The organism is Wolbachia endosymbiont (group A) of Yponomeuta plumbellus, assembly GCF_947251575.1.
In the GTDB taxonomy this organism is placed as follows: Bacteria; Pseudomonadota; Alphaproteobacteria; order Rickettsiales; family Anaplasmataceae; genus Wolbachia; species Wolbachia pipientis.
The window spans coordinates 1,153,429-1,209,694 of sequence record NZ_OX366353.1; the positions used below are offsets into that span (position 1 = coordinate 1,153,429).

65 protein-coding genes, 3 tRNA genes and 1 pseudogene (1 of these 69 cut by a window edge) are annotated in these 56,266 nt (G+C 35.3%); 51 read left to right on the plus strand and 18 right to left on the minus strand.

Annotation, left to right across the window (positions count from 1 at the left end; genetic code table 11):
* Positions 1-488: 488 nt before the first annotated feature.
* From OPR39_RS05660 to OPR39_RS05670, 3 genes are all read right to left on the minus strand, one after another.
* Positions 489-1,325 (minus strand): hypothetical protein, encoded by an 837-nt coding sequence (locus OPR39_RS05660; RefSeq protein ID WP_265039334.1) that lies wholly within the window; start codon positions 1,323-1,325, stop codon positions 489-491.
* Positions 1,326-1,351: 26 nt separating this feature from the next.
* Entirely contained in the window at positions 1,352-2,071 is a 720-nt protein-coding gene (locus OPR39_RS05665; RefSeq protein WP_265039335.1) for a hypothetical protein, read from the minus strand.
* 344 nt (positions 2,072-2,415) lie between these two features.
* Entirely contained in the window at positions 2,416-2,559 is a 144-nt protein-coding gene (locus OPR39_RS05670) for a hypothetical protein (RefSeq protein WP_265039337.1), read from the minus strand.
* A gap of 127 nt (positions 2,560-2,686) precedes the next feature.
* Here OPR39_RS05670 and OPR39_RS05675 point away from each other — a divergent pair, with 127 nt between their 5' ends.
* Positions 2,687-4,042: a phosphomannomutase/phosphoglucomutase gene (locus tag OPR39_RS05675; protein WP_227738550.1), complete on the plus strand. Its 1,356-nt coding sequence runs from the start codon at positions 2,687-2,689 to the stop codon at positions 4,040-4,042.
* A gap of 106 nt (positions 4,043-4,148) precedes the next feature.
* Here OPR39_RS05675 and OPR39_RS05680 read toward each other — a convergent pair whose 3' ends face one another.
* Positions 4,149-5,000, minus strand: a complete 852-nt coding sequence (locus OPR39_RS05680) for an Rpn family recombination-promoting nuclease/putative transposase (RefSeq protein WP_015589151.1) — start codon at positions 4,998-5,000, stop codon at positions 4,149-4,151.
* A 210-nt stretch (positions 5,001-5,210) separates the two neighbouring features.
* Here OPR39_RS05680 and ppdK point away from each other — a divergent pair, with 210 nt between their 5' ends.
* Positions 5,211-7,946 (plus strand): pyruvate, phosphate dikinase, encoded by a 2,736-nt coding sequence (gene ppdK / locus OPR39_RS05685; protein WP_197907452.1) that lies wholly within the window; start codon positions 5,211-5,213, stop codon positions 7,944-7,946.
* 52 nt (positions 7,947-7,998) lie between these two features.
* Here the strand turns inward: ppdK and OPR39_RS05690 are convergent, their stop codons facing one another.
* Positions 7,999-9,336: a hypothetical protein gene (locus OPR39_RS05690; protein ID WP_015589149.1), complete on the minus strand. Its 1,338-nt coding sequence runs from the start codon at positions 9,334-9,336 to the stop codon at positions 7,999-8,001.
* 126 nt (positions 9,337-9,462) lie between these two features.
* Between OPR39_RS05690 and glpX the strand changes: the two genes are divergently transcribed.
* The 3 genes from glpX to OPR39_RS05705 all read left to right on the plus strand — a co-directional run bounded on the left by glpX (position 9,463) and on the right by OPR39_RS05705 (position 11,829).
* Positions 9,463-10,380: a class II fructose-bisphosphatase gene (gene glpX, locus OPR39_RS05695; RefSeq protein WP_041573528.1), complete on the plus strand. Its 918-nt coding sequence runs from the start codon at positions 9,463-9,465 to the stop codon at positions 10,378-10,380.
* A gap of 81 nt (positions 10,381-10,461) precedes the next feature.
* Complete coding sequence (locus OPR39_RS05700; protein WP_255498608.1) at positions 10,462-11,427, plus strand: hypothetical protein; 966 nt, start codon at positions 10,462-10,464, stop codon at positions 11,425-11,427.
* Between the two features lie 198 nt (positions 11,428-11,625).
* Entirely contained in the window at positions 11,626-11,829 is a 204-nt protein-coding gene (locus tag OPR39_RS05705) for a hypothetical protein (RefSeq protein WP_265039339.1), read from the plus strand.
* A gap of 420 nt (positions 11,830-12,249) precedes the next feature.
* Here the strand turns inward: OPR39_RS05705 and OPR39_RS05710 are convergent, their stop codons facing one another.
* Positions 12,250-12,744, minus strand: coding sequence for a hypothetical protein (locus tag OPR39_RS05710; protein ID WP_015589147.1), 495 nt, complete (start codon positions 12,742-12,744; stop codon positions 12,250-12,252).
* A gap of 205 nt (positions 12,745-12,949) precedes the next feature.
* Here OPR39_RS05710 and carA point away from each other — a divergent pair, with 205 nt between their 5' ends.
* The 36 genes from carA (at position 12,950) to OPR39_RS05890 (ending at position 33,790) form a co-directional block, all read left to right on the plus strand.
* Entirely contained in the window at positions 12,950-14,041 is a 1,092-nt protein-coding gene (carA, locus tag OPR39_RS05715; RefSeq protein ID WP_265039341.1) for a glutamine-hydrolyzing carbamoyl-phosphate synthase small subunit, read from the plus strand.
* Between the two features lie 114 nt (positions 14,042-14,155).
* Positions 14,156-14,238, plus strand: a tRNA-Tyr gene (locus tag OPR39_RS05720).
* A gap of 4 nt (positions 14,239-14,242) precedes the next feature.
* Positions 14,243-14,313 (plus strand) — tRNA-Gly (locus tag OPR39_RS05725).
* Between the two features lie 78 nt (positions 14,314-14,391).
* The gene (tuf, locus tag OPR39_RS05730) at positions 14,392-15,564 is read left to right on the plus strand and encodes an elongation factor Tu (protein WP_010962759.1); all 1,173 of its coding nucleotides are present in this window, start codon (positions 14,392-14,394) and stop codon (positions 15,562-15,564) included.
* A gap of 14 nt (positions 15,565-15,578) precedes the next feature.
* The gene (gene rpsJ / locus OPR39_RS05735) at positions 15,579-15,899 is read left to right on the plus strand and encodes a 30S ribosomal protein S10 (RefSeq protein WP_012673184.1); all 321 of its coding nucleotides are present in this window, start codon (positions 15,579-15,581) and stop codon (positions 15,897-15,899) included.
* Between the two features lie 9 nt (positions 15,900-15,908).
* Complete coding sequence (gene rplC, locus OPR39_RS05740; protein WP_006279218.1) at positions 15,909-16,631, plus strand: 50S ribosomal protein L3; 723 nt, start codon at positions 15,909-15,911, stop codon at positions 16,629-16,631.
* A gap of 2 nt (positions 16,632-16,633) precedes the next feature.
* Positions 16,634-17,248, plus strand: coding sequence for a 50S ribosomal protein L4 (gene rplD, locus OPR39_RS05745; RefSeq protein ID WP_015589145.1), 615 nt, complete (start codon positions 16,634-16,636; stop codon positions 17,246-17,248).
* Positions 17,245-17,532: a 50S ribosomal protein L23 gene (locus OPR39_RS05750; protein ID WP_015589144.1), complete on the plus strand. Its 288-nt coding sequence runs from the start codon at positions 17,245-17,247 to the stop codon at positions 17,530-17,532. The genes rplD and OPR39_RS05750 overlap by 4 nt, the downstream gene beginning before the upstream one ends.
* 1 nt (position 17,533) lies before the next feature.
* A complete protein-coding gene (gene rplB / locus OPR39_RS05755) occupies positions 17,534-18,358 on the plus strand; it encodes a 50S ribosomal protein L2 (RefSeq protein WP_015589143.1) in 825 nt (274 codons plus the stop codon).
* Positions 18,359-18,361: 3 nt separating this feature from the next.
* Positions 18,362-18,646, plus strand: a complete 285-nt coding sequence (gene rpsS / locus OPR39_RS05760; RefSeq protein ID WP_006279181.1) for a 30S ribosomal protein S19 — start codon at positions 18,362-18,364, stop codon at positions 18,644-18,646.
* 5 nt (positions 18,647-18,651) lie between these two features.
* Positions 18,652-18,999 carry a 50S ribosomal protein L22 gene (gene rplV, locus OPR39_RS05765; RefSeq protein WP_007549821.1) on the plus strand — a complete coding sequence of 116 codons (348 nt, stop codon included), beginning with the start codon at positions 18,652-18,654 and terminating at the stop codon, positions 18,997-18,999.
* A gap of 39 nt (positions 19,000-19,038) precedes the next feature.
* Positions 19,039-19,653, plus strand: coding sequence for a 30S ribosomal protein S3 (gene rpsC / locus OPR39_RS05770; RefSeq protein WP_010962753.1), 615 nt, complete (start codon positions 19,039-19,041; stop codon positions 19,651-19,653).
* 14 nt (positions 19,654-19,667) lie between these two features.
* Positions 19,668-20,081: a 50S ribosomal protein L16 gene (gene rplP / locus OPR39_RS05775; protein WP_010962752.1), complete on the plus strand. Its 414-nt coding sequence runs from the start codon at positions 19,668-19,670 to the stop codon at positions 20,079-20,081.
* Positions 20,082-20,092: 11 nt separating this feature from the next.
* The gene (gene rpmC, locus OPR39_RS05780; RefSeq protein ID WP_006279350.1) at positions 20,093-20,296 is read left to right on the plus strand and encodes a 50S ribosomal protein L29; all 204 of its coding nucleotides are present in this window, start codon (positions 20,093-20,095) and stop codon (positions 20,294-20,296) included.
* A complete protein-coding gene (gene rpsQ, locus OPR39_RS05785; protein WP_007549925.1) occupies positions 20,289-20,525 on the plus strand; it encodes a 30S ribosomal protein S17 in 237 nt (78 codons plus the stop codon). Before rpmC ends, rpsQ begins: the two co-directional genes overlap by 8 nt.
* Before the next feature lie 13 nt (positions 20,526-20,538).
* The gene (gene rplN / locus OPR39_RS05790; protein ID WP_006279348.1) at positions 20,539-20,898 is read left to right on the plus strand and encodes a 50S ribosomal protein L14; all 360 of its coding nucleotides are present in this window, start codon (positions 20,539-20,541) and stop codon (positions 20,896-20,898) included.
* A complete protein-coding gene (gene rplX, locus OPR39_RS05795) occupies positions 20,898-21,215 on the plus strand; it encodes a 50S ribosomal protein L24 (RefSeq protein WP_006279347.1) in 318 nt (105 codons plus the stop codon). Before rplN ends, rplX begins: the two co-directional genes overlap by 1 nt.
* A gap of 6 nt (positions 21,216-21,221) precedes the next feature.
* Complete coding sequence (gene rplE, locus OPR39_RS05800; RefSeq protein WP_010962750.1) at positions 21,222-21,755, plus strand: 50S ribosomal protein L5; 534 nt, start codon at positions 21,222-21,224, stop codon at positions 21,753-21,755.
* Positions 21,756-21,771: 16 nt separating this feature from the next.
* Positions 21,772-22,080 (plus strand): 30S ribosomal protein S14, encoded by a 309-nt coding sequence (rpsN, locus tag OPR39_RS05805; RefSeq protein WP_006279345.1) that lies wholly within the window; start codon positions 21,772-21,774, stop codon positions 22,078-22,080.
* A 21-nt stretch (positions 22,081-22,101) separates the two neighbouring features.
* Positions 22,102-22,497: a 30S ribosomal protein S8 gene (gene rpsH / locus OPR39_RS05810; protein WP_007551150.1), complete on the plus strand. Its 396-nt coding sequence runs from the start codon at positions 22,102-22,104 to the stop codon at positions 22,495-22,497.
* 16 nt (positions 22,498-22,513) lie between these two features.
* Positions 22,514-23,059 (plus strand): 50S ribosomal protein L6, encoded by a 546-nt coding sequence (rplF, locus tag OPR39_RS05815; protein WP_007551152.1) that lies wholly within the window; start codon positions 22,514-22,516, stop codon positions 23,057-23,059.
* A gap of 5 nt (positions 23,060-23,064) precedes the next feature.
* Entirely contained in the window at positions 23,065-23,436 is a 372-nt protein-coding gene (gene rplR / locus OPR39_RS05820) for a 50S ribosomal protein L18 (RefSeq protein WP_006279867.1), read from the plus strand.
* Positions 23,437-23,448: 12 nt separating this feature from the next.
* The gene (gene rpsE, locus OPR39_RS05825) at positions 23,449-23,961 is read left to right on the plus strand and encodes a 30S ribosomal protein S5 (protein ID WP_010962748.1); all 513 of its coding nucleotides are present in this window, start codon (positions 23,449-23,451) and stop codon (positions 23,959-23,961) included.
* Between the two features lie 3 nt (positions 23,962-23,964).
* Positions 23,965-24,435 carry a 50S ribosomal protein L15 gene (gene rplO / locus OPR39_RS05830; protein WP_141456930.1) on the plus strand — a complete coding sequence of 157 codons (471 nt, stop codon included), beginning with the start codon at positions 23,965-23,967 and terminating at the stop codon, positions 24,433-24,435.
* 3 nt (positions 24,436-24,438) lie between these two features.
* Positions 24,439-25,767 (plus strand): preprotein translocase subunit SecY, encoded by a 1,329-nt coding sequence (gene secY / locus OPR39_RS05835; RefSeq protein ID WP_010962747.1) that lies wholly within the window; start codon positions 24,439-24,441, stop codon positions 25,765-25,767.
* Positions 25,764-26,405: an adenylate kinase family protein gene (locus OPR39_RS05840; RefSeq protein ID WP_007550178.1), complete on the plus strand. Its 642-nt coding sequence runs from the start codon at positions 25,764-25,766 to the stop codon at positions 26,403-26,405. Before secY ends, OPR39_RS05840 begins: the two co-directional genes overlap by 4 nt.
* Before the next feature lie 59 nt (positions 26,406-26,464).
* Entirely contained in the window at positions 26,465-26,833 is a 369-nt protein-coding gene (gene rpsM, locus OPR39_RS05845) for a 30S ribosomal protein S13 (protein WP_010962745.1), read from the plus strand.
* 24 nt (positions 26,834-26,857) lie between these two features.
* A complete protein-coding gene (gene rpsK, locus OPR39_RS05850) occupies positions 26,858-27,244 on the plus strand; it encodes a 30S ribosomal protein S11 (protein ID WP_015589137.1) in 387 nt (128 codons plus the stop codon).
* 21 nt (positions 27,245-27,265) lie between these two features.
* Positions 27,266-28,333 carry a DNA-directed RNA polymerase subunit alpha gene (locus tag OPR39_RS05855; RefSeq protein WP_012673178.1) on the plus strand — a complete coding sequence of 356 codons (1,068 nt, stop codon included), beginning with the start codon at positions 27,266-27,268 and terminating at the stop codon, positions 28,331-28,333.
* A 7-nt stretch (positions 28,334-28,340) separates the two neighbouring features.
* Positions 28,341-28,769 carry a 50S ribosomal protein L17 gene (rplQ, locus tag OPR39_RS05860; RefSeq protein WP_007550873.1) on the plus strand — a complete coding sequence of 143 codons (429 nt, stop codon included), beginning with the start codon at positions 28,341-28,343 and terminating at the stop codon, positions 28,767-28,769.
* 23 nt (positions 28,770-28,792) lie between these two features.
* Positions 28,793-29,143, plus strand: coding sequence for a YraN family protein (locus OPR39_RS05865; protein WP_012673177.1), 351 nt, complete (start codon positions 28,793-28,795; stop codon positions 29,141-29,143).
* Positions 29,144-29,184: 41 nt separating this feature from the next.
* Positions 29,185-29,745, plus strand: a complete 561-nt coding sequence (atpH, locus tag OPR39_RS05870; RefSeq protein WP_010962742.1) for an ATP synthase F1 subunit delta — start codon at positions 29,185-29,187, stop codon at positions 29,743-29,745.
* Positions 29,742-31,283, plus strand: a complete 1,542-nt coding sequence (gene atpA / locus OPR39_RS05875) for a F0F1 ATP synthase subunit alpha (RefSeq protein ID WP_012673176.1) — start codon at positions 29,742-29,744, stop codon at positions 31,281-31,283. Before atpH ends, atpA begins: the two co-directional genes overlap by 4 nt.
* Positions 31,284-31,292: 9 nt before the next feature.
* Positions 31,293-31,787, plus strand: a complete 495-nt coding sequence (gene greA, locus OPR39_RS05880) for a transcription elongation factor GreA (protein WP_007549342.1) — start codon at positions 31,293-31,295, stop codon at positions 31,785-31,787.
* 6 nt (positions 31,788-31,793) lie between these two features.
* Positions 31,794-32,438: a 3,4-dihydroxy-2-butanone-4-phosphate synthase gene (ribB, locus tag OPR39_RS05885; protein WP_007549343.1), complete on the plus strand. Its 645-nt coding sequence runs from the start codon at positions 31,794-31,796 to the stop codon at positions 32,436-32,438.
* Positions 32,439-32,509: 71 nt separating this feature from the next.
* Positions 32,510-33,790: a M48 family metalloprotease gene (locus tag OPR39_RS05890; RefSeq protein WP_012673175.1), complete on the plus strand. Its 1,281-nt coding sequence runs from the start codon at positions 32,510-32,512 to the stop codon at positions 33,788-33,790.
* 27 nt (positions 33,791-33,817) lie between these two features.
* On the opposite strand, the gene OPR39_RS05895 is transcribed toward OPR39_RS05890, so the two are convergent.
* Together OPR39_RS05895 and fabG are read right to left on the minus strand one after the other, a co-directional pair.
* Positions 33,818-34,153: a TrbC/VirB2 family protein gene (locus OPR39_RS05895; RefSeq protein ID WP_007550269.1), complete on the minus strand. Its 336-nt coding sequence runs from the start codon at positions 34,151-34,153 to the stop codon at positions 33,818-33,820.
* A 95-nt stretch (positions 34,154-34,248) separates the two neighbouring features.
* Entirely contained in the window at positions 34,249-34,983 is a 735-nt protein-coding gene (gene fabG / locus OPR39_RS05900) for a 3-oxoacyl-[acyl-carrier-protein] reductase (RefSeq protein ID WP_015589136.1), read from the minus strand.
* Between the two features lie 266 nt (positions 34,984-35,249).
* Here fabG and OPR39_RS05905 point away from each other — a divergent pair, with 266 nt between their 5' ends.
* The 4 genes and pseudogenes from OPR39_RS05905 (at position 35,250) to OPR39_RS05930 (ending at position 41,821) form a co-directional block, all read left to right on the plus strand.
* Positions 35,250-36,770, plus strand: a complete 1,521-nt coding sequence (locus OPR39_RS05905) for an HlyD family type I secretion periplasmic adaptor subunit (RefSeq protein WP_265039344.1) — start codon at positions 35,250-35,252, stop codon at positions 36,768-36,770.
* A 140-nt stretch (positions 36,771-36,910) separates the two neighbouring features.
* Positions 36,911-38,003 (plus strand): annotated as a pseudogene (locus OPR39_RS07490) (IS3 family transposase).
* 171 nt (positions 38,004-38,174) lie between these two features.
* Complete coding sequence (gene polA / locus OPR39_RS05925; RefSeq protein WP_265039346.1) at positions 38,175-40,751, plus strand: DNA polymerase I; 2,577 nt, start codon at positions 38,175-38,177, stop codon at positions 40,749-40,751.
* 50 nt (positions 40,752-40,801) lie between these two features.
* A complete protein-coding gene (locus OPR39_RS05930; protein ID WP_141457300.1) occupies positions 40,802-41,821 on the plus strand; it encodes a hypothetical protein in 1,020 nt (339 codons plus the stop codon).
* A gap of 36 nt (positions 41,822-41,857) precedes the next feature.
* Here the strand turns inward: OPR39_RS05930 and OPR39_RS05935 are convergent, their stop codons facing one another.
* From OPR39_RS05935 to OPR39_RS05950, 4 genes are all read right to left on the minus strand, one after another.
* The gene (locus tag OPR39_RS05935) at positions 41,858-42,637 is read right to left on the minus strand and encodes an exodeoxyribonuclease III (protein ID WP_265039348.1); all 780 of its coding nucleotides are present in this window, start codon (positions 42,635-42,637) and stop codon (positions 41,858-41,860) included.
* Positions 42,637-43,344 carry a uroporphyrinogen-III synthase gene (locus tag OPR39_RS05940; RefSeq protein ID WP_141456650.1) on the minus strand — a complete coding sequence of 236 codons (708 nt, stop codon included), beginning with the start codon at positions 43,342-43,344 and terminating at the stop codon, positions 42,637-42,639. The genes OPR39_RS05935 and OPR39_RS05940 overlap by 1 nt, the downstream gene beginning before the upstream one ends.
* Before the next feature lie 244 nt (positions 43,345-43,588).
* Positions 43,589-44,080: a hypothetical protein gene (locus tag OPR39_RS05945; protein WP_015589319.1), complete on the minus strand. Its 492-nt coding sequence runs from the start codon at positions 44,078-44,080 to the stop codon at positions 43,589-43,591.
* A gap of 70 nt (positions 44,081-44,150) precedes the next feature.
* A tRNA-Leu gene (locus OPR39_RS05950) sits at positions 44,151-44,235 on the minus strand.
* 62 nt (positions 44,236-44,297) lie between these two features.
* Here OPR39_RS05950 and tldD point away from each other — a divergent pair.
* From tldD to OPR39_RS05965, 3 genes are all read left to right on the plus strand, one after another.
* Entirely contained in the window at positions 44,298-45,716 is a 1,419-nt protein-coding gene (gene tldD / locus OPR39_RS05955) for a metalloprotease TldD (RefSeq protein ID WP_265039350.1), read from the plus strand.
* A 55-nt stretch (positions 45,717-45,771) separates the two neighbouring features.
* Complete coding sequence (locus OPR39_RS05960) at positions 45,772-45,912, plus strand: hypothetical protein (RefSeq protein ID WP_153296798.1); 141 nt, start codon at positions 45,772-45,774, stop codon at positions 45,910-45,912.
* A 90-nt stretch (positions 45,913-46,002) separates the two neighbouring features.
* Positions 46,003-47,250 (plus strand): IscS subfamily cysteine desulfurase, encoded by a 1,248-nt coding sequence (locus OPR39_RS05965; protein WP_015589317.1) that lies wholly within the window; start codon positions 46,003-46,005, stop codon positions 47,248-47,250.
* Positions 47,251-47,284: 34 nt separating this feature from the next.
* Here OPR39_RS05965 and OPR39_RS05970 read toward each other — a convergent pair whose 3' ends face one another.
* The 5 genes from OPR39_RS05970 to OPR39_RS05990 all read right to left on the minus strand — a co-directional run bounded on the left by OPR39_RS05970 (position 47,285) and on the right by OPR39_RS05990 (position 52,028).
* Positions 47,285-48,220, minus strand: a complete 936-nt coding sequence (locus tag OPR39_RS05970; protein WP_265039352.1) for an Rpn family recombination-promoting nuclease/putative transposase — start codon at positions 48,218-48,220, stop codon at positions 47,285-47,287.
* A gap of 267 nt (positions 48,221-48,487) precedes the next feature.
* Positions 48,488-49,651, minus strand: coding sequence for a 1-deoxy-D-xylulose-5-phosphate reductoisomerase (gene dxr, locus OPR39_RS05975; RefSeq protein WP_015589315.1), 1,164 nt, complete (start codon positions 49,649-49,651; stop codon positions 48,488-48,490).
* Positions 49,652-49,733: 82 nt separating this feature from the next.
* Complete coding sequence (locus tag OPR39_RS05980; RefSeq protein WP_007548965.1) at positions 49,734-50,231, minus strand: hypothetical protein; 498 nt, start codon at positions 50,229-50,231, stop codon at positions 49,734-49,736.
* 320 nt (positions 50,232-50,551) lie between these two features.
* A complete protein-coding gene (locus tag OPR39_RS05985) occupies positions 50,552-51,253 on the minus strand; it encodes an ABC transporter ATP-binding protein (RefSeq protein ID WP_006279859.1) in 702 nt (233 codons plus the stop codon).
* Positions 51,246-52,028, minus strand: a complete 783-nt coding sequence (locus OPR39_RS05990) for an MlaE family ABC transporter permease (protein ID WP_265039354.1) — start codon at positions 52,026-52,028, stop codon at positions 51,246-51,248. The genes OPR39_RS05985 and OPR39_RS05990 overlap by 8 nt, the downstream gene beginning before the upstream one ends.
* 339 nt (positions 52,029-52,367) lie before the next feature.
* Between OPR39_RS05990 and rpmF the strand changes: the two genes are divergently transcribed.
* The 3 genes from rpmF to OPR39_RS06005 are packed head-to-tail and all read left to right on the plus strand — an operon-like array spanning position 52,368 to position 54,547.
* Positions 52,368-52,550, plus strand: a complete 183-nt coding sequence (rpmF, locus tag OPR39_RS05995; protein ID WP_041573607.1) for a 50S ribosomal protein L32 — start codon at positions 52,368-52,370, stop codon at positions 52,548-52,550.
* Positions 52,551-52,560: 10 nt separating this feature from the next.
* Positions 52,561-53,598: a phosphate acyltransferase PlsX gene (plsX, locus tag OPR39_RS06000; protein WP_265039446.1), complete on the plus strand. Its 1,038-nt coding sequence runs from the start codon at positions 52,561-52,563 to the stop codon at positions 53,596-53,598.
* Positions 53,591-54,547 (plus strand): beta-ketoacyl-ACP synthase III, encoded by a 957-nt coding sequence (locus OPR39_RS06005; RefSeq protein ID WP_265039356.1) that lies wholly within the window; start codon positions 53,591-53,593, stop codon positions 54,545-54,547. Before plsX ends, OPR39_RS06005 begins: the two co-directional genes overlap by 8 nt.
* A 739-nt stretch (positions 54,548-55,286) precedes the next feature.
* Here the strand turns inward: OPR39_RS06005 and OPR39_RS06010 are convergent.
* Positions 55,287-56,266: the 3' portion of an NAD(P)/FAD-dependent oxidoreductase gene (locus OPR39_RS06010; protein ID WP_174516794.1), read on the minus strand. Its footprint extends 37 nt past the window's final position; only the last 980 of its 1,017 coding nucleotides appear in the window; its start codon lies beyond the right edge, outside the window; it ends in the stop codon at positions 55,287-55,289.

Consider the following 56,266-nt stretch of genomic DNA (forward strand, 5'->3'; position numbering starts at 1 on the left):
GGGTTCGTATTTTTTGCCTTGGCTAATCTGCTATTGCCTTACTTTCGCTTGCAACAACTTCTTCCTTAACAACTTTTCCTTTCTCATCAACGATACTTATAAAAGTTTCTTTTAATGAGATCGCTATAATATTTCATGACCTACTGTAAAAGTTTAAATTATTTTTGAAGAACCAATTCATTGAATTTGTTACTTCGTGCTAAAATAATGGAGTATGTCTCTCCATCATTCAATAGCAATTACAGTATGTTTAGCTATAATTTGAAAAACAAAAATTCGTCATTCCGCTACTAGTTAGCGGGATCTAGAGGTACCGCGGCGGCATGACGTAGGATTGCTGTCATCCCGCTGCTTGTTAGTGGCTAAGAGATACTGTGAATAAATCACGGTATGACGGTTAAGTATCCCGCTACGTGTTAGCGGCTGAGATAACGCGAATAAATCGCGGGATGACGTGTTGCTTGGGTCAGCTATAGAAGCAAAACTCATCATTTTGAAAGAGGAGGAGATTTTTCCGGACCCTCAGCAGGGATTGATTTTGGATCTGATAATTCTGTATTTACCTTGATTGGCTCTAATGGAGTTTTCTGCTCTTCCGGTTTATCATCTGGAATTGGAACAGGCCAATCCATAATGTTTTGCGGTATAACTTCTGCTTCTTTAGCTTCTTTTTGACCTGTTGAAGATGATGCATCAACTCCTGCATTTTTAGTAACTTCTTGTTTGAGTTGTTTATTTTCTTCTTGCAGTTGCTTTAAATTTTTCTTTAACTCGTCAATCTCTCTTATTTTTTGTTTTAATTGTTCAGATATAGTTAGTTTGTCTCTAGTCAATTTTTTGTTTTCTTGTCTTAACCCACTAGCTGTTCTGCTTGAGTTGTTGTTTACAGCTTGTATACCTTGGTCTTGCTGCTGCATGCTTGTTCCTCTACTTTCATATTCAACTTCAGTTTGAGTTGCCTGACCTTTTTCCTGCTGTAATATGTTCTGCAGTTGCTCTAGACTCTCTTTGACAGATGCCAGCTCTTCCTGTGTACACGTTAACATCCCTTCCTTTTCCTTAAGTTGATATTGAAGCTTTTCTATTTCCCCCTTCGTATTTTCTTCGCTTAGCTCATCTGCAAGTGATCTTCCAGGTTCAAGTTGTCGAATTTCCCTCTCTAAGTCTTCCTTTTCTCTCTGTAATTCATTTAATTCTTCAGACAATTGGCTCGCCGTTTCAGCCAATGTATTGTTTTCCTTTTTTGTTTCCATTAACTGTTCTGCCAACTGCTTTTTATGATCATCCTTTAAACCTTCCACTATTTTCTTCAGGTCATTCTCCAAATTTGCATTCTTTTCCTTTAGTACAGTTAAATTAGCTTCACTTTTCTCTGTAATTCTTTATTTGCCTCATTTGTTTCACCTTCCTTATCTTTCAACTGATTATTTAAGTTCTTTATTACATCATTTTTATCCTGTAGTTCTTCCTCTTGTTCCTTTATTCTTTGACCTCTTTCAAATATCGCTCGCTGTTGTTCATTGACTTTATCTCTCAAGGAGTCACGTTCTAATCTTAGATCCTCAAGCTGCTTTGCCTGCGCTGCAAAATGTTGAGCAAATGTTTCTTTTCCTTCCTTTAATTCCTCAATTTCGTTTATAATTTCATCTACTTTATCTTTTAATCCTTCTTGCTCATACTCTTCTTCATCACCAGACATATCATCCTCAAATATTTCATCTTCATCACTAAATTCACTGCTGGTGGATATAGAACTTCTACGTGAAGAAGGTGTGCTAGGAGAGGAATACCCACTGCTGCTTGGTGTAGGCAATTGCGATGATAGATCTTGTGTGGGCTCGAGACTGTCCATATCTTGACCTATATCAGTAAAAGCTTGATACAGAGTTTTTCTGTTGATAAAAACTTCTTTATTTTGTCCAACTAACTTTAATACTTCTTCTGAACTCGTTATTCCTCCAAATTTTGGCTCACCAATAACACTCTGTATACCACCAGAATCCAATTTTACGGTCATGCTACAGTCTATGCTGTTACCTTCAGAATCCTTAGCCTGCCAATTAATGGTCATTTCACATGAGCTTGAACCAGTAAAATCATAGTGCCTTTCGCTGCCTTTTTTGGTTGCAGTTATTTGACTATCTTTCCCTAAAGATATGTTATAAACCTTACCTTCACTGCTAGCTCTTAAAATATTGCTAATTTCTATTGGTTTTTCTTCATTTTCAAATCTAATTTTGAAGTCATCATCTTTTGTTGAATACGCTAAGAAATTTTGATTTGGTAAAGATGCTTCAAATTCTCTATGTGTTTCATTTATTGATTGCTCAAATTTTTGGAACTCCTTTTCCCACTTTAAATTTATCTGTCCTGTAATGTCCTCATCTTTGCGTAAAGGGCCAATAAAATACCAGATTAATTTTTTTCCTCCAATTGTTTTATAGTCTCTTGAAAGCTGCTACAAGATTCAATCACATCTAAAATATCCTTTTTCTGCTGTTCATCTACATCTAAACTTTGACTTTCAGCTATAAATACATTTTCGTTTTCCTGTGGCATAATTTTACATTTTAAAAAATATACTATAATATTAACAGATTTCTTTAAAGAGTCAACTAATTGTTGGATAAATAAACTTGAGCATTTGGCCAAAATGTTATATAGTAGTCACTTCAAGAAGTACAGTATGGACAATACCATTATAAGAAAATACGATATTAGAGGTATAGTAGGCAAAGATTTGCAGATTAATGATGGGTACGAGATAGGTAGAAAGTTTGGCCAAACCGTAGCTAGTGTTTGTGTCGGCTACGACAGCAGAATAGATTCACCAGGTATAGAAAGAGAATTAATTAGGGGCTTAACTTTATCCGGTGCAAATGTTATACGCGTTGGACTATGCTCTTCACCTATGCTTTACGCTGCAACACAAATCACACAGGCGGATCTTGGTATCATAATAACTGCCTCTCATAACCCCAGCGAATATAATGGCTTTAAATTTTTTAGTAATAAAAAAGTCTTCTCAGATCAAGAAATGAAGGAAATTATAAGCAGTCCAATTAAAAACAGCACAAGAATTGGAAGCTTAATTAACATAAATATATATAGTGAGTACATTAGCATATTGAAAAGTGCAGTGAAGAATAATACTACACAGAAATTAAAAATAGCCTGGGATTGTGGAAATAGTCCAGCAAGTGGAATTATAAGGTATATTGAAAAGATCTTGCCTGGTCATACGCACATCGTAACCAATAACTCTATAGATGGGGCATTTCCACTGCATGATCCAGATCCCATAGAGGAAAAAAATCTTGCTCAATTAATTGACATTGTGAAGGAATATGGATGTGATCTTGGCATTGCGCTAGATGGCGATAGCGATAGGGTGCGCTTAATTGATAATAAAGGCAACGTTGTTTCCAATGACCATTTATTTATAATTTTTGCACGTGAAGTGTTGGAGGAATATCCAGAAAGCAAAGTTATTGCTAACGTAAAAATGAGTATGAAAGTGCATGATTTTGTTAGCAAGTTAGGAGGGCAAGTTATCACCTGTGCTACTGGACATTCACTAGTTAAGAAGAAGATGGTAGAGGAAGAGGCAAAGTTTGCTGGTGAATTAAGCGGGCACTTCTTCTTTTCTGAGCTAAGTTTTGATGATGGGCTATATTCTGCTGTTAAAGCAGTTGACATTTTGCTTAAGAAAAACCAAAGCCTATCTCAGGTGATTGAGGATTTACCGAAGTTATATATCACTCATGAAGTGAAGATTGTAGTGAAAGATGAGAAAAAGTTTCAAATAATTGAGTCAATAAAGAAAACACTGGAGCAGCAAAATATTGTATTTTCAGATCTTGATGGTGTTAAGGTAACCGATAATAAAGGTTGGTGGCTTCTTAGGGTATCAAATACGCAAAACTGCATTACAGCAAGATGCGAAGGAGAGACTTTAGAGGGTTTTGAACTTACTAAAAAGGTTTTGTTCCATTACATTGATGAAGCAAGGTCTTTAAATTGTAGCTACTCACAGAAATAAATTTGATTTATAAAATTGACATGAAAGTATAAAGATAAATAGGCTAAATGTACTTATCATCTGGTCAGGCTGCAGCATTATTTCGTGTAACCGTTTGCGGGTCCACTTAATTCTGCAATTCTTTGATCTCACTCATGGAGAGGCCAGTAAACTTAACAATAGTGGTGACATCAACATTATTAGCTAGCATTGTTTTTGCAACTTCAATTTTTCCTTCCTTTTTAGCATCATCAAGTTTTTGTTCAAGAACAGCCCGTTCATCACGAATACGTTTTATTTCCTGTTCGTAGGCAATAAATTCTTTCTCTGACCAGTTGAATCTATTTAGTTCTTCATATGCCTTTTTAATTATTACATCACTACCTATTATCTTTTCCAATTCTTCTTCGCTAGTTTCATCTGCATATTTAAAATAATAGATCCATTTTTCAACTATACTCTCCAATTGGTCTTCTTTAGTTTTAGGAAATTTTGGTAACTCAATAAATGTAAAATAAAAATCTTTTAAATCATGTTCATAGCTATCTTTGTCTAACATTACATGATCTGACTTATACTCAGATTTATTAGGAAAGAGAATACAATCAGCAATAGCTATAAAAATGATTTCTTTAAGACCCTGATATTGATCACCTTTATCAGCTTGCCTTGAATAAGCTTTAGCAGCGTAATATTGAGCGCGTTTTTCAAAGCCTTTAGTTTTGGCAACTTGCATTTCGACTATTACTTGCACCCCATTTTCATCCCTGCAAAGAACATCAACGATACTTTGTTTTTTAGAGGCAATTTCAGCATCTTGAATAGTGCTGAGGAATTCTATTTCTTTTATTTCATCTTTGCCAGTGAACCCCAAAATATCATTGAGAAAGTGAATGAGGATGTCTTTATTTTTTTCAGTACCAAAAATACGCCGAAACGCAACATCATTCTTGGGGTCGAGAAACTTAGAAAGAGCCATAAAAAAATTTTTAAATGTATCTTTATATTATATATTCTTATTGATAATAATTCAATAATTTGTCATCTTTTTTGTTAACTTTACTGATGTTGCCAGAGGGAACGTTGTTGCAAAATTTTGTAAAATTTATTATCCTAAGGTTTCAAGTTCTCACAGGTTTATTGGAACTATATGTACAATGTGTTTATCAGTGAAAATCCGGAGAAAATGATGGGGGAAAAGTTAATACATTACTTTAGCCAGGGTAAATGCGAAGGCAATGCAGAAATGAAAAATCTGCTGGGAGGAAAGGGGGCAAATTTAGCAGAAATGTGCAATGTTGGCATTCCTGTTCCACCTGGTTTCACAATTTCCACCTCTGCTTGCAAAGTCTATTATCAAGACAATAGATCTTCTGTCATCCAAGTATCTGATTACTCGGATCCAGAAAAAAATGTGGTCACGCACTGGAATGACATATGTAGTGGAATTAAAAACTACATGACGATGCTCGAAAATGACATCGGTTGTAAATTTGGGGATTTAAATAATCCCTTATTAATTTCCATACGCTCTGGTAGTGTTAGTTCAATGCCGGGCATGCTTGATACTATTTTAAATGTTGGTCTAAATGATGAAACCGTTGTTGGGCTTGCAAAAAAAAGTGGCGAACGTTTTGCTTACGATAGCTACTGCCGTTTCATCATGATGTACTCCAATGTTGTACTACAGCTTGATCATCACCTATTTCAAGATGTTATTGATAATGAGCAGCAAAAGAGTGGAGCAAAAAGCTTAGCTGATCTTGATGTTGATGTTTTAAAGAGAATTGTTAACGATTTTAAAAAGATAGTATATGAAAAAACTGAGAAACATTTCCCGCAGAACGTTGAAGAGCAATTGTTAAACTCAGTTAATGCAGTATTTGCTTCTTGGAAAAATGATAGGGCTGTTTCCTATAGAAAAATACATAATATTCCTGAAAACCTTGGAACAGCGGTCAACGTGCAAGCAATGGTTTTTGGTAATTTAAATGATAATTCTGCAACTGGTGTGATATTTACACGAAATCCTTCAACTGGGAAAAAAAAGCTTTTTGGTGAGTTTTTGGTTAATGCTCAGGGTGAGGATGTGGTTTCTGGTGTTTATACTCCTATGCCAATTGACGGAGAGCAAAAAAACACCATGGAGAAGTTGCTGCCAAGTGTCTACCTGGAATTATGCGCGGTATGTGAAAAACTTGAAAGGCATTATAAAGACATGCAGGATATCGAATTTACTGTACAGGACGGTAAATTATGGATTTTGCAGACTAGGTCTGGCAAGCGCACGGCTGAAGCTGCTATTCGCATAATAGTTGATATGGTAAACGAAGGAACGATTACAAAAGAAGAAGGAATATTGAGAATTGATCCAAAAACTTTTGACAATTTATTGCATCCAGTTCTTGACGTTAAGAGTGACCAAAAAGTAATAGGGAAGGGACTGCCGGCTTCTCCAGGGGTTGCTTCTGGATATGTAGTGTTTAGTGCAAGTGATGCTGAAAAAGCTGCAGAGCAGGGTAAAAAAGTGATTTTAGTAAGGTCAGAAACGAGTCCCGAAGATATTAATGGAATGAATGCTGCAAGTGGCATAGTAACAGCACGGGGAGGGATGACCTCGCACGCTGCTGTTGTAACCCGTGGAATGGGTAAGCCATGCATTTGCAGTGTAAGTGGACTTTATATCGATAAAGATGGAACTTTCTTTTCTGTGGGGGATACAAAAGTAAATAAAGGTGAACCAATTACCATCAACGGAGGAACAGGGGAGGTTATGCTTGGCATTCTTCCTACAATTTCACCTGAATTATCGCAAGAATTCAAAACGATAATCAACTGGATAGATGAAATCAAAACGGTCAAAGTGAGAGCGAACGCTGATACTCCAAAAGACGCAAAAATTGCAAAAGAATTCGGTGCAGAAGGTATAGGCTTATGTCGCACAGAACATATGTTTTTCGCTAGTGATAGAATCGAATTCATTCAAAAGTTGATAATGGCTGACGATGAAAATGAAAGGGCAAATGCGCTCATTAAACTGGAAGAAATGCAAAAGTCTGATTTCAAAGAAATATTTTCTATTATGGAGGGCAGGGAGGTCACTATACGGCTGCTTGATCCACCTTTGCATGAATTTTTACCCAATAATCAGTCTACTATAGAAAAAATCGCCAAATCACTTAGTAAGTCAGTTGAATCAGTAAAAAATAAAATAGCACAGTTATCAGAAAAGAACCCAATGCTTGGCCATCGAGGTTGTAGACTTGCCATTTCTCATCCTGAAATATATAGCATGCAGATTAGGGCAATACTTAGTGCTGCAAGTGAATTAAAGAAAGAAAAGAAGATAGAAGTGGAGCCTGAAATCATGGTCCCCTTTATCATGAATGAGAAAGAGTTTGTTTTGATATGCGAGTTAGTGAAGAAAGAATCCTCTGTCATCTCAGCTAGGATCAAGAAGCAGATTCCAGCGTCACGCGCTGGAATGACATCAGACAAGGCGTACTCAATTGGAACAATGATAGAGCTACCACGAGCAGCACTGATTGCTGATAAGTTAGCAAAACATGCAGAGTTCTTTAGTTTTGGCACTAATGATTTAACGCAAACAACCATGGGACTTTCAAGAGATGATTCAGTTAATTTCCTCGATTCTTATAAGGAAAGCAACATATTCGAAAACGACCCATTTGAAGTGCTGGACATCGAAGGGGTAGGGGAGTTAATCAAGATGGCCATTGAAAGAGGCAAAAAAACCCGAAAAGAAATAAAACTGGGTATATGTGGAGAGCATGGAGCAGATCCAAAATCTATAGAGTTTCTCATCGAATCAGGGGTGGATTATGTTTCATGCTCACCCTATAGAGTACCGGTTGCAAAGTTAGTGGCAGCACAGTTTAGCATAAAATCTAAGTGTGTTGGGTAAATTAGATGCCAGTGTCACGCACTGGCATAACATCCTCCCTAGCGAAATTGAATCACAACGTTTTTGCAGTTTTTTGGACGTGTTCAACTTTATTTTCTTCCATTTCTCTATAGCTTGGTAATGTAGAATTTTTTACATGCAACCCGGTAGCTATTGCAACCAAAGCAGCTATAACACCACAAATCACTGCACCAGTTACAAATGGAACCATCACAGCAGCAGTAATGAATAATCCTGTAATAACAACTCCAACAACATCTTTTGTTAATGAGGTGTAAAAATTTTCCTTGCTTTTTTTATATTTAGCTTCTTTTTCATTTGGCACAGAAAATTGAGCATCTACAAAGCCGTTAGCTTTATTATCATTATTTGGTGTGGCAGTTTGCTTAGCCTCTGGTATTACAGGCGTTTTATTTTTGTTATTATGATTTGATTGGCCATTAACATTATCACTATTTGGCGTGGTAGTTTGGTTAGTCTCTGTTACTACAGGTATTTCATTGTCGTGATTGCGATTATCACCATTAGTACTAACTGGAGGCACTGTTGCTACAGGTCTACTACCAATGTTTCCATTACTGCTGCTGGGTTCTGCTCTATTTTCTTCATTAAGCTTACCTCTATTCAAGAACGCATTAACAATTTCAGTTTTACCTACCTGTATGGCCACTTGTAAAGCCTCTTTCCTGTTTGCAGGACTCACGTAACCTAAAATTAGCTCAGCTTCTTGGGCATTATCCTGAGTAATAGCAAGACACAGAGCGTTAAATTTTTCTTCTTCATAAAATTTGCCACTATCCAAAAGTACCTTAACAACGTCAGCTTGTTTTGTTATTGTAGCTATGCCCAATATAGTTCTGGAAGCAGTATCTGTAAGATGGATTACAGCATCTAAATCTGTAAACAATTTTACAACATCTAGAAATATGCCACGATCGCCGGTAATATTGGACTCTCTTACAGCATTTGCAAACGAGTCAAAAATTGCCAGATTTGTTTCTTTCCCTTGTATTAGTTGCTCGTAAAGTACTTCAGCAGTCATACCAGGGTTTATGAAGTTACTAGAATCTACTTCATTACTGTCTGCTCTATTCTCTTCCACATTAGGTGCCTCTTCTTCCTTGTTTATTGCTGCGGTTATTTGCTCTTGTTGAAGGGGTTCACACCCATTTTGGAGGAGAAAATCCTTAACGCGTGGGTTGTTATTTTCGGTTGCATGTTTTAGAAGTAGGTTCCCTAATGAATTGCCTCCTTCACATTCATCTTGAAAATTAACTTCTTTCCTTAACCTCTTTTTTAGTTCTTCCAAACTAGTAACTGTGTTATCACGTCCTGTAATTCTATCTATATCTAGATAGAAATTTCTAACATCATCATCACTATATGCCATAACTATAATCCCACTACTATAATGCTTATATTATATCAACTCCCTAATAATCAGTCAAGACATATTGCAGTTTCAAGCAGCATGATATATCATGATACATATTGAATATAGTTCTTAAAGCAAATGATGGAAGATTTAGCCTATAAATTAGTTAAAGTGACCGAAGCTGCGGCGCTTGCTGCATATAAACTAGCAGGCTTCGGCGATGAAAAAAAGGCTGATCAGGTTGCAGTTGATGCAATGCGTACAGTATTAAATTCAATGGAAATAAATGGTACTATCGTAATTGGTGAAGGTGAGAGAGATGAAGCACCGATGCTATATATTGGCGAGAAGGTTGGCACTGGAAATGGTCCTGAAATCGACATTGCCGTTGACCCACTTGAGGGCACTACGATTTGTGCTCATTACAAACCAGGGGCAATGTCTGTTCTTGCTGCAACGAAAAAAGGTAATTTTTTACATGCACCTGATGTTTATATGGAAAAAATAGCGGTAGGAAAAAATCTTCCAGAGGGTGTAGTCTCACTAAAAAATAGCATTGAAAAGAATCTAGACAATTTAGCCAAGGCAAAAAAATGCAAAGTAAATGATCTCGTGGTAACTATACTTAATCGTGAAAGGCACAATGAATTAATAGTAAAAATCAGGAAGTTAGGAGCAAAAATTAAACTAATAGATGATGGTGATATTGTGGCCGTAGTTTCACTAGTAAATGGCAATCATGATATGTATATCGGAATAGGAGGGGCACCAGAAGGGGTGCTTGCGGCTGCAGCGCTGAGTTCAATCGGTGGGCAGATGGAGGGAAGATTGATATTTGACACAGATCAGTTAAAAGAAAGAGCAAAAAATTTAAATATTGATGACCCAGAAAAAGTCTACGCCGTAAAAGATATGGCAAGAGGTGAATCAGTGTTCATTGCAACTGGAGTAACAAGCGGAGAACTTGTGGATGGAGTTGATAACATATGTTCAACTAGTTCTTTAATAATTCTACCTAACAACCTGATAAAGCTGCAAACAATGCAGAACTTATGTTAGCTTTTTTAGTTTCTAATTTTAGCTTTACAACATTTAGCATTAAGATATAATTAAGTTTACTTATAACAATAGGGGTGTGAAATGTTTTCTAGTATTGTAAATCTATTGAATGGTTTTTTCAAAAATTCGAGTACCAAGGAAAGTGAAGAAAAGTTGACTCTTCTATCTCCTCAAGCAAATCTTCAATTCGATGAGACTCAGGTACAAAGTGTGCTCTCAGATTTTGAGGAATTGGAGTTTAAGGATAATAAGTGTTTTGACAAAATAGCAGACGATTATGAAAAGAAGGGGGAGAGTGCCCTTTTTAACTATGTAATATTGAATAAGCGGAAAGAAATAATCGATATATTAGATAGGAATCTTCCTCTCCTCGAAGAACAGGAGGAGTTTAGAAAGAAATATGGTCAATATGTTCTTCAAATTGACAAAGGAATGAGTTATGGAAAAGAACTTCAAGATGGACTTCGGTCTTTTGAAGATAGGGCAGAAAAAGTATTATCAGATTTTGAAAGATTGAATTTTGATTTTAAGGATAATAAGTGTGAAGATTCTTCTGATTCTGTAAATTATAATAACGGTTGGCCGGCAGATCCATTTGACAAGATAGCAAATTATTATCGAGAGGATGATATTTTCCTTTTCAATTATGTGGTATTGAGTAAGCGAAAAGAAATAATGGGTATATTGGATAAGAAGCTTACTTCTAAAGATCAGGAGGAGTTAAAAGAAAATTTTAAAAAGAGGTTGGGTAGATATCTTATTCGAATTGGTGAAGGAATGAGCGATGGACAAGAATTTCTAAAAACTGGTAGTGCAATTGCTTTCTTTGATGGGTGTTATGTGCCATGTCCATATGCAAACCGTCTTCTTAATCATTATGACCATCTTAATATCAACATTACTAAACCTGAACAAAGTTTAGAAACCAGTCGTCTTTTCACTGAAAAAACTAAAAGAATGGAAGAAGAGAAAAGCGAGGTAAAAAGAGCAAAAATATACAGCAATGGTGAAAGAATAGTAACAATTGAGAAGAATGAGAAACAATAGAGGAACTACTCCTTTACAAAATTTGCAATATGTGACATCGAAATTAGTTGGGGTGCAAAAGATGAATCTGGAAAAGACCTTAACTGTACTGTTGTTCTAAATATAAATTTAGGTCAAGTTAGTATTAAAAAATCAACTATTGACGGTAAAGATGTTGAACCAAAGAAAATTTTAGAGTTAGCTAAGCAAAACGAGGCTGTGCTTATAAAAGGTAAAGCTTTACATGAAGTTTTAGCAGCACGTTTCATTAAGCAAACACCATGTGAGGAAAAGAAGGATATGCAATCGCACGAGAATATCGTTGTACCTGATTCCGGTGCACCTCGCTCTATTAATGAGGAAATAACTGTAGAGCATCCGTTCGGGAAAGCGGCAAATAAAGATAATCATAGAGAAATGTGAGTTTACAACAAATGGTGCCATGAAAGTAGCTGATACATAACTGTACGAACGTTTGTTTGCGAAGAAATGTTATAGCAGGTTTTGCCTCAAACACAAAGGTGTCATCCCAGTGCTTGACACTGGGATCCAGCCCTTTTACGCAGTCCCATTAAAAACGTTGTATTTTAACGTAGGATTAGCTACTTTTATACTCACCAATTTAATCTCTAATCAAAATTCCTGGATCCCAGTGTCTGGGCACTGGGATGACATCCTCCCTAGTGGATTCAAATCACAATATTCGTATAGTAAGCACTGACCACTTTTGCTTCAATATTTGCGATGCCCCTGAACAGATACAATTATTCTATTATCAGGAGGATGCCATTAATCGCTTTATATAATGCTACTTGTAACACTTATGCCCTGAACGGAGACAGTTTAGGCTGTTATGCCTGGCGGCTTTGTTGGAATAAGTTTTTCAACACTGCTAACAATAAAATTGATTGTATCGTCAGCTACCTTATCGAATTTATCATTTATCTCTTTTCCTATTTCTTGATTTTTAACATATTCGTGTAGAGCTAAAGCAGTTATAGCTGCACATGCTGCAATTAAGCCAGTTTGTGCTATAATGAATAGTAATAATCCTCCTACGAATATAGATGTTAATCCAATAGCCAGGTTTATAATTTTACTTTGTGTTGTTTGTTGCGTCGCTTGGCTTTGATCTGCCTGTTTATCCTCTAAAGCATTCGATATTGTTTTTAAGGCAACTTTTATCGCTATTGCTGCAACTGAAACCATAATTAGCCCTATAGCTATTTTTGCTAAAAGAAGAATCGACGGTAGCATCATTACAAATAATAGCGCGCCAATTCCTCCAGCTAACCACTTCTCATTTATTTTTTTTGATTGATTTGTACCAGTGTTCATTATTACCCTCCACTTTACTTATGATTTACCTATATCTAATACGAAATATGAAGGTAGTCAACTATATATTTTATATGAAAGATTGTATTAAAAGTTTTTCATGTTATTTTTTGCTGCTTCGTGGTTAAATTTGGAATTTTAGAAAGAGTTACGTATTATTTGAAATTCTTGTATACTGTTTTGAATCAGTTAAATAGATAATGAAGTGCAGGACGCAGTTTTAATTTTACAAGATGGCAAGTGCTTTTGGGGAAAATCAGTAGGTAAAAAAGGCAAATGCATAGGTGAGGTCTGTTTTACCACTGGTATGACCGGTTATCAGCATACTATAACTGATCCTTCTTTTGCCGATCAAATTATAACGTTCACTTTTCCTCATATTGGTAACGTTGGAATAAACCATAAGGATAATGAAGGAAAGAAAATTTTTGCAAGTGGTGTGGTTATGCGTGAACTTTCTTCTATGTCCCACCCTTCTTCATATATCAGTTTAAATGATTGGTTAGAGAAAAATAACGTGATTGGGATATCAGGAGTTGATACTAGAGCTTTAACGAGACATTTGAGAGAACATGGATCTCAAAATGGAATGATATGCTCATCGAGTAAGGCGCATGCGTTGGACAAATTGAAGGAATACAAATCTGTAAATGGGATAGAAATAACCAATAAAGTCAGCTTGCATGGTAATTTTAAAAGTGACCTTAATGCAAAATATAGGGTTGTAATCGTTGATTTTGGCGTAAAAATCAGTATAGTTTCACGCTTAATAGAACTTGGTTGTACAGTTGAATTAATCAGACCAAGCACAGGTTTTGCTCAAAAAGTGTTGAGTATGAATCCAGATGGGATAGTGCTTTCAAATGGTCCTGGTGATCCGCAAGAAATAGGAGAAAGTGTAGTTTCAGAAATAGACATTATTATAAAATCTAAAATACCAATTTTTGGCATATGCATGGGCCATCAATTACTTGCGATTACTTTGGGGGCAAAGACCATCAAGATGGATATAGGTCACCGAGGGAGTAACCATCCAGTTTATGATGTAATTAGTGGAAAAGTTGAGATCACTAGCCAAAATCATGGTTTCGTTGTTGATTCAGCTTCTCTTCTAAGTAATGTTGAAATTACTCACATTTCTCTATTTGATAATAGTGTAGAGGGAATAATGATGAAGGATTACCCAGTCTTTTCTGTGCAATACCATCCAGAAGAAGCGCCAGGTACGCATGATTCGCATTATTTGTTTAAACGTTTTATTGACAATATTGTGTTGTATAAAATGAAATCTGCGTGATTTTAATCAGGGTAGGTTTTATTGCTTGATTTTTTAATTTTAGGCGTTTAGTATTAAATACAATAAGAGCTTAAGTTAAGATGCTAAAATAGTATTCTCTTAACAAATTTTTGCGGAGGAGTGACCGAGTGGTTAAAGGTAACAGACTGTAAATCTGTCCGCGTGAGCGTACGTAGGTTCGAATCCTACCTCCTCCATTGTGCGGGTATAGCTCAATGGTAGAGCTCTAGCCTTCCAAGCTAGTGACGTGGGTTCGATTCCCACTATCCGCTCTTTTTTTTGTTGTATTTTTATAAAATCAACATATTATTTATTGATGTATTTGTATTTTAGGTAGAAAAGTTTAAATTATGACAGCAATAGTGGAAGCATTTGGAAAGCCGCATGTAAATGTGGGAACAATAGGACATGTGGATCATGGGAAGACGACGTTAACAGCGGCGATAACGAAGCATTATGGAAATTTTGTAGCGTACGATCAGATAGATAAAGCGCCAGAAGAAAGGAAGAGGGGGATAACGATAGCAACAGCGCATGTTGAGTATCAGACGGAAAAAAGGCATTATGCACACGTTGATTGTCCTGGACACGCTGACTATGTAAAGAACATGATAGTAGGTGCAGCACAGATGGATGCGGCGATATTGGTAGTGTCGGGGGTTGATGGGCCAATGCCACAAACGAGAGAGCATATATTGCTGGCGAAGCAGGTAGGTGTTGGATATATCGTGGTGTATATAAATAAAGCTGATGTTGCTGATGCTGATATGATAGATTTAGTAGAAATGGAAGTGAGGGAATTACTGAGTAAATACGGATTTCCAGGGGATGAAGTGCCTGTGGTGGTTGGTTCAGCGCTCAAGGCGCTGGAGGATGACAGCAGCGAATATGGAAAGAAATCAATAGACAAATTGATGGAAAAGTTAGATGAATATGTAGCGGTTCCACCAAGGCCTGTGGATTTACCATTTTTATTGCCAATCGAAGATGTATTTTCGATATCGGGGCGAGGAACAGTGGTAACAGGAAGAATAGAGAAGGGAGAGATAAAGACGGGAGAAGAGATAGAGATAATAGGTCTGAAAGCGACGCAAAAGACGATATGCACAGGTGTTGAGATGTTTAAGAAGTTGCTGGATAAGGGAAGTGCAGGACTCAATGTAGGAATATTGTTAAGAGGAACAAAAAGAGAAGAGGTGGAGAGAGGGCAAGTATTAGCGAAACCGGGGACGATAACACCGCATAGAAAGTTTAAGGCGGAGGTTTATATATTAAAGAAAGAGGAAGGAGGAAGGCATACACCATTTTTTGCGAATTACCAGCCACAGTTTTATTTAAGGACAACGGATGTAACTGGGAGCATAAAATTGCTAGATGGGAAGGAGATGGTAATGCCAGGAGATAATGTGAGTGTAGAAGTAGAATTGCAAGTACCGATAGCAATGGATAAGGGATTGCGTTTTGCGATAAGAGAAGGCGGTAGAACTGTTGGTTCTGGTGTTGTTTCTGAAATTTTGGAGTGAGTGTAGTAACTAAGATGAAGCAAGATATATATATTAACATTAAGGCTTTCGATTGTTCTTTATTGGAGGAGTGTGTTCGAAAATTTGTTGATGAATTAAAGCGGTCCAGTGCAAAATTATCTGGTCCGATTGCGTTGCCAAGGAAAGATTCTAAATTTATTGTTAATAGATCTCCTCACGTTGATAAAAAATCTCGTGAACAGTTTGAAATGAGAACTTCTAGGCGTTTGATTGTTTTACATGATCTTACTCCTACTATGATGCAGATGCTTACAGGTTTATCTTTTTCTGCTGGCGTAGAAGTGGATTTAAAAGTCAAGGAAGTTAAGGTTTAGGAGAAGGAAATGAAGAGAATAAATTCGCTGAGGAGAATTGGTTTACTAATGATGAATATTGGTCATACTGCTATGTATTCTGACAATAGTCGCATGGCTGTAACTTTATTGCATCTCAGCGAAACTTATATTATTGATATAAAAGGACAAGATAAATGTGGCTATAATTCAGTCATTTTAGGCACAGGAGATTTTAAAAATATAGCAAAACCTCAGTTGGAATATTTAAAGAAAAAGGGTATAAATAATAAATGTAAGTTATACGAAAGTAGATTAAATGACCTGTCGGGAATAGAATGTGGTAAAAAAGTGGGAATCAATCATTTTGTGGTTGGTCAATATCTTGATATTACGGGTTATTCTATAGGTAAAGGATTTGCTGGTGTGATGAAGCGGCATAATTTCAGTGGGCTTAGGGCATCTCATGGTGTTTCTATTGCTCACAGATCACAAGGTTCCACTGGCCAATGTCAGGATCCTGGTAGAGTATTCAAAGGAAAGAAAATGGCTGGTCATTTAGGTAACAGCAGGATAACTGCACAAAATATGAAGATATTATCCATTGATCATGAAAATAGTATAATTGCTGTGAAGGGTAATAATGTTCCTGGGTTTAAAAATTCCTATGTTTTTGTAAGAGATGCAGTTAAAAAATCTTTACATAAAGATGTTCCTTTTCCGGTAGGTTTACTGTTAGATGTAAATGATGATGCTAGTAATTTGGTAAGTTAGTTATGGAATGTAATTTAGTTAATCTATCTAATGATAATGTAGGTACTGCTCAGCTCAATCCTTTGATATTTTCTGCTAAGCAAAAATTGAGTATTTTGCATGATATAGTGAGATGGCAATTAGCGAAGAGAAGAGCTGGTACTCATAAAACAAAAGGTATTAGTGATGTCTCTGGTACAACAGCTAAACCTTATGATCAAAAACGTACCGGTAGGGCAAGACAAGGGAGCTTGCGATCTCCTCAATTTAGAGGTGGTGGGATTATTTTCGGCCCTGTTGTGAGGAGTCATACTTATTCTCTTAATAAGAAGGTACGCAAATTTGGTTTAAAAATTGCTTTATCTCTAAAGTATTTAAATAATCAAGTAATTATTCTGGATAATTTAAATATTGATGTGAAGAAAACGTCTGAAATGTGTAAATGTATTAAAAATTTTAAATTTTCTTCCTTTTTGATAGTTGGTGATTATGGAGATGATTTGTTGCGTGCGGCTAAAAACTTGCACTATGTAGACTTAATCAAACCTATTGGGTTAAATGTTTTTGATATATTGAATCACGAATGCGTGATGTTGACAAAGGATACTTTAAAGCATCTTGAAGGTAGATTGTTATGATCAAATATAATAATATAATAAAATCTCCTATAATTACAGAAAAGGCCTCTTTTTTGAGGGAGAAGTTTAATAAATATTCTTTGTATGTTTTTGTAAATGTAAATAAGCGTCAAATAAAGTTGGCAATAGAGTCTCTATTTGATGTTAAAATTTCTTCTATAAATGTTGTTAGAATTAAGCCTAAATATAGGCGTTTTAGGGGTGTGATTGGTTGTGAAAAACAGAAAAAGAAAGTTTATTTTTCTTTGATGGATGGTCAAAAATTAGATATAATGAGCGTTTAGTATGGGTATGAAATTTTTTAATCCTGTTACTCCGTCTTCTCGTGGGACTGTGTTAGTAAGTAAAGTTGGTTTATCAAAAGATGAGCCAGAAAAGTCTCTTACATCCGGTAAAAAGTCCAGTGGTGGAAGAAATAATCATGGTAGAATTACAACTCGTCATAGGGGTGGTGGTCACAAAAAGAAGTATAGAGTGATAGATTTTAAGCGTAATAGAAGTGGTCAAGGTATAGTTGAAAAAATAGAGTATGACCCAAATAGAAGTGGGTTTTTGGCGTTAATATCATATAAGGAAGATGATATTAAGTCTTATATATTAGCTCCTCAAGGTATGAAGCCAGGTGATGTTGTTACAGCTGGGAATGATGCTGATATTTTGCCAGGGAATTGTTTACTACTCAAGCATATACCTGTTGGTTCTTTCGTTCATAATGTTGAGCTGAAGCCAGGTAATGGTGCTGCGATTGCTAGAGCTGCTGGTTGTTATGCACAAATCGTTGGTCGTGATGGCCAATATGTTTTATTACGACTCAGGTCTGGTCAAATTAGGTTGATTTTATCTTCTTGCAAGGCTACTATTGGTGTAGTATCTAACCCTGACCATAAGAATAGAAAGTTGGGTAAAGCTGGGAGAAGTAGGTGGCTTGGGATTAGACCTACTGTACGTGGAGTTGCAATGAATCCGGTTGACCATCCTCATGGAGGCGGGGAAGGAAAAACCTCTGGTGGTCGTCATCCTGTTACTCCTTGGGGTGTTGCAACAAAAGGAAAGAAAACTCGAAGGAGAAATAAATCTAGTGATAAGTATATAAAACAATTGAAAGGTTAGTTTATGAGTAGATCTGCATGGAAGCCTCCTTTTTGTCATCCTTCTATATTAAAGTCGGTGAATAATGCTTTAAACAAGGGGTTTGTTAACATGGCTATAAAAGTTCATTCCAGGGCTTCTGTAATTCTTCCTAATTGTTTAGGTTTAAAGTTTGCTGTTTATAATGGTAAGGATTACATTCCTGTGAATGTTAATGATCAGAATATGATAGGTCATAAGTTTGGTGAGTTTTCACCCACTCGTAAATTTACTGGGCATAGTGGTGATAAAAAGGCGACAAGAAGGTAATTGATATGAAAAACAGAGATGTAATAGTTAAAGCTGGTTCTAGGGTTTTAAAATCAACTCCTCGTAAATTGAATTTGGTTGCTGGTTTAGTACGTAATAAAAAAGTTTCTTTTGCCACTGTGCAATTAAGATTTTGTGAAAAGAAAGCTGCAGGTCTTATAAGGAAGGTATTAAATTCTGCGATTGCTAATGCTCAAAATTATGGATTGGATATCGATAATTTATATATAAAAGAAATTTTAATAGGTAAGTCTCTTACTTTGCGTAGGGTATGTCCAAAAGCTATGGGTAGAGCTAATAGAGTTAGTAAACGTTATAGTAATATAACTGTAAAATTGGGGGAAATTATATGATTCATAAAAATAGAAAATTAATAAGGAAAGTGCAAAAATATGGGAAACGTTAATCCTAAAGGATTTAGGTTAAAAATAATTAATACTTGGTCATCTATTTGGTATGCTGAGAAGGGTTATAAACAAGGGTTGCATCAAGATTTATCTATTCGCAGTTATATAAATGAATCTTTTAAGCATGCTGGTGTTTCTAAAGTAATTATAGAGCGTACGATCGATTTGGTATCTGTAATAATACATTCTTCTAGACCTGGAGTGATAATAGGTAAGAAAGGCTCGGATATTGAGAAGATAAAGCAAAAGATAGCTGAAAAAGTAAAAAATAATGTGGAAGTGAATGTAGTAGGGGTTAAAAGGTCTGAAATAGATGCAGTTTTAATATCAAACAGCATTGCACAGCAGTTAGAAAAAAGGGTTTCATTTAGAAGAGCGATGAAAAAAGCTATTCAAAGTTGTTTGAGGATGGGTGCTAGAGGTATTAAAGTAAGTTGTTCTGGGCGCCTTGGCGGAGCTGAGATAGCTCGTACTGAGTGGTATAAAGAAGGCCGTTTGCCTTTGCATACTTTACGTGCTAATATAGATTATGCTTTTGCTGAAGCAAAAACTATATATGGCATCATAGGAGTTAAGGTCTGGGTTTATATTGGTAACTAATTAGGTATATTGAAATGTTTATTCCTAAAAAAAGTAAATATAAAAAAGTATTTAAAGGACGAATTAAGGGTAACACGAAAGGTGGTAGCACATTATCTTTTGGAGATTATGGTCTAAAGGCTATGGAAGCAGGTAGGATTCAATCTAAGCATATTGAAACTGCAAGGCGTGTAATATCTAGAACATTAAAACGCTCTGGTAAAGTGTGGATAAGAATTTTTCCTGATACCCCTGTTAGTAAAAAGCCGGCGGATGTGCGTATGGGTAAAGGGAAAGGTAGTGTTGAGTTTTGGGTATTTAAAGCTAAGCCCGGTAGAATGTTGTTTGAAATTAGCAGTGATGTTCCCATGCATTTAGCAAGATTGGCGCTTGAAAAGGCAACTGCTAAGCTTCCTATGAAGTGTAAATTTGTATCTAATCATAATTAAATGGAGTTGCAATGGATATAGCTGACATTGAATCGAGGTCCTCGCAAGAATTGCATGAAATTCTTGTGAATTTGAGAAAAGAGTTTGTTAATTTGGTTTTTCAAAAGAAGCTGGGCCAGTGCAACAATATTTCGCGTTTTAGCTTAATAAGAAAGAGCATAGCTCGTATTTTAACTACATTAAATAAAAGAAGAAGAGAGGAAAAGAATGCCTAAAAAGGTTTTTTGTGGTACTGTAACTAAGGCTAAGTGTGATAAGACTGTAAAGGTTTCGGTATTACAAGTGTATAAGGATGAGCTGTATAAAAAGGTTATAAAAAAATACAAGAAGTATACAGCACATGATGAGAATAATAGTTGTAAAGAAGGGGACAAGGTTTTAATACAAGAACACAAGCCTATTTCTACTACTAAAAAATGGGTTATTGTTAATAGCTCACATTGAATAGGATATTTATATGATTCAAAAAAATACATTGTTGGAAGTAGCTGATAATTCTGGTGCGCGTGCAGTGCTTTGTATTGGTTTATTGGGTGGTAGAAAATCTGCATCTATAGGTGACACAGTTATTGTATCTACTAAATCTATTACTCCAAGAGGGAAAGTTGAGAAGGGAAAAGTATATAGAGCAGTTGTGGTGAGGGTGAAAAGCCCTATTAGAAAATCTGATGGTTCTGTAATTCGTTTTTCTAGCAATGCTGTAGTTTTGATTAATGATCAAGGTGAACCACTTGGCACTCGGGTGTTTGGTCCGGTAAAAAAGTTATCATCTGGTTCTTTTATGAAGATAATGTCATTAGCTGTTGAGGTTTTATAATGAGTGCTAAAATAAAAAGTGGTGACGACGTTATAGTTTTAACTGGTAAAGATAAGGGAAAAATTGGTAAGGTAATCAAAGTTATAGCACGTGATGCTAAAAAGAAAGTAATTGTTTCTGGAGTGAATGTGCATAAGAGACATACTAAACCAAAAGCTGGTAGTAGTGGTGGTATATTAAATAAAGAGTTAGCTATTGATATATCCAACGTTGCAACATTGGACCCTAAATATAAAACTCCAACTAGAGTGGGGTTTAAGGTTATAGACGGTAGAAAAGTGCGTTTTGCAAAAGTTTCTGGAGAAGTGATAGATTAGGTTGATATGTTTAAAGAATTGTATAAAGATAGCATAGTAAAGTCCTTGAAGGATAAGTTTAATTACGGCAATATAATGCAAGTGCCTAAACTTGTCAAGGTGTGTATCAATATGGGCGTTGGAGATGCTGCTACAGATAGTAAAGCAATAAATGAACCACTTGATAGCCTATATTTGATTGCTGGGCAGAAGCCTTTATCAACTTTTGCAAAAAAATCTATTTCTGGCTTCAAGATCAGAAAAGGTGCTACAGTAGGTTGCAAAGTAACTTTGCGTAGAGATAAAATGTATGAGTTTTTAGAAAGATTGATATATATTGCTTTGCCAAGGGAAAAAGATTTTAGAGGATTTAGTGTGAAGCAATTTGACGGTAATGGTAATTTTTCCTTTGGTATAAAGGAACATATCTCGTTTTTAGAAATAGACTATGATAAAATAAGTAAAATTAGAGGTATGGATATTAATATTATAACAAGTGCAGTTAGTGATAAGGAAGCAAAGGAATTATTACTGGCTCTTAAATTTCCTTTTTTTGATTAATTGAGAGGAGAAATATATGGCAAAAAAATCTATGATAGAAAGAAATCTTCGCAGAATAAAGTTGTGCGATCAATATAAAGAAAAAAGAGAAAAATTGAAATCTATAATAAATAATAAGAATTTGTCTATTGTAGAAAGGTTTACAGCTCAAAATAAATTAATTAAAAAATTGCCTAGAAATTCTTCTAAAACCAAAATTAGAAATAGGTGTGCTTTAACTGGGAGACCAAGAGGAGTATATAGAAAATTTGGTTTATGTAGAATTGTTTTGCGTGATTTATGTTCTTTTGGGCAAATTCCAGGAGTTACAAAGTCTAGTTGGTAAATATAATATAAGGAGTATATTGTGGCGTTATCTGATAGTATTGGTGATTTTTTAACAAGGATACGTAATGCTCAATTGGCAATGCATAGGGCAACAAGGGTACTATTTTCTAAGATGAATTCTTCTATATTGGAGATTTTAAAAGAGGAAGGGTATATCCTTGATTATGAAAAGCAAGTTGTAGATAATTTACCTTCTTTCATTGTAAAATTGAAGTATTATGAGAAGTCACCTGTAATTAGTGACATAGTTAGGGTGTCAAAGCCTGGTTGTCGTCGTTATTCTAAGTATAAGGACATTTCTAAAGCATATAATGGTCTTGGTATTTTTATTATATCGACACCCAAAGGAGTGATGACTGATTATAATGCACATAAGTTAAAGGTTGGTGGAGAAGTTTTGTGTCGTGTGTTTTAAATAATAGGAGAAATTCATGTCTCGTATAGGTGCTGCTCCTATCAATATTCCTGCTGGTGTTTCAGTTGAATATAATAATGGTAGTATGTTAATAAAGAGCGCTAAGGCTGAAAAGGAAGTTAGCTTGATCAGGGATGTTGTGTGTCAGATTATTGATAATCAGCTATTGCTTTCTGTTGATCAAGATAAAGATAATTATGATAAAATAAAGCCTATGTGGGGCACTTATAGGAGTAATATTAATAATATCATTAACGGCATGGTTGATGGTTTTTCTGTTAATCTTGAGATTAACGGTGTGGGATATAAGGCAGAGTGTGATGGTAAGTATTTGACTTTATATCTTGGTTATAGCCATAATGTTAAATATAAAGTGCCTAAAGATGTTGAGATTAAGTGCATAAAGCCAACTCACTTAGTAGTTAGTGGTATGGATAAGCAGAAGGTCTATATGGTGGCGTCTGATATATGCAAAATTAGAAAATATGATCCTTATAAAGGTAAGGGTGTTGTAATAAAAGGCAAATTTATGCTGCGTAAGGTTGTAAGTAAAAAGAAGTAATAAAAATGAAAAGATCGTATAATTTTTTAAGTAATTCTGAAAAAAGGAAGTTACGTAATAGAGCGAAGCTTGACAAGAGCGCTGAACGTTTACGTATATCCATATTTAAATCTAATAGGCATTTTTATGTCCAGTTAATTAATGATGTAAAAGGAATAACTCTCACTTCAGCTTCTACTTTGGATGCTAAAATTAAGGATGTATGTAAAGGGAAAGTCAACGCTGAAACTATAAAACAGGTTTCTTCTTTAATGGTTGAGCGTCTGTCTGGCATGAAATTAGAGCAGCAGCTTACGTTTGATCGTGGAGCGTATAAATACACAGGATTAGTTTCTCAATTTGCTGAGGCTTTAAGAAGTTCTGGATTTGAATTTTAGAAGGTTTTGAATATGGCTATAAAGAATTTACAAAATAATAATGATTTATCAGAGCTTTTAGTTTCGGTACGAAGAGTGACAACGGTTACCAAAGGTGGTAGAAGATTTTCATTTTCAATTTTGGTTGTTGTTGGCGATGAGAAGGGTAGGGTAGGGTGTGGAATAGGTAAGCACGCAGAAGTTGCTGAAGCAAGAGTCAAAGCTGTAAATGCTGCAAAGAAATCAATGATTAGAGTGTACTTGCGTGAAGGTAGAACTTTGCATCATGATATTAAAGCTAAATTTTGTTCTGGTGAGATAGTTTTAAGAACCGCAAGAGCCGGAACAGGTATTATTGCTGGTGGAGCGATTAGATCAGTTTTTGAGGTGTTAGGTATAAAGGATGTGGTAGCTAAATCCACTAGATCAAATAATCCTCATAACGTTATATGTGCGGTGTTTAAGGCTTTTGATAGTATGTTATCTCCTCGTCAGGTAGCAAGCAAAAGAGGCAAAAAGATTAGCGAGATAGTTGGAAACAGGTAAAGTATGAATAATGCTGTAAAATTAAACTCTATATTTACTAAATTATCTAAGAAAAAGAAGCCTAAGTTGCTGGGTAGAGGTATCGGTTGTGGTAAAGGTAAAACATCCGGTAGAGGGCATAAAGGGCAGAAGGCTAGAAGTGGAGTTTCTATAAATGGTTTTGAGGGTGGACAACAGTCTATATATACTCGTTTGCCTAAAAGAGGTTTTAAGCCTATACGTAGGAGCATATACTCTATAATTAATGTTGGCGATATACAGCGCTTAATGGAAGCTAAAAAAATAGTGAAAGACTCTGTTATAGATAAGGAGAGGCTGTATAAATTAGGTTTTATAAAGTCTATTAAGGATAAAATTAAACTTCTTAATAAAGGTAAGTTGAGCGAAAAATTTGTGTTTCATGTTGATTTTGCGTCAGAAGCTGCAAAAAAATCTGTAGCTTCAGTTTGTGGTAGTGTGGAAATACTATCGTAAGTCATGGGCAATAAATCAGCATTTAATAGCTTGGATCCTACGTTGTTATATAAAGGCGATTTATTAAAGCGTATATTTTTTACGCTAATAGCTTTAATTTGCTATCGCTTGGGTACTTATGTGCCTATTCCTGGAATTAATCTTGATGTAATTAATGATATATTTCCCAAAGATGGCTCAGGCGTTTTTGGAGTATTTAATTTATTTTCTGGTGGTGCATTGGCTAGAATGACAATTCTAGCATTGAACGTTATGCCATATATAATGGCTTCTATCATTATTCAGTTACTTTCTTCTGCGATTAAAGGAATGAAGGAAGTTAAGAATGATGGAGAGTCAGGCCGTAGAAAGATGAATTCTTATATACGCTATCTGACCATAGTAATTTGTGTATTTCAATCAATTCCAATTTTGGTTGGATTGGAAGGGATGAATAGGGAAGGGGTATTGGTTGTAATCGAACCTGGTGTTATGTTTCGTACAATAGGTGTTTTCAGCCTTTTAGGTGGAACTATGCTTTTAATATGGCTTGGTGAACGAATCAGCGCTAGCGGTATAGGCAATGGTATCTCATTAATCATTTTCACGGGTATAATATCAGAGTTACACAGCGCTTTGTCATCTTTGTTAACGTTAAATAAAAACGGTAGCGTATCGTTATTTATTATCCTTTTTGTTTTGGTATTGTTTTTTTTGCTGCTACTCTTAGTCATTTTTGTAGAGTCTTCTTATAGAAAGGTTATTGTTCAACATCCTAAAAAGCAATTTAAAAGATTACATAATGACGATTTTACTTATATTCCATTGAAGATTAATTTATCTGGTGTAGTACCAACCATTTTTGCTAATGCAATTTTATTGACACCTATTTCAATTGCAAATTTCTATAAGGGGCACGCTTTTTCTGATTTTATTTTGAATTACTTTATGGCAAATAAAGTAGTATATATTGTAGCCTATTTGGTGCTGATAGTATTTTTTAATTTTTTCTATACCAATTTTATATTTAATCCAGAGGAAAACGCAGATTTTCTTAAAAAAAATGGTGGTTTTATACCTGGTAGAAGGCCTGGGAAACATACTTCTGATTACCTTCAAGATATAGTTTTTAAGTTGACATTCATTGGCTCTGCGTATTTGGTAGTCATATGTACTGTACCTGAAGTTATGAGATATTATTATGATATACCATTTATTTTTGGTGGGACGAGCTTACTGATTATAGTGAACGTTATTACTGATACTATTATGCAAATACAATCTTATATTTTTTCAAATAGGTACGACAACTGGATAAAGAAATATGAGTCTAAAACGAGGAAAGTAAGATGATCATTACGATTTTTGGTCCTCCAGGTTCTGGTAAAGGTACTCAGTCAAGCTTGTTAATAGCAAAATATAATTTAAAATTAATTTCAGTAGGGGATTTATTAAGGAATATTATATCTAGCAGTAGTGAGTTAGGTAAAAAAATAAAGGGTACCGTGGAATCTGGTAATTTAATTCAAGATGAAATTATATGTGGATTATTACGTGACCAGCTTGCATTAGTGGATGATAATTGCTTATTAGATGGTTTTCCGAGAAATTTAAACCAGGCTCATTTTTTGACTCAAGTTTTGCAAGAAAAATATAATAGGGATGTTGACATTGTAGTTGAGCTGCAGCTTGACGATAATATTGCAATCGATAGGTTAAAAAATCGTCTCGCGTGTTTGGACTGTAAAAGCATATATAGTGTATCTTCTTTTAAGAGTACTACTTGTGCTAAATGTAAAAGTACGAGGTTAGAGAAAAGAATTGATGATGCTGATATGTCTGCAATTAATAAGAGAATAAGTGAATATCACCTTCAAATGAAAGGTTTACGCGAGTATTATAAAGGCAAATTATTAACAATTGACGCTAATTTGAGTGTTGATGAGGTAACGCAAGAGATTGAAAGTAAAATTTCTTGTAATTTGGTTTGACTCTGAGTTGTTTTATGGTATAAATTAAGAGTTGTTATTAATAAAGTATCGAGGTACCAGTGGCACGTATTGCAGGCATAAATATTCCAGTGAGGAAATGTGTTCCTTTTGCATTAACTTATATATATGGTATAGGTATTGCTACTGCGAATGTAATTTGTCACGCTTGCGAAGTTGATAAGCGCAAACGTGTTTCAGAATTACGAGATGAAGATATAGAAAAGATCAGCGGTTTCATTAGACAAAATTATGTTATAGAAGGTGAGCTCAGAAAAGAAGTGGCTATGAACATAAAATCTTTAGTGGAAATGGGATGCTATAGAGGGGTGAGACATAGAAAAGGTTTACCTGTGAGAGGGCAAAGGACTCATACTAATGCTAAGACTCGTAAAGGTAGATCTCGGTTGCCTATTGCTGGGAAAAAATAAAATTTATTATTATTGTGAGTTTTAATGAAAAAAGTCAAAACGGTTAGTAAGAGTAAGAAGGAGTTTATTACTGGTGTTGTCCATATTCGTGCAACTTTTAATAATACTTTTGTAAATGTAACTGATGTTCATGGTAATACGCTATGTCAAACTTCTGTGGGTGCATGTGGTTTTTCAGGTTCGAGAAAATCCACACCTTATGCTGCAGGTAAGGCTGCGGAGTCTGCTGCGAAGAACGCAATGGAGAGATTTGGTATGAAGGTTGTCTCTGTAATAATTCGCGGTCCTGGCTTTGGTACCGAAGCTGCGGTTAAAGCACTTCAGAGCTGTGGGTTGACTGTGACTTCAATTGCAGATAAAACCGCAATTCCTCATAATGGGTGCAGGTTAAGAAAAAAAAGAAGAGTATAGGATATTTGAAAAGGTTGTTTTATGTATTATAATAATGATGTTTCTCTCTGTAGCAATTTAGATAAATTGATTAAACCTAGTTCAGTTAAGGTAATATCAGATGATTCAAGTGAAAAAAGTGATATAGTGCTAGAACCGTTGGAAAGTGGTTTTGCTTTAACATTAGGTAATGCATTAAGACGTGTAATGTTATCTTCTCTTAAAGGTAGTGCTGTTTATGGAATAAAAATTGAAGGTGTAACTCATGAGTTCACTTCAATTCAAGGGGTGAGAGAAGACGTAACTGATATAGTATTAAATATGGGTATGTTGAGGTGTAAATTAAATGGTGCTTCTAATAAATGCTTAAATTTAAACGCTAAAGGGCCTTGCCAGGTATTAGCTGGGATGATAGAAACTGATGATCAATGCTCTATTGTTAATAAAGATTTGTTAATATGTACGCTGGGGCAAAATGTGGAGCTTAACATGACCATATATGTGGCTAGCGGAAAAGGTTATCTTCCTGTAACTAAATATAAAGAAAATGAACTTTTGAAGCTTATGAGTGAACAGGATTTAATTGGTTTTATTCCAGTTAATGCTTTGTATAGCCCTGTCAACAGGGTTTCGTACAGGGTAGAGAACAGTCGTGTTGGCCAAGTGACTGATAAGGATAAGCTGATATTGTCAATTGAAACTGATGGTACAATTTCTCCGAGTCAAGCTGTTGACTCTGCTGCAAGAATATTACAGGAGCAACTTCAGCCCTTTATTAGTTCTGATGTAAGTTATAAAAAATCGCAGGTTTCTTCGTCTAGTGGTGCTAAAGATTTGGGTTATGACCCTGTCTTATTGCGTAAGGTAGATGAAATGGAATTATCTGTCAGGTCTCATAACTGTCTGAAAAACGAAAACATCACTTATATAGGTGATCTTGTGCAAAAGACAGAAGGTGAAATGTTAAGAACTGCTAATTTTGGCAGAAAGTCTTTGAATGAGATTAAGGCAGTTTTGACTAATTTTGGCTTGTCTTTGGGTATGAATGTGCTAAACTGGCCACCTAAGGATATAGATGAGTTGGCTAAACAACATACTGATGAAGATTAGGTGATATATGAAACATGGAATAAAAAAACGTAAACTATCTCGTTGTACTGAACATAGATTATCGACGTTAAAGAATCTATCTATCTCATTAATTAACCATGAGCAGATTGTAACTACTTTACCAAAAGCTAAGGAACTTCGTCCATATGTCGAAAAGTTTATTACAATTGCTAAGAATAAGAATACTTTACATGGTAGAAGACTTTTGCTTTCACGCCTTCATAATAGTAAGTTAGCAGTTGATAAGTTATTAAACGTCTTAGCCAGCCGTTATCAAGATCGTAAAGGTGGGTATTCTAGAATAATAAAATTTAGCACTCGAAAGGGTGATTGCGCTTCAATGGCAGTGATAGAACTGGTTGATAGGGATATTGCAGCAAGAGGTAAGGTTTATAGTAAAAATAAAGAAGGAGGCAAAGTAGTTACACAAAGTTAATTGTTATCATAATTGTTCTTCTTGTGGTAAGTAGGTTACGCTACTTTGTAGGTTACTTTGGCGAGTTATTAGTTTTAGTATATTTAAAACTGAAATGGTATAATGTTATAAAACGCCGTTACCGTTGTAAGTTCGGTGAAATTGACTTAATTGTATCTAAAAAAAAGGAGCTGATTTTTATAGAAGTTAAAACAAGTTTACTTGGAAAAGAAATACCGATATCTCATCTTCAATGTCAGTCTATTATAAATTCTTCTAAGTATTTCTTAAGTAAAAACCTTAGTTTTTTAGATTATTCAGTCAGATATGATTTATATTTTCTTTCCTTAAAGAGAAGACCTGTTTATATAAAAAATGCTTGGATTGAAGAATGAAAGATTTGTAGCTGAATTAATTTAGATTTACTGGATTTAATATGAAAAAGACCCAATACAATAATTTAGTTTCATCTTACGCTAGAGTGCTATTTCATGTCTCAGGAAGCAGGTTAGGTATTATAAGGAAAGAAGTAGAATTTTTGTTGGCTTTTTTTAAGGATCAACGTGATGTTTTTGTGTACCTATCTCATCCTATGATTTCTTTTGCACACAAAAAAGAAGTGATGCTTTCTATAAATGAGCACTTGAGTGAGAATTTAGTAAAATTTATTATGGTTATATTTGCAAATAAACGCTCTAGTTTATTGATCCTTATATTAGAAAAATTCTTAAGTCTTGCAAGAGAAAATGAAAATGAATTCGAAATTACTATAAAGTCAGCAGAAACTTTAAAGGAATCTGATATAAAAATAATTACTGAATCTTTGAGCTTTCTTGGTAAAATAATAAAAGTAAGCAATGTGGTTGACCCTTCTATACTAGGTGGCTTCGTAGTTAGGTATGGTTTTAATTTGATCGATGCTTCGCTAAAAAGTTACTTGGATAGGTTAGTTGACTTAAGTAAAATGGAAATATTAAAAGTAAGGAATTTTGTATGAAGAACAGTATGAATGTTTCTGAGATAGCAAGTATAATAAGAGAAAAGGTTGAGACGTTTGATAATCCTATAAAGCGGGAAAATATAGGTGAAGTAATTTCAGTAACAGATGGTATCGCATTGGTTTATGGGCTGGAAAAAGCAAAATTCGGTGAAAAGGTATTTTTTGCAAGTGGTGTAGAAGGAATAGTTCTCGATTTAGATCATGATACGGCTGGAATAGTTGTGCTTGGTAATGACCGTGATGTGAAAGAAGGGGACGTTGTAAAATGTAGTGGTGATGTTGTGCAGGTGCCTGTAGGGCATGAATTGTTAGGGAGAGTTGTAAATGCGTTGGGCCATCCTATGGACGACGGTGGGGAAATTAGAGCCAAAAACAGAATGGATATAGAATCTAAAGCGCCAGGCATTATTGATCGTAAGTCTGTGCATGAGCCACTGCAAACAGGAATTAAAATTATAGATTTGCTAATTCCAATAGGTAGAGGGCAGCGTGAATTAATTATTGGTGATAGACAAATTGGTAAAACTACTATTGCGCTTGATACTATTATCAATCAGAAGAAGATTAACGATGAGGTAAACGAAAATCAAAAAGTTTACTGTGTTTATGTTGCTATTGGGCAAAAAATTTCAACAGTAGCAAAAGTGGTAAATAAGCTGAAAGAAAGCGGAGCATTAGAGTATACAACTGTAGTTGTGGCTAGTGCATCTGACTGCGCGCCTATGCAATTTTTAGCACCTTATGCTGGTTGCACTATTGGGGAATTTTTCCGTGACAATGGAATGCATTGTTTGATTATATATGATGATTTATCTAAGCATGCTGTGGCATATAGGCAGATGTCTTTATTGCTCAGACGTCCTCCTGGTCGTGAAGCTTACCCTGGAGATATATTCTATGTACATTCTCGCTTGCTTGAAAGAGCTGCTAAAATGTCTGATAAAAAAGGGCAGGGTTCTTTAACTGCTTTGCCAATTGTCGAAACTCAAGCTGGTGATGTATCTGCATATGTGCCAACAAATGTTATTTCAATTACCGATGGGCAGATCTTTCTTGAGTCTGAATTATTTTATAAAGGATTTCGACCTGCAGTAAATATAGGTTTGTCAGTTTCACGGGTTGGTTCTGCTGCACAACTAAAGTCTGTGAAGAAAGTTGCTGGTTCTATAAAGCTAAGCTTAGCTCAGTATAGAGAATTAGAAGATTTTGCAAAATTTGGTTCTGATCTTGATGCTAGTGTTCAATTATCCTTGAATAAGGGTAAATATCTTGTCGAGTTATTAAAGCAAAAACAACATTTACCTATGTCAATAGAAGAGCAAGTAGTGCTGATGTATATTTTTTCTAACCTATATAATCAGTTAAGTAAAATACAAATAAGTTACATTAATAAATTTGAACATGATCTTATTAATTATTTTCATACTGTACACCCTGGGGTTTTAAAAAAGTTGTCAAATGACATGAGTGATGATATAAAAGGTGATATTTTTAACATTGTGAGTAATTTCGTTACTCAATTTAATTGCGTTTAGGTGGTGATTATGGCTTCATCCATTATTAATAAATTTCCTATGACGAGGGAAGGTTTTGAGAATATGCAAGCCGAACTTGAAAAATTAAAGGAAGAAAAACCTTCTGTGATACAGGCTATTTCTGATGCTCGTGATCAAGGTGATTTGTCTGAAAACGCAGAGTATCATGCAGCACGGGAAAGGTTAGGTTTTATTGAAGGCCGTATAATGGAGATAGAAAGTAAGCTCTCACATGCGGAAGTAATAGAAGTAAAAAATTTGTCTGGTGATTCAGTAATGTTTGGTGCAACTGTGACATTAAGCATGTTAAGTGATAATAACGGTGAAGTGGAATATGTTTATAAGGTTGTAGGCGAATATGAAGCTGATGTTTCAAAGCAGTTAATATCTACTAGTTCACCACTTGGGAGTGCCTTAATCGGCAAAAAAGTCGGTGAATATGTGGAAGTGACAGTGCCAAATGGAGAGAAATTGTATAAAATAGTTAAGATTGAATTTAAGTAAATTATTATGGTACAGGCCACTTATGCTTCAATGAGTCTACCAGGTATTTCTTCTGTGGAAGATGTATTAGAGGATGCTCGTTCCGGTAAATTATTCATTTTAGTTGATGATGAAAATAGAGAAAATGAAGGCGATTTGATTGTCTTAGCTGAGAAAATAAAGCCGGAACATATGGCTTTTATGGTTAGGTACGGTACAGGGGTTGTTTGCTTAGCAATGACTAAATTTCACATGAAAAGGTTGGGCCTTAATTTCATGGAAAAGAAAAATATTGGTGAAAATCATACCGCATTTACTACATCAATTGATGCACGTTATGGCATTACAACCGGTGTTTCAGCAGAGGATAGAACGAAAACTATACATGCTGCTATCAACAAGGATGGTACTCAGGATGACATCATAACTCCAGGTCATGTTTTTCCTGTAATTGCACATAAAGGTGGGGTGGCACAACGTGCTGGTCATACTGAAGCGAGTGTTGAAATGGCGAAGTTAGTAGGGTTTGATCATTCAGCAGTTATTTGTGAATTAGTGAATGATGATGGCTCTATGATGCGCTTACCTCAGTTACTTAAATTTGCTGAACAACATAAAATTAAGTTAACTACCATCGACAAACTTATCAGTTACGTTAAAAATTTAAACTAGCGTTTATAAATTTGTATAATTTAAGTGTTAAAATATAGGATTTCTATAAATTATACAAGCACAGAATTTTCATGTTTAGAGTTGCTAAGTTTTTGACCTTATTGTTCTTTTTTGCATATTGTAATAATGCTTACTCTATTAACATTATTAGAGATAGTGAAGTGGAAGCAATAGTGAAAGAGCTAGCGCAACCTTTATTTTCTGCTGCGGATATTGATCATGAGCAAATAAAAGTTTTTATAATTAATGACAATTCGATTAATGCTTTTGTAATTAACAATAACAGTATTTTCATTCATTTAGGACTTTTACAATATTCGGCTAAACCTTATGTCCTGCTTGGTATATTAGCACATGAGATTGCTCACATATCTGCTGGTCATATATTGCAAATGAGTAGTGCTATGGGTTATTTTCAATCGATAGCAATGATTAGTTATATGGTAGGATTAGTTTCTAGTATTATCATTAACCCTCAGGTTGCTGGTGCAATTTTGCTTAGTGGTGTAGCGTTTAGTTCAAGGCTATTTTTTAACTATTCTCAAGAGCAAGAAAGTGTAGCAGATAGCTATGCTTTAAGGTATCTTGATGAATCTGGCTATGATAATTCAGGTATGAAAGAGATTTTTGATTATTTTAAAAGTATTGAGCATGAGAACACCGAGGAATATTTCCGCACTCACCCACTTAGTGAGAAACGCATATTTGCTGTACAAAATTATAAGGTTAAAAACAACGTAAAACCAATTTTTGCGGATAAGTTACTAAAGTTTGAGCGTGTGGTTGCAAAGCTAGACTCTTTCTTTGCTCCTATTCATGTGTTATCTAATAAATATGAAGATAATTCTGAGTATGTAAATGCTATAGTTTGCTATAGGCAAGGAAAGATAGAAGAGGCTATTGCTAAAGTTAACTCATTGATTCAAGAATCACACAGTGATCCATACCTATATGAATTAAAAGCAGAAATGCTATACAAGGCCGGAAATTTAAGTGAAGCAATAAAAATGTATGAGGAATCGCTTAGGTATTTATCTGAGAAAAACAGTTATTTAGTGAAACTTGCATTATCTCATACTTTATTATTACACGGTGATGCAAAAAAGGCGATTTTTTACCTGGAGCAGATTTTGAATGTAGAACCAAATAACGCTTTTGTCTGGAAATATTTAAGCATTGCATATAAATGTGAAGCTGATACGGCAATGCATTATTTTGCCTTGACAAAAAAGGCTTGTATTGAAGGTGATTTAAAGCAATTTATGAAATACGCTGAGTTAGCTGTTAAAACTCTACCAAAAGATAGCCCTTATTTGTTGCAAGTTGAAGATATGAAGCGGTTTAATGGATAACAAAAAAGCATTTCTGCACTTTTTGGATTATTTTTGTCCACACTTTTCCAACATAGTTTTTGCTTCATCGCTTACGTTGGGCATAATTTTCGTTATGATAGTTTTAGCGCCAAAAAATACACCACAGAACATGCCAAGAGCAAAGAGGGCTGGCCACGGCATCCTGCCAAATATTGCAAGCAAAGCTGCACCAATTATTACTACCGTCATAAGTGGACCGCCTATCCCCCAAACATAACCAATAATATTGCATATTACTTTAGTTGTGTCATCCATATCAACACCAGGGTTATCTGCATAACCTGAGAAAGAGAAAAGCAATACTACACACAAAACACCAAAAAATCCTATTATAGAGCTCATTTTTTTGCCTCTAAATAATAAATTAACGCAAACCTAAACCTACACATATTTTTATTTTAAAGTAAAAATTATAATTTGTCCATACATAAGTGTTGCTACATAAATAACCCACCATTAATGTTAAGCACATGCCCTGTTATATATTTTGCTTCATCACTTGCTAAAAACAAGACCCCTGCTGCTATTTCTTCCCCTGTTCCCATTCTTTTCATTGGAATATTATCTAATATTTTTCCCTTTTGTCCTTCATTTAAAACTTCAGTCATTTTAGTATCTATAAACCCAGGAGCAATACAATTTACTGTTATATTACGACTTGCAACTTCTTTTGCTATGGATTTGCTCATAGCTATTATTCCAGCTTTAGACGCCGCATAATTTGCTTGCCCGGCGTTTCCTGTCAGCCCTATTATTGAGGAAATATTTATAATTCTTCCCCAATTATTCTTAATTAGTTTTCTGCATGCTTCTCTACTCAGCTTAAATGTAGAGCTCAAGTTAATATCAATTACTTTCTGCCATGCTTCATCTGTCATTCTCAATAATAAACTGTCTCGCGTAATACCCGCATTGCATACGAGCCCGTCAAAGCCTTCCATCAGCTCACTTGCTCTATTTATTAGTTGATTTACTTCCTCAGCATTTGATAAATCACAAGGGAGTACATGCATGTTTTTTTCATATTGTTTAGCAACTTCTTCGAGCACTTCTTTTTTTGTGCCAGAAATACATAAAGTTGCTCCGGCTTTGTGCATAATTTTTACAATTGCTTGCCCTATTCCGCCTGATGCGCCAGTAATCAGGAACTTTCTGCTTTCCAATTTAAGCATAATAACTTTATATTATCTTAATTCCTAACAGAATATTGACTAGTTGGCAATAGATTTCTTACATAATATAAGTAACTCAGATATTCACAAAATAAAGAAAAAGTTATAATAAAGTTAAACGTCAAAAAATTTTAAAAACATAGTTGATGCAGGAATTGTTACTAAATAGTTTATTCTGGTGCTCTACAGTCTAAATGGAATGCTTAAATTATAGATTCTTTGTTTTTGTGTGTTATCTTGAGTTAACACAAATTCACAGTAGTATTATGATAAGTAAGTTAAAAAAGCTTAGCGCTGGATTTTCTTTGACAGGCTTGATTGGCCATGGTGATAATATAAATATGCAAGGAGCAAAAAATAAAAAGAAGAAGTACCCAAAATTTTTGGATAAGACGTTTGCATTGATTGATGCAGTGATAAATTTTATTTTAAAACGCGAAAGTAATAACGTAAATGAAGTCCTGAAAGTAACGTGGGGACCACTATTTTTTGGTCTGGTAGTAATACTCATCTTTTTTGGGATAGGTGGTATTTGGTCGGCTATAGCTCCAATTGACGGTGCGGTGCATGCAAGTGGAGAAGTTATTGTATCTTCAAATAGAAAAATAGTTCAACACTTGGGTGGAGGAATAATAAGCAAAATTTTAGTAAAAGAGGGTCAAGCAGTTAAAAAAGATGGGCCTCTAGTTTTGTTGAGTGATGTTAACGAGAAGGCGAATTTAAGTATCATCAAAGAGAAGCTCTTATCATTTTTAGCAACAGAAGCAAGGCTTCTTGCAATCAGAGTAGATTTGGACACGCTCGAGTTTCCTGATGAGGTTAAAAAATTATCTCACGATGAACTTGTAAATAAAGCGATAAAGAATCAAGTAAAGTTGTTCAACTCTCAGAGAAAGAGCATATTGGGAAAAACAGACATACTGCAACAACGTATAAAGCAGTTAAATGATGAATTAGCGGGGCTAAACTTTCAACTAAATGCAGCTCATAAGCAATATGACTTGATAACTGAGGAGTTGGAAACAAAAAGACAATTACTTGATAGTGGCCATATAAGCAAACCACACATTTTAGCTTTAGAAAAGCAGTTTGCTGAAATTGAAGGCAGAGTTGGACATTACCGTTCTGCAATATCTCAAGTGCAGCAAAAAATTGGAGAGAACGAATTAGAAATTATAAACGTGAGAAATGATTCTCAAGAAAGAGCAAACGCTGAACTTAAGGAAGTTAGTACGTCTATTGCAGACTTGAAAGAGAGACTGATGGTTGCTGAAGATTCATTAGCACGTACAATAATTAAATCGCCTCAAGATGGGATAGTCACAGATATAAGATACCATACTGAAGGTGGTGTTATACAATCTGGAGTTCCGATCATGAGCGTAGTGCCATCGGATGATGACCTAATAATAGATGCTAAAATTCAGACCAGAAACATAGAAGAGATACTGTCAGCACAAAAGAAAGATAGCAACATAGTCTCTATTGATGGGCTAGAAGGGCTAAAGGTTAAAGTTCGTTTAAGTGCTTACAGTGCACGTCGTTTAAGTTTAATTAATGGTATAGTAAGCAATATTTCTCCCGATGCCCTTGATGATCCAAGGCTAGGGCGTTATTATTCAGTACGTGTAGTGATACCAAAACCAGAGCTTGCTCAGTTTAAAAACGTATACCTATACCCTGGTATGCCAGCAGAAGTGTACATAGTTACTCAATCTCGTACTCTTTTATCATTCTTGTTTACGCCTATAATTGCAACAGTCGATAGGTCTTTTATAGAAAGGTAGCTCACTCGTTAAAGTAGTAGTGAAAGTGCCGTAATAAAATTTAGGTACATAATTAGACAATAGGCTTCTTGACCTTACCCAGAAAAAGTAGAGAGAAAGTTAAGACGTTTTTGGAGTAAAATAAAACGTTTTTTCAAAATATGACAAATAGAAGAGAATATACAGCAGAATTCAAATTGGAAGCTGTTAAGCTGACAAATGAACAAAGAAAGGCAGGTCAAACAATTACAAAAATAGCAAGAGATTTAGGAATAAAGGGTGGTTTATTAGGAAAATGGATAAAGAAACACAACGAAAAAAAGTCGGCAGCAGATGCATTTCCAGGTAGAGGTAACATGGCTCCTTACGACAAAGAGAGGTTTGATTTACAAAGCAAAAGTAACAAGAGAAAGAGACATTTTAAAAAAAGCCCTGGCCAGTCAAAAAGAGTAAAATATTTTTTTATATAGTAACTGCTATAAAGTACAGGAATTATGTAGGATTTTCTGCTAGTGGCTACTATAAGTGGACTACAAGGAAAATAAGCAGTAGAGAATCAGCAAATAAAGAGTTATTAGCAGATATTCAAAAAATATATCAAGCTTCTAAATGTAGATATGGAGCTCCTAAAATTCATGCTGAATTAAAGGCTTTGGGTAAAAGTTGCAACTTAAAAACAGTGCAAAGTATTATGCAGAAAAATGGTATTCAGGCTATATTGAGAAGAAAATTTAAAATTAAGAAACAACAAACGGACAGTAGCTCCCAATATATTAGACCAAAACTTTATTGTCGATCAACCAAATAAAGTATGGGATTACTTATATAAAAACCAAAGAAGGATGGCTATATTTGGCAACAATAATCGATCTATATTCACGCATGGTAGTTAATGAGCAGTTCAATAAATAAACAATTGGTTATGGACTCTTTATTAATGGACGTTAACAAGCGTAAACCTGTTAAAAATCTACTGCTGCACAGTGACCAAGGTTCACAATATACTGCGCAAGGGTATCAATATCTCTTAGCTGTAAAGAATATAGATGAGTAATAAAGGCTGTTGTTACGACAATTCTGTTGCAGAAAGCTTCTTTAGCTCATTGAAAAGAGAAATACTTATTGATACTTCACAACACTCTGCTCAACAAACTAGAACTGCAATATTTGAATACATAGAAATTTTTTATAACAAACAACGTCACTATTAACTATTGCATTCCAGAACAATTTGATGCATCATTCTTTTTGTAAAAAACATTCCACACTTTCTCTCCACTTTTTCTGGGTAAGGTCATATGTGTACATCCCCATCATGAATGCTATTTTCGGTAAAATCTCTTACAACGCTCAAAAGCAGAAAAACAAAAACTTGATTTTCTCAGTTAAATAGTGGACCATCAAAAGCACGCATAAATATCTACAATGAAAGAAAAAACTTTCACAATCATCGATGGCTATGGTTTTCTTTTCAGAGCTTACTATGTACTACCTCACTTAATTACCACAACAGGAATGCCAATAGGTGGTGTATATGGCTTTCTGAATATGGTTCTTAAGTACATTGCCCATTCGGACTATTTAACTATAGCACTTGATGCAGGAAAAAAGAATTTTAGGCACGATTTATATCCTGAGTACAAAGCGAACAGAGTAACGCCTCCTGAGGATCTAACTCCACAGTTTACCATACTGAGAGAAGCGGTAGAAGCTTTTAACCTCAGCTATGAAGAGATTGAAGGTTATGAAGCAGATGATATAATCGCAACACTAGCTGCAAAATACGCCAACCACCAAGACTTTAAAGTGGTAGTCGTTTCATCAGATAAAGATTTATTTCAACTCTTGAACCACAATATTTTAATATTCGACCCCATTAAAAATATATATATAGATGAAAAACAAGTAATAGAAAAATTTGGTGTAAACTCACACAAGCTTCTTGATTTATTTTCTCTAACTGGTGATGCATCTGACAACATTCCAGGCGTTCCGGGAATAGGTCCGAAGACTGCAGCTAAATTACTAGATGAATTTGATTCATTGAATAATATTATAGAGAACATTGATAATATCGAGCAAACGAGGATTCGTAATATTCTCACCGAACATAAGGAAAAAGCTCTAATTTCAAGAGAACTTTTATCACTATGCGAAAAAGTAGACCTTCAACATGATATTGCAAAATATGAAGTCCATTCTCCAAATATGGAAAAACTATTATCCTTTTTAAAGAAGTATGAATTCAATTCTTTAATAGGTAAAATGGAAAAGCTTTTTTCCTATAATGGGTCTAGCACAAAAGAGAAAATAGAATATAGTAGTGAAGAGTTAGAGAAATTTTTGGAGCATTGTAGATATGAAGGCAGAATTGCAATTCATTGCCACTTTGAAGACAACTTATTAAATAAAATTTCCTTATCTTATAGCGAAAGTAATATTTTTTATATAGAGCAAGACAGCATACAAGATGCACTTATTACAATTAACTCAACTTTACTCTCAAATGGAGTGCTTAAAATAATACATAACATTAAAGAGATCAGGAAAATCTTCCCTGCAATAGAGAAGATGTTAGATTCAGTTGATGATTTGATGATAATGTCGTATAGCTTGGATACAGGAAAGCATGATCACAGTATTCCAAACATAGTTGCACATAATTTGAGTGGAGATGTAGAAATTTTCTCGGCAAAAACTTTAATAGCAATTCGCGAAAAGCTAAAGCAAAGGTTGTTTCAGGAAAAATTGTTCACAATTTACGAGCGCTTCGATAAGCCACTTATGAAAGTAATATTTGATATGGAGAAAAATGGGATATTACTGAACATACAAAAATTACAGGAATTGTCCGATAAATTTCAGCAGGTAATTGCCGTGCTTGAAGATGAGATATATAACTTAGCAGGGGAAAGATTTAATATTGCGTCGCCAAAACAATTAAGTGATGTTTTATTTAATAAAATGGGGCTTAATAAAAAGAAAAAGTCAAAAAAATCTGGATCGTATAGCACCAATTATGAAGTTCTAGAGGCACTCGAAGAAGAAGGGGTAGAAATCGCAAGTAAAATCTTAAATTGGCGACATTTAAGTAAATTAAAAGGCACCTACACTGATGCGCTAATAAAGCAAGCTGATTCCATTGATGGTAGAATACACACAAGCTTTTCAACGACTGCAACTGCAACTGGAAGGCTGAGCTCCAGCAATCCTAATTTACAGAATATTCCTATCAGAAGCGAAGAGGGAAATCTTATCAGACAAGCATTTATTGCGCCAAAAGGGCATAAGATAATTTCTGCTGACTATTCACAAATAGAATTGAGACTCCTGGCACACGTTGCAAACGTTGCAGCATTTAAAGAAGCTTTTGCAAACGGACAAGATATTCATGAGATCACCGCTAGGCAAGTTTTTGGAGTGCAAGAAATAGATGAGCAATTAAGACGCAAAGCAAAATCCATCAATTTTGGAATTATATATGGCATTAGCCCATTTGGTCTTGCAAAGCGGCTTGGAATTACCATTGCGGAAGCTGCTGAATACATTAATTACTATTTTTCCTGTTACCCAGAAATAAAGGCCTATATGGAAAAAGCAGTGTCTATCGCAAGATTGCATGGTTATGTAGAAACTTTGTTTGGCAGAAGATGCTTTGTAAGAGACATAAACAATACAATTCCTTATATAAGACAATTTGCAGAAAGGGCAGCAATAAACGCACCACTGCAAGGAACCGCTGCTGATATAATAAAACGTGCGACAATTCAGCTTTTTGATCAATTGAAAGTAGGTAAAATAATCCTCCAGGTTCACGATGAACTACTGGTTGAAGTAGAAGACGAAAAGGTGCAAGAAACAGCAAAACTTGTGAAAAATATAATGGAAGGTGTAGTAGAAATTTCTATACCACTTGAAGTAGAAATAAAAGTTGGCGACAACTGGGCTCTTAATTATGACTTAAACATGGCGGATTCTAAGAGTATAGATTATTTGAATTAATATGAAAAATATGCTACAATTGAAGTATAGTAAATGTGAGTAACTCAGTTATGACAAAAATATTAACTCCACAAACAAAGAATTTGGAACCTTCAAATCAGGTAACTAACAAAGATGAGAAAATTTTTGAAAAAGAGGAACATCAGGTAATCTATGATTACTTTGTAAAAGTATTAGAAGGTAAAGCCGAATTAAAGGAGAACAAAGAAATAACTGATTATTTTATATCAGCTTATAAGGACATACTACTTAATAATGTCAATCCAAAAGATATAAAACCACTCAGTGAAGAGAATTTTTCTCAGTTTTTACTTTCCGTATTTGAGAAAATTAGAGAGAAAAAATTAGCTAATGAGGAGAATCTCAAGAATGGTAAAATAAAAGAAGTAGTAGATGACTGTGTAGCTGATATACGCGGTACAGAAGCTAAAGATTCATCCATAAAGTTTGTATTGGAAATGCTGCTGCTAATTGGAGGGATCAAAATAGACCCGAAAAATATTTCTGGCTCCTTTATGGATGGGATGAAAGAAAAAATACCATTCTTAGGTAAAGACAAGAAAGAAGAGGATGAACCACCACTCAGTGATGAAGAGATGGTAACAACGTTCTTAAGCAAGATCTTTTTTCCTGTCCTTCTTTCCACTATTCCAATGTTAATTTTTGGTCCTACTACACTCGGAGTAGTTCTTACTGCTATCGGCACAATATTTGCCATAAAAGGAGGAGTGGAGGTTCTTTTTTCAAATAACAAAAAAGGTACTTTGTATGACCCTAGCTCACAAGATAAAGATGATACAGAAAAGAGAGCAAAACTGAATGGAAAAATTCTCGAGGGCATTGATGATATTTTAAAAACCCCAGTTACAGAAGTTGAGAAAGGCACCTCTGTTTCTGAACAAATTTCCCAAGGAAAAGAAAAGAGTGAACAACAACCTGTTCCTGAGCAAATTTCCCAGGAAAACAACAGGGGAAACGAAGAAAGCAAACAGCAAGATCAACCTTGGACAAGAAAGGAAAACAAACGAAGGGAAGAAAACACAAGCAACAAACAAGCAGGGATTACCTAAGTTTGCCAAAAAGTGAGTTGTGTAAGAGGTCTACTATTATTCTATAGCACATACAACAGGAGTATGGTCAGACGGATTTTCTAGCTTACGCAATCTATCATCTATGTAGCATGTTTCCAATTTATCTACAGCTTGTGGTGATAACAGCATATAATCTATTCGCATTCCTTGATTATTTCTGAGTGAATTGCCTTGATAATGCCACCAAGTGAATTGTTGCAAATTTGGGTGAGATATTCTAAACGCATCTTTAAACCCAAGATTCAAGATCGCTCTTAACTTCTCACGTTCTCTTATATGAAAGCACACTTGGCCATTCAATAAGTTTGAATCAAAGACATCAATTTCATCCGGTGCAACATTATAATCGCCAGCTATAATAGTTAACTCTTCATTCTTTAACAAAGTGCTCATCCTTTCATGTAGATTATCAAAAAACTTGAGTTTATATTCAAATGCTTGAGAGTCCGGGCTTTGACCGTTTGGAACGTATACACTTCCTACCCTTACCTTATGATTGGTGTGTTTTATCACACACTCTATATAACGTGCTTCTTGATGACTTTCCACAATGTCAATTTTAAACTTCTCCAGTATCGGATATTTAGATAAGACACAAACGCCATTTCTTGCAACTTGTCCATAGATAGCATATTCATATCCTAACTTTTCTATCTCTGCGTAAGGAAATTGCTCTTCTGTACATTTTATCTCTTGCAGCAAAATTATATCTACCTGACTATCAACTATAAAACTACAAAGTTGGTTAACTCTTTTGCGTATAGAGTTTACGTTCCAAGTTGCAATCTTTAGCATCAACAATCCTTATTAATTATATCAATTAAACTCTCCCCAGTAGGCAACCTCGATGTTATAATTTTTTTCCATTTGATTAACTTTAAACTATCAGCAATGTTTTTACTCATGGTATATGCAGTTATATTGCTCATCACATGAGATAGCCCACTTTTTAGAACTAATGAACAAAATACCCTTGCTGTCTGTGAGGAAAAAAAAGCAACACTATCAATTTTACCATCCAACAGCAAATTTTTACACCTATTAGTTAGACTCCTTTTAATAATTGTTTTATAGAGTACAACTTCTCTTATGTTAAAATCTTCTTCAGATAATCTCTTTTTTAGATCACATGATACTTCTTGTCCCCTTATATACAAGAACTTTATTGCGTTTGAATAATGAGCTTTTATGAATGATATCAGACCATCAACGTTGCTGTCTGCTGAGATTATATCAGAAAATCCCAAATTTTTTGCAGCCTGCATGGTTGAATTACCAACTGTAATAATCGGAAAGTCATCCTCTTTGCATATTTGACTAAGAGCCTTTACACTGTTTTTACTTGTAGATATCACAACGTCAAATTCGTACGCAGATATATCAGGATTTAAGTACTTTATTGTGAATACTGGTTCTATAAAAACTTTGTATCCATACTTTCTCAATATATTTCTTGTATTGAACGAGTCCAATAAAGGCCTCGTTAATAAAATAGACTTCATTCTGATTTATTTCACTACTAGTAAAATAGTACCCTTTATACACAAATTACTGAATAAAAACTTTTATTTTGATAGCTTGAGCAATTATTCAAGTAATTGATGTGGAAGTAGGAGTACTAAGCTCTCCTACCCCAATAAGCCCACAATTTCTGCTTACACTTTTTTGACGCTAATTACATCGAACTCTTTTGAATGGCTCTCTTCAGTGGAATTATATAGCTAATATTCCTGTATAAGTTAATACTTAAGCTGCTTTTGCAGTTAGGGAGTGGTCATCAGTAGGTTTTTTTGCCTGTGGTTCGCTAATCCTAGTCCGAACGATATTAGTTGCCATAAAGGCACAGCCTAGAATAAAAAAGGCAGTGGAAACAAAAGGAATGATAGGAGATTCAAAGGGCAATATAGGTGTAATTCCTCCTATTAAAAACAAAACGTTAGATGTAATATCAAGACAGATCTTCGTTAGTTTTTCTTGTCCAGGAGTGTTTTCTACACCAAGCTGCTTATTAAGATCACGCTGCCTAAAATGATCAGCTAATGACCATATGTTTAAGGTAGATGAAAGTACACTTAATATAGTGCAGGCAATACTAAAATACAGACTTAAGACAGGAATATTCAAGACCAATGCCGCTATGTATCCAATGAAAGAGATAGTAGATAGTGTAGTAACTAAGCGTTTCGAGTAAGTTCGTACCTTCTTTCTGCAGGCTAACTTATTTTTTTCACTATACATAGCATGAATATTACCTAATATGTTATATTATAACATTAATTAATTCAATAAGCAATATGGAAGCTAAGAGTGCCCGAGAGAAGACTTGAACTTCCACAACTTAAAAAGTTACTAGCACCTGAAGCTAGCGCGTCTACCAATTCCGCCACCCGGGCTTTTTATAGTTTACTATGTTAAAGTTAAATAATATACTTAAACAATTTTTAGTTCAAAGGTAATGCCAAATCTAGATCAAATATTTTTTGCTCAAAACAATGTTAATATTAATAACGTATATAAAATAGTCAATAACGCTTTGAGCAATAGCGATGGTGGTGAGCTGTTTCTAGAATTTTGCCAGTCGGAGTCCCTGGTTTTTGAGGATAACATATTAAAACACATGGACTTGAATACTAGAAGGGGATTTGGTTTAAGGTCTTTTTGTGAAGATAGTACATCTTTCGTTTGTTCTTCTGAGATCAGCGAAAAAGAAATTAGTAATGCTGCTTCTATGGTAAAAAGCTCAGTGTCTTTAAACAAGACAAATTCAATAAATTTAAACGAAGAGACAAAAAGCCTATATTCGAGGATTAACCCTATAAATGAAATGGATCTGAATTCAAAGATTAAGCTACTCAATGAGGTTAATGAGTATGTAAGGTCCAAAAATAACTGCGTGAAGCAAGTAAAAATAACTCTAAGTGGAGAATGGCAAGTTGTACAAATAATAAAGGGTGATCACAGATTAAGCGATATCAGGCCTCTGGTAAGTTTTAATGTGCTAGTCATTGTAGAAAAAGATGGCCGTACCGAAAGAGGTTCTGCAGGGCATGGTGGAAGGGACTCTTATAGTAAGTTTATTTCTGAGAAAAAGTGGAAAGAAGTTGCAAACCAAGCGTTAGAACAAGCACTGGTAAATCTTGAAGCAACTCCAACTCCAGCCGGAGAAATGACAGTCGTTTTAGGTCCAGGCTGGCCAGGAATATTGTTACACGAAGCCGTGGGTCATGGACTTGAGGGCGACTTCAATCGCAAAAAAGTCTCAGCATTTTCAAATTCTGTGGGTAAACAAGTAGCAGCTAGTGACATCACAGTAGTTGATGACGGAACTCTGCCCAATTTGCGCGGCTCTATCAGCGTAGACGATGAAGGCACTCCACCCAGTTATAATATATTGATAGAGGATGGGATCCTAAAAGGATACATGCAGGATCATATGAACGCTAAACTCATGGGTGTAAGCCCAACTGGTAATGGTAGAAGAGAAAGTTATAAAGAAGTTATTATGCCGCGCATGACAAACACCTATATGTTGCCCGGAAAGTATACACCGAAGGAAATAATATCTAGCGTAAAGAAAGGTCTATATGCAGTAAATTTCGGTGGTGGGCAGGTTGATATAACGTCAGGAAAATTTGTTTTTTCATCTTCGGAAGCTTACCTAATAGAAAATGGCAAAATTACACAGCCAGTAAAAGGAGCAACACTAATTGGTGACGGTCAAACAGTGTTGAAAAAAGTATCTATGGTTGGTAATGACTTAAAGTTAGATCCTGGTGTTGGCACATGCTCGAAAGATGGACAAAATGTGCCCGTTGGAGTTGGTCAGCCGACACTCAAAGTCGACGCAATAACTGTTGGTGGAACTGAGATATAGATAAGGGCTAAAACGGATTCCAGCGCACGGCGCACAGCTGTACAAACATTATGATTTGGAAGCAATTGCCACCAATAGGGTGTCATCCCAGTGTCTGGGCACTGCCTTTGTGTTTGAGGCAAAACTGGCTATAACATTTAACACACTGCTTTCGCAAATAAATGTTCGTACAGTTATGTGTCAGCTACTTGGATGACACTTTTGTACTTGATGCAAGATTATATCTTGAAAAAATTAAGTTTTAATGCTATAAAATAATTGTAAATTTTGTCTCCGTGGTAGCTTTATGAATGTTGAAAGTAAAAAAATACACGATGCTAAAATAAAATTACCAATATTTCTTGATTATCAATCTACTACTAAAGTAGATCCCCGTGTTTTAGAGGTGATGATACCTTACTTTGGTGAGTTCAGTAATGCACACTCTCGCAGCCATTCATTTGGTTGGACTGCTGAAGAAGCAGTGGAAAAAGCAAGGAAACACATCGCTGATCTGGTGAACGCAGATAGCAAAGAAATTATCTTTACCTCAGGTGCAACTGAGTCAAATAATACGGCAATCAAGGGCGTTGCTCACTTTTATAAAAATAAAGGAAATCATATAATAACTGTCTGCACGGAGCATAAGTGTGTTCTGGATTCTTGTCGGCATCTGGAAAATGAAGGCTTTAAAGTTACATATTTGCCTGTTAAGCAAAACGGAATTATAGATTTATTAAAGCTTGAGGAAGCAATTACTGATAAAACAATCCTGGTTTCAGTGATGATGGTAAATAATGAAATCGGAGTAATTCAGCCTGTAAAGGAGATTGGTGAAATATGCAGGAAGCGTAATATATTTTTCCACACAGATGCAGCTCAAAGCTTTGGAAAAGTTCCAATTGATGTTAATGAGATGTGCATTGATCTTATGAGTCTCTCTAGCCACAAAATTTATGGGCCTATGGGAATAGGTGCATTATATGTCCGTAGAAAGAATCCTCGTGTTAGGCTGATACCACTAATTAGTGGTGGTGGACAGGAAAGAGGCATGCGTTCTGGAACAGTTCCAACACCTCTTGCAGTTGGTTTTGGTGAAGCGGCACGTATTGCTAAAGAAGAAATGAAAAAAGAAACAACTAGAGTGGAAGAATTAAGGGATATTTTGTATAACAAGATAAAAGAAGCGTTTCCTGATATCGTTTTAAATGGTGATTATGAAAATAGAATTCCTGGCAACCTAAACTTGAGCTTTCCCTATGTTGAGGGTGAGTCTCTCATCATGGCAATCAAGGATTTAGCAGTAAGTTCTGGTTCTGCGTGCACGTCTGCGTCTCTTGAGCCTTCCTATGTCGTACGGTCGCTAAATAATGGCCATGACCTTGAGCATTCATCAATTAGATTTGGCCTAGGCCGATTTACAACTAAAGAAGAAGTTTTGTATGCAGCAGATCTTGTTGCTAAAAATGTTGGCCGACTGAGAGAAATGAGCCCACTTTGGGAGATGGTACAAGAAGGAGTAGATTTGAACACCGTGAAATGGGACTCTCATTAAATGTATCCGTTCCAACTGCAAATGCACTTTGAAATTACTCTGTACCGTTCACACTTAATTCTTCAATCTCACTAATAGAAAGGCCAGTAAACTTGACAATAGTGTTAACATCAACATTATTAGCCAGCATTGCTTTTGCGACTTCGATTTTCCCTTCAATTTTGCCTTCAATTTTCCCTTCCTCTTTACCGATTTTGATGCCTCTTTCTTCGCCAATTTGGATGCCTTTTTCAGTAGCAAGATCAAGTCTGTATTCAAGAATGGCTTCTTCTTTCCGTAGATCCATTATTCTTTCTTCGTAAGCTACTAAATCTTTTTCATTCCAGCTAAACCTGTCTAATTCATCGTAGACTAACTTTATTATTGGTGCTTTTTCTGCTATTTTCCTTAAGTCTTCTTCCGTAGTTTCATCTGCATATTTGAAGAAAAATAACCAACGATCCACTATGCTTTCTAGCTGTTCTTCCTTATTCTTAGGAAATTTAGGTAGTTCAATAAATATAAATTGAAAATCTTTTAAGTCATGCTCATTGGTTTTCTCATCTCTTATAGTGTGGTTGGATATATAATCAACTTCTTCAGGAAGTAAGTTACAATTTGATATAGCAATAAAGAAGACTTTCTTTAAATCAATGTAGTTGCCAGATTTATCTAATTGTCTTGAGTAAGCCTTAGCAGCATACAGTTGAGCTCGTTTTTCGAAGCCTTTATCGCGAGTAAGCTGCATTTCAATCACATACCTGGTCCCACTAGAATCCCTGCAAAGAACATCAACTATACTTTGCTTATCAGAGGCAATTTCAGGATCCATTATAGTACTGAGGAATTCCACTTCTTGTATAGTATTTATCTCGGTAAACCCTAAAATATCATTCAAAAAATGTATGAGAATATTCTTATTTTTTTCAGTGCCAAAGATTCTTTTAAAGGTTAAATCCAGCTTAGGGTCGAGAAACTTAGATAAAGCCATAGCCAAAGTGCTTAAAAATATTAATAATTATACACTATTATTAACAATTATTCAACCATATTTTTGAAGATAGCTATGCCGCCGCGAACCGTCATACCGCCGCGGTATCTCTTAGCCGCTAACAAGTAGCGGGATGACGGTTGTCGGTAAATCTAAGTCAGTTTAGCTATAGGCAGCAATTTTCTGTATTTACTTTAAATTGAAGAAAGATCAAATGAAAGATCGTGTTTTGCTAAAAATCACAGAATGCAGTCTGGTTACATTACTCTAGCTATACGCAACAACTTTACTTTCAACAATTTTGTGAGCAATAATACGACTTTCACAATCAATATTTATTATATCAGATAGTGAATTAATATCAGTATAACTATCAAAACTTTCCATTGTTGATTCCACTACTTCTACTATTTTTAAAAAGCCGATTCGTGACTTCAAAAATTCATTAACAGCTATTTCATTTGCAGCATTGAGCACAATACTGTTTGTTTGTGGAGCAGAAGAGTTTAACACTGCCATGCTAAGCTTTAGCGCAGGAAAACGCTTATGGTCTGGTTCTTGAAAGGTCAATTTTCCTTGCTTTGTTAAATCTAATTTACGATTTAAAGCTGATCTTTCCGGCCAAGACAAAGCATATGAAATGGGAATTGCCATGTCAGTCTCTGCAAGCACAGCAAAGTTGAACCCATCCTTATAAGTTACAATTCCATGTACTATTGACTCAGGATGCACTATTGCTTCAATTTTATCCGGGCTGATGTTAAACAAGTTATGTGCTTCTATTATCTCTAGTGCCTTATTCATCATTGTTGCGCTATCAATCGAGATTTTCTTTCCCATATTCCAAGTGGGGTGACTAAGCGCCTGATCTACTATGACATTTCTTAATTGCTCAGAACTATAATTTAAGAATGGTCCACCAGAAGCAGTAAGTATGATCTTTTCTATGCATTTGTCGTCATTTTGCAAAATTTGAAAAATTGCGTTGTGCTCAGAGTCAATAGAGATTATTTGTACGTTTTTTTCTTTAGCTTTTTTAAGTAATAACTTTCCACCGCAAACAATGCTTTCTTTGTTTGCCAATGCAATGACTTTGGTACCGCTTTCTATAACCTCCATAACTGGCTCAAGGCCTGCAATGCCAACTATTGCAACAACTGAGAGATCAACAGGTATGGTAGCAATATTTGTAGCACCAATTGCTATTTTTACATCTGTACCAAGTAGATTTTCTTTTAAATCTTTGTAAAGCCTTTCATCGGAGATAGCAACATATTTTGCATTTAGCAGTTTTGCTTGGTGTGCCAGTAGAGCAAAGTTCGAATGGGCACTTAGTGCTTCCACTTGGTATTCTTCTTTTCTCTTTGAGAGCAAATCTACAGTCTTTTTTCCAACACTTCCTGTTGACCCTAAAACTGAAACCTTTTTCACTAAGACAAACTCATGTTAATTATAACAACAGCAACTTTTCTTATTAGGCCTTCTCGCATACTATTCAGCAGTTTTTAAGCGTTTAACCAAGTTCATGTCCGTGGTCATCGCCAACAGATGGTGAAGGACCAGGTGAAAAAGATTGACCATGGTGATCACCTGCATCATGCATGTCTTGCAAACCATCAGCATTATGAGCTATTTCGTTATTGGCATGAGGGTAATCATCTGAGTGATGTCCATCATCACCATGAGCCATATCCATTCCTTCTGATGGCATATCTTCCCCACCTCCACCTGAAAAATATTCTGCAAGGCCTTCAAGAAATTTTATGCCAAACATATTACCTGATTTTCCAAACAGCGTTACTAGACTACTACCACTCACCAAACCTTCAAACACGTTACTATAAGCAGCAATTGCTCCTTCATGAAAGTTGAACAACCATTTCATTCCATCCACGACTGTTGAAACAGAGTCACTATGACCAAGACCAAAACCACTTTTCTCACCAGCAGCCTCTTGGTGTTGCTGCTGCGCTTGCCATTCTGCAATATTTGGACCTTGAGCTTCACTCATAAATTTTTACTCTCAACCTTAAGCTATTATTTTATCACAAATATTGCAAAATATCAATAGAGCTTTTGAATATAGCTAATACAAACAATTTCTGTCATCCTATATATAGCTAAACTGACTTACGACAATTTGAAAAACGACAAATTCGTCATTCCGCTACTAGTTAGCGGAATCTATGCCGAGATACCGCGAATGAATCGCGGTATGACGTGTTAGCTATAGGATCCAGTTTGAAAAAAATCTGAATTCCAATGTCCACTACCTTTTACAAAGTTAAAACTTAAAAATATGACTGTTAGCAATAGTGTATATATCTTTAGCTATATATAATGAATGAATTTTTTTATATATTCGTTATTAGTATTTTGTATTTCCTGAACAGTTCCATGGGAAATGATCTCCCCTTCATATAATACTGCTATTTTATCAGCTATTTTAAATGCGCTATGAATATCATGTGTAATCGTGATAATTGTAGGGTTAAGATCTCTAGATAATTTTATTATTATCTCGTTTACTATATCTGACATAATTGGGTCCAATCCTGAAGTTGGTTCATCCAAAATAATGATTTCTGGATTGTGTGCAATCGCCCTTGCAAGTGCCACTCTTTTTTTCATTCCACCTGATAGCTCTATTGGAAACATATCTGCTATGCTTTCCTCCAGTCCAACATCATTTAACTTCTCGATTGCTAGCTGTTTTGCCTCTTTTTTGCTGATATTAAAGCGCTTTTTATAATTAAAAGATATATTTTCCCACACTGTAACGTAGTCAAATAAAGCGGAATTTTGAAATAAAACCCCAAATTTATTTTTGCTTTTACTATTTATTTTAACAGACCCTGAGTCTGGAGCAAGCAAGCCGATAATTGTTTTTGTTAATACAGATTTGCCGCTTCCTGAGCCACCAAGTATGACTAATGATTCCCCTTTTAATATATCAAAATTTAGATCTTTTAGTACTGTCCTATCATCAAAAGATAAGCTTAAGTTCAATATTGATATTATGGGGTTACGCATGTATCAAAGTAATCATGTAGTTTGCTAAAATGATCAGTATGGACGATAAAACAACAGTTGATGTTGTAGCAACACCTACTCCTCGTGCACCTTCTTTGCAATGGTAACCGTAATAGCAGCTTGAGACAGAAATTATGGCGCCAAATACAGTTGCTTTTATTAGCCCAGTTATAAAATCATACGTATTAAAGAACTGAGCTGTGTGTTTAATGTATATATTTAAATTGTGGTTAAATTCGAAGACTGCAGTGATACATCCTCCAAATATTCCTATTAAATCTGCACATACTGTAAGTATGGGAAATGCTATGATTGACGCTAAAATCCTTGGTGCAATTAAATATTTAAAAGGGTTGATGTTCAAGGTTGTAAGTGCATCTATTTGCTCGGTGATGCGCATTGTACCAATTTCTGCTGCAACTGATGATCCAACCTTTCCTACCATTATTAAGCTGATCAAAACTGGTCCTAACTCTTTAATGATAGTGATCGTAACAAGTTTGGGTATTATCTGTTCTTGGTTAATTAATGGGTCACTCAAGCTACTTTGTAAAACTATTGCCGCTCCTATAAAAACTCCAGTGAGCCCAACAATTGGCAGAGAGAAAAAGCCTATCTCTATAATTTGTCTTGCTATGTTGCTAAAATAATATGGTGGCACAAGGCAGTGGTATAGAGATTGAATAAAAAATATGAATGCACTACCAAGCCTTAACAAAAAATTGATAAAGTACCTACCAATTATTCTAACACTATTTATATCAAAAAAGCTCACTTTGTATTCATTTTAGCTAGAGGTTAGTCTTACTGATTTTATTAAAATTTTTATTAACTTTATCGCAAAGTATAGCTGAGATATGTTTTAAGTTCAATATACTTGATGTTTTAATTTAAAGCTTAACCCAAGAAAGGTTTCCCTACGTCATACCGCAATTCATTCGCGGTATAGATTCCGCTAACGAGTAGCGGAATGACGGTTTTTCAAATTGTAGAGCCACTTTAGCTATAGAACTCAATTACATAAGCAAACCTTACTTATTTTACTATCCCTGTTTACTTCCTGTAAAAAACATGTTACTAATGAATTGAATTTTGTAGTAGAATGGAGGAAGTTTTGGCAGTTCCAAAAAGAAAAAAGTCAAAGTCAAGGCGTAATATGCATCGTTCTCATCATGCTATTGAGCCTAAGAATATTGTGGTATGTTCAACAACTGGGGAATTCATGTTGCCTCATAACGTAGCAGTTGATGGCAGTTACAAAGGAAAACGGGTTTTCATCAAGCAACAGGCAGAGTGACTATTATGATATGTTACCTACGGTCAATAATAATATAGTTATTGCACTTGACGCTATGGGGGGCGATTTTGCGCCTCTTTCCGTAATTCATGGTGCTGGTTTTTTTTTAGACAACCTTGTTGACCCAGGCATTAAAGTTTTTTTTCATATTTATGGAGATAAGGAAGAAGTATCTCCTTTGCTTTCAAAATACAAAAAAGTAAGTAACAATTCTGAGTTTACTCATTGTTCTGACAATGTTCTTGCAAATGATAAGCCATCTTTTGCACTGAGGCATCGTAAAGACTCAAGTATGAAAGCTGCCATTGAGGCAGTAAAAAAAGGTAAAGCTTTCGGAGTGGTGTCTTCAGGCAACACCGGAGCATTGATGGCAATTTCCAGATTTATTTTAGGAACATTACCAAACATTTATCGTCCTGCTATTGCCTCTATCTGTCCAACTAAGACAAAAAGCTTTGCTTTGCTTGACCTTGGTGCAAATGTTGATTGTAATGCCGACTCATTATTTCAATTTGCGTTAATGGGTAGTATATTTGCAAAAATAGCATTAAAAATTGACAATCCTGAAGTTGCTTTGCTAAATATCGGCACAGAAGAAGTTAAAGGTAATGACTCAGTGCGCGGCGCTTTTGAGTTGCTTAAAAACGCTCCAGGCATTAATTTCAAAGGGTATATAGAGGCAAGTGAATTTTTAGAGGGTAGTATAGATGTGATTGTTGCTGATGGTTTTGTTGGCAATGTAATGCTCAAAACGGCTGAGGCAACCGCTAGTACCTTTATCAATCTAATAAAGCAGGAAGTATTCAATTCGTGGATAGCGAAAATGCTTATTGGTATATTGTTAAAATCCAAACTAAATAAAGCTTTAACGCGTTTTAATCCCAAAATTAGAAGTGGAGCTATGTTTTTAGGGCTGAATGGTATCATCATTAAAAGTCATGGAAATTCTGATGCTATTTCTTTTGCCCATGCCATAAAATTTGCAGTAAATGCAATTAGTGAAAATTTAAATCAAAAGATAATTAACGGGGTAAGTCATATTGAATAAAAGTTTCATATTAAGCACTGGATCTTACCTACCAAGAAAAATGTTGAGTAACAACGAAATTGCATCGATAGTTGAGACGAGCGATGAATGGATAAGGCAGAGAACAGGAATAGTTCAAAGGCATATAGCAGATGAAGGAGAACTAACGTCAGATCTAGCTGTAAATGCAGCAAAAAGTGCTATAGAAAAAGCTAAAATTTCAGTAGATGAAATTGACTTGATTATAGTTGCTACAACAACTCCTGATAAAACTTTTCCTAGCTGTGCAACGATTGTACAAAGTAAGTTAAAATGTAAAAACGCATTTGCTTTTGATGTACAAGCAGCATGCTCTGGTTTTATATATGCAGTTACAGTTGCTGATTCGCTCATAAAATCTAACAATAGAATTAAATATGCATTGGTTATAGGTGCTGAAATAATGTCTAGGATTGTTGATTGGGAAGATAGGTCAACTTGTGTACTCTTTGGTGATGGTGCTGGTGCAGTGGTGATGAAATCAGAAATGGGTAGAAGCGGCATCATATCAACAAACTTATACTCTGACGGCAATGTGGACATACTATGTACGAACGGAGGGGTATCCTCTACTGGTGATTCTGGAAAAATATGCATGAATGGAAGAGAAGTGTTTAAACATGTAGTGGATAAGTTAACAGCCTCAGTAGAGGAAACTCTGAAATGCAATAATTTGAAAATCACTGATATTGACTGGTTAATTCCCCATCAAGCAAACATTCGTATTATTGAAGCAGTAGTAAAGAAATTAGATTTTCCTATAGAGAAAGTGATTAATACCGTTGATAAGCATGCAAACACCTCAGCGGCATCAATTCCACTGGCCTTAGACTATGCAATACAAGAATCAAAAATAAAATCAGGAAATCTGGTACTGCTGATTTCAATAGGTGCAGGCCTGACCTGGGGTTCCGTGTTGCTGCACTATTAGACTTCCTGCATTACCTCCTGTCATCCAAGTACCCTCTTTGTCATTCCAGTGCCTCTTTCTCCTGTCATCCCAGTAGCCCCTTCGGTGTCATTCCAGTCTGGAATCCAGTTCTTATTGTACATTCACCTGGTGTAAAGTTAAGTTTCCTGGATCCCAGTGTCAGCTACTCGGATGACAAAAAAAGGAGCACTGGAATGACAGCAGTCCTACGTCATACCGCGATTCATTCGCGGTATCTCTCAACATAGATCCCGCTAACAAGTAGCGGGATGACGATTGTCGTTTAGCCATAAATATTAAGAAATTTACCAAATAAAAAAAAGGCAAAAGAAGCCCTGGGGTTATTATCTGCTTTAAAATATTGGCGTTTTTTATGTTTTAAACGCTTGACAAGCGAGATTCAGCCGCTTTTAATTGCAACTAACTTACGCTGCAAATGTTTAAGAAATTTACTAAGCAGAAAAAAAGACAAAGAATCCCCGAGTTAGCTAGTCTTTTACTATCTCTGTCGAGTATTGGCATTTTTTGATGTCTTGTAACGCTTTATAAGCGCGTTCAGCTTATTTAGATAAAAATCTAGATGTAGATGAAGTTTTGTAAAGACATACAGTATCTATATACTGCAAAAAATTGAACATAAGACGCCGATACATTAAGTAATCCTTACCTTTTAATCTGCAGATTGGCGAAAGCAAATACAATAGCTTCACTGTTATGATAAGGGGGCTGGCGAAGGGTGTCAAGGAAGTTTTTCTTTCCCGTGAATTCCCTTCGAAGTCGAGTATTGAAAATTGACTGGAGAATTGTGGATTACTTTGTATATGTCATGACAAGCCATGGCACTCTCAGCAAAACCACTTAATATTAACTTTAGTTTGCCTGAATAAATAGCTATATCTCCGATTGCATATATCCTATCTCTACTGGTTTTAAGTGTAGCTGGGTCGACAACTATGCGGCTATGTTCTAACTGTATACCCCAATTGTTTATTGGACCAAGATTCATTGACAATCCAAAAAATGGCAGCAAAAAATCAGCGGATATTTCTTTTTCTTCCTTAGAGGCAATGTTTTTTACTATCACTGTGCTCAATTGCCCATTACCTCCTGCTAGTTCGTGTAATTGATATGGCACTACCAGTTCTATCTTTCCATCACTTTCAAGTGATTCTAATTTATTTCTAGTTTCAGGAGTGCAGCGAAATTCCTTTCTCCTATGTATCACATAAATTTTCTTCGCAACTTTAGAAAGTTCTACAGTCCAATCAGCCGCAGAATCACCCCCCCCTGCAATGACTATAGTTTTATCCTGAAAATCAGAAATTTTATTTACACTGTAAAATACAGATTTATTTTCATATTCTAATATACCATTCAAGGGCGGACGGTTAGGTTCAAACATTCCGTTACCTGCAGCAACAATAACGGCTTTGCATTTTACCTCTGTACCTGTATTAGTTATGATAATAAAGCTTTGATCGCAGTTATTCGAAATCTTTTCTACTTTTTGACTTAAATGGTAAATAGGCTTAAATGGCGAAGCTTGCTCCATTAGCTGCTCAATTAATTTTTGGGCAGTAATTACAGGATAACCAGGTATATCATATATTGGCTTTTCTGGGTAAAGAGCTGTGCATTGTCCTCCTGCTTGATCCAAAACATCTATTATATGACATTTCATATCAAGCATTCCCGCTTGAAAAGCAGTGAATATTCCAA

What these genes read in the sequence shown, in the direction of transcription:
- rplE (WP_010962750.1), top strand. Translation starts at nt 21,222, where the DNA reads ATGTTTAAAGAATTGTATAAAGATAGCATAGTAAAGTCCTTGAAGGAT.
- ppdK (WP_197907452.1), top strand. Translation starts at nt 5,211, where the DNA reads ATGGGGGAAAAGTTAATACATTACTTTAGCCAGGGTAAATGCGAAGGC.
- OPR39_RS05935 (WP_265039348.1), bottom strand. Translation starts at nt 42,637, where the DNA reads ATGCTAAAGATTGCAACTTGGAACGTAAACTCTATACGCAAAAGAGTT.
- rplO (WP_141456930.1), top strand. Translation starts at nt 23,965, where the DNA reads ATGAATAATGCTGTAAAATTAAACTCTATATTTACTAAATTATCTAAG.
- OPR39_RS05675 (WP_227738550.1), top strand. Translation starts at nt 2,687, where the DNA reads ATGGACAATACCATTATAAGAAAATACGATATTAGAGGTATAGTAGGC.
- rpsK (WP_015589137.1), top strand. Translation starts at nt 26,858, where the DNA reads ATGAAAAAAGTCAAAACGGTTAGTAAGAGTAAGAAGGAGTTTATTACT.
- OPR39_RS05965 (WP_015589317.1), top strand. Translation starts at nt 46,003, where the DNA reads ATGAATGTTGAAAGTAAAAAAATACACGATGCTAAAATAAAATTACCA.
- OPR39_RS05905 (WP_265039344.1), top strand. Translation starts at nt 35,250, where the DNA reads ATGATAAGTAAGTTAAAAAAGCTTAGCGCTGGATTTTCTTTGACAGGC.
- ribB (WP_007549343.1), top strand. Translation starts at nt 31,794, where the DNA reads ATGGTACAGGCCACTTATGCTTCAATGAGTCTACCAGGTATTTCTTCT.
- tuf (WP_010962759.1), top strand. Translation starts at nt 14,392, where the DNA reads ATGACAGCAATAGTGGAAGCATTTGGAAAGCCGCATGTAAATGTGGGA.
- rplP (WP_010962752.1), top strand. Translation starts at nt 19,668, where the DNA reads ATGTTTATTCCTAAAAAAAGTAAATATAAAAAAGTATTTAAAGGACGA.
- OPR39_RS05895 (WP_007550269.1), bottom strand. Translation starts at nt 34,153, where the DNA reads ATGAGCTCTATAATAGGATTTTTTGGTGTTTTGTGTGTAGTATTGCTT.
- atpH (WP_010962742.1), top strand. Translation starts at nt 29,185, where the DNA reads ATGAAAAAGACCCAATACAATAATTTAGTTTCATCTTACGCTAGAGTG.
- OPR39_RS05670 (WP_265039337.1), bottom strand. Translation starts at nt 2,559, where the DNA reads ATGCCACAGGAAAACGAAAATGTATTTATAGCTGAAAGTCAAAGTTTA.
- rpsC (WP_010962753.1), top strand. Translation starts at nt 19,039, where the DNA reads ATGGGAAACGTTAATCCTAAAGGATTTAGGTTAAAAATAATTAATACT.
- OPR39_RS05840 (WP_007550178.1), top strand. Translation starts at nt 25,764, where the DNA reads ATGATCATTACGATTTTTGGTCCTCCAGGTTCTGGTAAAGGTACTCAG.
- rplC (WP_006279218.1), top strand. Translation starts at nt 15,909, where the DNA reads ATGAAGAGAATAAATTCGCTGAGGAGAATTGGTTTACTAATGATGAAT.
- OPR39_RS05970 (WP_265039352.1), bottom strand. Translation starts at nt 48,220, where the DNA reads ATGGCTTTATCTAAGTTTCTCGACCCTAAGCTGGATTTAACCTTTAAA.
- OPR39_RS05930 (WP_141457300.1), top strand. Translation starts at nt 40,802, where the DNA reads ATGACAAAAATATTAACTCCACAAACAAAGAATTTGGAACCTTCAAAT.
- rplX (WP_006279347.1), top strand. Translation starts at nt 20,898, where the DNA reads ATGAGTGCTAAAATAAAAAGTGGTGACGACGTTATAGTTTTAACTGGT.
- OPR39_RS05700 (WP_255498608.1), top strand. Translation starts at nt 10,462, where the DNA reads ATGTTTTCTAGTATTGTAAATCTATTGAATGGTTTTTTCAAAAATTCG.
- OPR39_RS05940 (WP_141456650.1), bottom strand. Translation starts at nt 43,344, where the DNA reads ATGAAGTCTATTTTATTAACGAGGCCTTTATTGGACTCGTTCAATACA.
- rplB (WP_015589143.1), top strand. Translation starts at nt 17,534, where the DNA reads ATGGGTATGAAATTTTTTAATCCTGTTACTCCGTCTTCTCGTGGGACT.
- OPR39_RS05985 (WP_006279859.1), bottom strand. Translation starts at nt 51,253, where the DNA reads ATGCGTAACCCCATAATATCAATATTGAACTTAAGCTTATCTTTTGAT.
- glpX (WP_041573528.1), top strand. Translation starts at nt 9,463, where the DNA reads ATGGAAGATTTAGCCTATAAATTAGTTAAAGTGACCGAAGCTGCGGCG.
- rpsN (WP_006279345.1), top strand. Translation starts at nt 21,772, where the DNA reads ATGGCAAAAAAATCTATGATAGAAAGAAATCTTCGCAGAATAAAGTTG.
- OPR39_RS05945 (WP_015589319.1), bottom strand. Translation starts at nt 44,080, where the DNA reads ATGTATAGTGAAAAAAATAAGTTAGCCTGCAGAAAGAAGGTACGAACT.
- fabG (WP_015589136.1), bottom strand. Translation starts at nt 34,983, where the DNA reads ATGCTTAAATTGGAAAGCAGAAAGTTCCTGATTACTGGCGCATCAGGC.
- greA (WP_007549342.1), top strand. Translation starts at nt 31,293, where the DNA reads ATGGCTTCATCCATTATTAATAAATTTCCTATGACGAGGGAAGGTTTT.
- OPR39_RS05690 (WP_015589149.1), bottom strand. Translation starts at nt 9,336, where the DNA reads ATGGCATATAGTGATGATGATGTTAGAAATTTCTATCTAGATATAGAT.
- OPR39_RS05710 (WP_015589147.1), bottom strand. Translation starts at nt 12,744, where the DNA reads ATGAACACTGGTACAAATCAATCAAAAAAAATAAATGAGAAGTGGTTA.
- plsX (WP_265039446.1), top strand. Translation starts at nt 52,561, where the DNA reads ATGTTACCTACGGTCAATAATAATATAGTTATTGCACTTGACGCTATG.
- rpsE (WP_010962748.1), top strand. Translation starts at nt 23,449, where the DNA reads ATGGCTATAAAGAATTTACAAAATAATAATGATTTATCAGAGCTTTTA.
- rplF (WP_007551152.1), top strand. Translation starts at nt 22,514, where the DNA reads ATGTCTCGTATAGGTGCTGCTCCTATCAATATTCCTGCTGGTGTTTCA.
- rpsJ (WP_012673184.1), top strand. Translation starts at nt 15,579, where the DNA reads ATGAAGCAAGATATATATATTAACATTAAGGCTTTCGATTGTTCTTTA.
- OPR39_RS05750 (WP_015589144.1), top strand. Translation starts at nt 17,245, where the DNA reads ATGATCAAATATAATAATATAATAAAATCTCCTATAATTACAGAAAAG.
- OPR39_RS05980 (WP_007548965.1), bottom strand. Translation starts at nt 50,231, where the DNA reads ATGAGTGAAGCTCAAGGTCCAAATATTGCAGAATGGCAAGCGCAGCAG.
- rplQ (WP_007550873.1), top strand. Translation starts at nt 28,341, where the DNA reads ATGAAACATGGAATAAAAAAACGTAAACTATCTCGTTGTACTGAACAT.
- rpsQ (WP_007549925.1), top strand. Translation starts at nt 20,289, where the DNA reads ATGCCTAAAAAGGTTTTTTGTGGTACTGTAACTAAGGCTAAGTGTGAT.
- polA (WP_265039346.1), top strand. Translation starts at nt 38,175, where the DNA reads ATGAAAGAAAAAACTTTCACAATCATCGATGGCTATGGTTTTCTTTTC.
- rpmC (WP_006279350.1), top strand. Translation starts at nt 20,093, where the DNA reads ATGGATATAGCTGACATTGAATCGAGGTCCTCGCAAGAATTGCATGAA.
- OPR39_RS05855 (WP_012673178.1), top strand. Translation starts at nt 27,266, where the DNA reads ATGTATTATAATAATGATGTTTCTCTCTGTAGCAATTTAGATAAATTG.
- OPR39_RS05890 (WP_012673175.1), top strand. Translation starts at nt 32,510, where the DNA reads ATGTTTAGAGTTGCTAAGTTTTTGACCTTATTGTTCTTTTTTGCATAT.
- atpA (WP_012673176.1), top strand. Translation starts at nt 29,742, where the DNA reads ATGAAGAACAGTATGAATGTTTCTGAGATAGCAAGTATAATAAGAGAA.
- rpsS (WP_006279181.1), top strand. Translation starts at nt 18,362, where the DNA reads ATGAGTAGATCTGCATGGAAGCCTCCTTTTTGTCATCCTTCTATATTA.
- OPR39_RS05665 (WP_265039335.1), bottom strand. Translation starts at nt 2,071, where the DNA reads ATGACCATTAATTGGCAGGCTAAGGATTCTGAAGGTAACAGCATAGAC.
- rplN (WP_006279348.1), top strand. Translation starts at nt 20,539, where the DNA reads ATGATTCAAAAAAATACATTGTTGGAAGTAGCTGATAATTCTGGTGCG.
- rplV (WP_007549821.1), top strand. Translation starts at nt 18,652, where the DNA reads ATGAAAAACAGAGATGTAATAGTTAAAGCTGGTTCTAGGGTTTTAAAA.
- secY (WP_010962747.1), top strand. Translation starts at nt 24,439, where the DNA reads ATGGGCAATAAATCAGCATTTAATAGCTTGGATCCTACGTTGTTATAT.
- rplR (WP_006279867.1), top strand. Translation starts at nt 23,065, where the DNA reads ATGAAAAGATCGTATAATTTTTTAAGTAATTCTGAAAAAAGGAAGTTA.
- tldD (WP_265039350.1), top strand. Translation starts at nt 44,298, where the DNA reads ATGCCAAATCTAGATCAAATATTTTTTGCTCAAAACAATGTTAATATT.
- rplD (WP_015589145.1), top strand. Translation starts at nt 16,634, where the DNA reads ATGGAATGTAATTTAGTTAATCTATCTAATGATAATGTAGGTACTGCT.
- OPR39_RS05680 (WP_015589151.1), bottom strand. Translation starts at nt 5,000, where the DNA reads ATGGCTCTTTCTAAGTTTCTCGACCCCAAGAATGATGTTGCGTTTCGG.